The following is a 56,099-nucleotide window of genomic DNA, read 5'->3' on the forward strand; positions in this document are numbered from 1 at the left end:
GACCCGTTTTCAGGGCAATCAAGTAGAAGCACTGAAGGATATCCACTTCACAGTGGATGAGGGCGACTATGTGGCCATCATGGGAGAGTCCGGCTCAGGTAAGTCAACACTCCTCAATATCTTGGCCATGCTAGATAAGCCAACAGAAGGCCAAGTCTTTCTGAATGGAACAGATACAGCGACCATCAAAAATAGCCAAGCATCTAGCTTCCGTCGAGAAAAGCTAGGCTTTGTCTTTCAGGACTTTAACTTGCTGGATACCTTGTCTGTAAAAGATAATATCCTCTTGCCTTTAGTGCTTTCTCGACGCCCCATCACAGAGATGATGCAAAAATTGGTCAGCACTTGTACTGAATTAGGAATTAATCAGCTACAAGAAAAGTATCCATACGAGATTTCCGGTGGTCAGAAGCAGCGGGTTGCAGTGGCGCGTGCTATCATCACTGAGCCAGAGATTTTGCTGGCGGATGAGCCAACAGGAGCACTGGATTCCAAGTCATCGGCTGCACTATTAGATGTTTTTGACGATATTAACGATCGGGGTCAGACTATTCTGATGGTAACCCACTCGACATCAGCAGCTAGCCGGGCCAAGCGGGTACTCTTTATCAAGGACGGCATCCTTTACAATCAGATTTTCCGGGGCGATAAGACCGAACGTCAGATGTTCCAGGAGATTTCTGATACTTTGACTGTCATGGCAAGTGAGGTGGGTGCTCATGATTAGATTAACCGGTAAGCTTGCGCTTTCCAATCTTGTGAAAAATCGCAAGCTCTATTATCCCTTTGCCCTCGCGACCTGTCTGGCAGTAGCTATTTCCTACATCTTTTTCTCTTTGACCTTTAATCCCCATTTGGCAGAAATGGCTGGAGCGAGTGCCGTTTCCATGGTCTTGGCTCTAGGATTAATTATTGTTAGTATTACCACATCTATTATTGTTTTTTATGCCAATAGTTTTGTCATTAAAAATCGGTCCAAAGAATTAGGGCTCTATAGTATGCTGGGGCTGAATAGATTTCATCTCTTTATCATGATGATCATAGAGTTGATAGTCTTTGGGCTGGTGACACTCATAATTGGTCTGGGGCTAGGTCTCTTGTTTGACCAGTTGATTTACGCTTTATTGCTGAAAATCATGGATCTGAAGGTTGTTTTGACTTCAACTTTTCAACCTCTAGTACTATTCCTAGTCACTTTCTTCTATGGCTTTGTATTTTTCTTCTTGATGATTAAAAATGGCTTGTATTTGAGAAAATTAGATGCACTCCAGCTTGTCAAGGAAAAAAATAGTGGTGAAAAGAAAAGTCGTTTCCTAGGACTGCAAACCATTTTAGGTTTAGCATCTCTTATTTATGGTTATTACTTAGCATCAGGAGTAACCAATCCAATAGCAGCAATCCTTGTGTTCTTTGTTGCAGTTCTCTTTGTCATTTTAGGAACGTATCTTCTCTTCAATGCTGGAATCACGAAATTTTTACATTTCTTACAAAAGAGAAAAAACTATTATTATCAGCCCAATAATATGATTTCGGTGTCCAACTTGATCTTCCGAATGAAAAAAAATGCTGTTGGTCTGGCAACAATTACAATCTTGTCAACCATGGTTCTGGTGACCTTGTCTGGCGGTGCTAATATCTATGCTGGTGGAGAATATATGCAAAATGCCATGTTCCCTCATGATATCAGCCTACAAGGAAAGGGTGTGAATGGTCAGCAAATAGATCAAGTCTTGACAGAGTTTGCTCAAGAGCAGAACTTATCAGTGACTAAAAAAGCTGTCTATCAGTCCTATACTATGGGAGTCAAAAGTCTAAATGACAATCAGCTGGACTTATACCCAAGTACTCAAAAAGCAGTAGCGCCCAATATCTATATCTTGGCTGTCTCTGAAGCGGTTTATCAAGACATGACTGGAAAGTCACTTAATCTTGGAGAAAATGAAGTGGCAGTATTCCAACAAGGTTTGAAACTGCAAGATCAAGAAACGCTGACAATCGCTGACCAAACTTTGAAAATCAAGAAAGTATTAAAAGAAGACTTTATTTTTGGTCATTTACCAGATCAGATGAATATGATTGTTCCCGGGAAAATCTATATGGTGGTGAAAGATCCAAGTAAGATCTTCGCTGGCTTGATGGAAAAATATGCTGTCAATAGCAACTATTACGGAGGTCTGAATCTGGATCTGCCAAAAGACCAGCAAAGTAAATTGAGAGACGCCTATCAAGAAAAGCTCAGCACCTATAATACAACCCTGCCTGAAAATCATGCTGTCTATGGATCAATTTCAACCTCTGATAAGCAAGAAATCAAGGGGATGCTGGGAGGTATGTTCTTTATCGGAATCTTCTTATCTGTCGTCTTTATGCTTGGAACTGTACTCATTATCTATTACAAGCAGATATCTGAAGGTTATGAAGATCGAGATCGCTTTGTGATCCTGCAAAAGGTCGGTTTAGATGAAAAACAAATCAAGCAAACCATTCGTAGACAGATCTTGATAGTTTTCTTCCTACCTTTGGCCTTTGCCTTTATCCATCTAGCCTTTGCTTACCATATGCTAAGCCTCATCTTATCAGCTCTTGGAGTACTCAATGCTAGCTTAATGTTGGCAGTAACCTTGGGAGTCTGTGCAATCTTCTTTATCAGCTATATTATTGTCTTTGCGATTACATCACGTAGCTATCGCAAAATCATTTCAATGTAAGAAGTTGGGAATTTCCCAACTTCTATTTTTATGGATGGAAGCAAAGTCAAAAGTGATGTTGCTATTTCTAAATACGGAAACTTGTGATATAATGAACCGTCTATATTTTGGAGGAGATGGTGATGGATATTTTTCGTAAAAAAGATGTCAGCAAGTCTAGGACTGGGATGAAAAGACATCTAAAGATTCACGATTTGATTTTATTAGGAATTGGAGCTATGGTGGGAACAGGGATTTTCACTATCACAGGGATTGGAGCAGCCAATTATGCTGGTCCGTCCTTGATTATTTCGATTATCATTTCAGCGCTTTGTGTGAGCATGTCAGCTCTTTTTTACGCTGAATTTGCTTCTCGCATTCCGGCCAATGGTGGGGCTTATAGCTATATCTATGCTGTCTTCGGTGAGTTTCCGGCATGGATTGCTGGCTGGCTGACTATTATGGAATTTATGACTGCTATCTCAGGTGTTGCTTCTGGCTGGGGATCCTATTTAAAGGGGCTATTGAGTGGCTTTGGCATCCAGCTCCCTACTGCCTTAAATGGCACCTTTAATCCTAAAGAGGGGACTTATGTAGATCTCTTGCCTATCTTGGTTTTACTTTTTGTCGCCGCAGTTGTCTTGTTAAATTCTAAAGCTGCTCTGCGCTTTAACTCAGCCTTGGTAGTTCTGAAATTTTCAGCTTTAGCACTTTTTGTTATTGCAGGTCTTTTCTTTATCAAGCCAGAAAATTGGTCTAACTTTGCTCCTTTTGGTTTTGGTGAGATTTATGGCGGGAAGGTCGGTATTATGGCTGGGGCTTCGCTCATGTTCTTTGCCTTTCTAGGCTTTGAGTCCATTTCTATGGCGGTCGACGAAATCAAGGAACCTCAAAAGAATGTTCCGCGTGGGATTGTCCTGTCCTTAACCATTGTGACCATTCTTTATATTTTGGTGACCTTGGTCCTGACAGGGATTGTTCACTATACTAAGCTTAATGTTTCAGATGCGGTAGCCTTTGCTCTTCGCAGTGTTGGCCTTGGCTGGGCGGCAAATTACGTTTCAGTTGTGGCGATTCTGACCTTGATTACCGTTTGCATTTCCATGACCTTTGCCCTGTCTCGAATGATCTACAGTATTGCGCGTGATGGTCTCTTACCTCGATCATTTAGACAGTTGACCGAGACAAGTCGGGTACCAAAGAATGCAACGATTTTAGTAGGGATTGCGTCAGCTGTTTGTGCGGGTATTTTCCCCTTGGCTAGTATCGCATCTTTCCTCAATATCTGTACCTTGGCCTATCTAATTTTATTGGCTCTTGCCATTTTGAAATTACGCAAAGATAAAGGGATGCCCCAAGCAGGTGAGTTCAAGACTCCTTTTGTTCCGGTATTGCCATTTTTATCTATTATCATCTGCCTGTCCTTTATGACCCAGTATACTAGGGAAACCTGGCAAGCTTTCGGTATTGCTTTACTGGTGGGGAGTCTGATTTATTTTGCATATGGCTACAAGCATTCTGAGATTTATGCAGATCATTAATTTTTATCACAGAAATATTAGACAGAGCCGTTTGTAGCTCTGTCTTTTTTGACAGAAAAATCAGATTGATATGAGAAAGCAAAAGTTTTCCAAATAGAATCTTTCGTCTAAAGAAAATCGGAAGAAGAACGGTCACCTGAAGACAGCAGGGAAGGCTACTTTTCTGATATAATAAAATGTAAAACGAGGTGACAAATGATTCGTAAAGTAAAACTAAGTGACGCCGCAGCCATTCAGCGACTTAATGCTGAGAGTCTAGGATATGATTTTGATAGGGAAGAGACGGAGGCTCAACTGAAGAGACTGCTAGAGACTGACCAGCATTTGATTTTGGTAGCTGAAGAAGATGGACAGGTCATAGGTTACGCTCATGCGGCTAGCTACGACTGTCTCTATTTCCCGTCCTTGCTCAATCTCTTAGCTTTGGCCGTCGCTCAGGATTTTCAAGGGAAGGGACATGGCAGAGCGCTGATGCAAGCTTTGCGTGAAGAGGGAAAAGCAGCAGGCTACACAGGAATTCGGATTAATTCAGGCATTTCCCGCTCCGCAGCCCATGAATTTTATCGCAGTCTTGGCTGTAGCGAAAAAGCAGACCAGAAACGATTTTATTGGGAGTTTTAGAGAAAAGAGGAGTAGATGATGATTGAACCACTATCTCAGCAGCATGCTTTAGAAATTGCTAATGACTGGCATTACGAGGCGCCCTATGATTTTTATGATATGAAAAATGATTTGGAAGATTATGAAGAAATAGTCTCCCCAGAAGCGCGTGGAGACCGTTATTATCAAGTCCTTAGAGAAGGAGAACTCTATGGATTTTTCTGCTTGGAGCAGAAAGGAGAGCGAAATTTGGAGCTTGGTTTGGGCATGAAGCCGGAGCATTGTGGAAAAGGTCAGGGCGCTACATTTCTGCAGGAAATTCTGGACTTTATCATAGAAAATTTTGCGCCCCAAGTCATAAGTCTATCAGTGGCTGACTTCAATCACCGAGCCCAGCAGCTTTATCTCAACATGGGCTTTGAAGTGGTGAAGCGCATTCCGCAGGAAAGCAATGGCGATATCCATCTCTTTGTGGAGATGAAGAAGGGTATCTAATTTTAGATTAAATTGCAGAAGCAAGATAAGATGAAATTGAACTTTCTGATTATAAAGGCATTTTAAAACTGTGGTAATTTTATATGAGAAAAATAATTTTTATTGGACAGAGCGGTGATGAGGCTGTCTACTATAATACACGAACGAGAGAGGCCTTAGTGGCGAGTAAAAGTGCCCTCTTAAATACAGAAGGCGCAAGGAAGTCCAATAGGGCCATTATTCCTTTGATGTTACTTTTTGCGTTATTTGGTGGAGGTGTTGGACTTGCTATTTTTTCCTTTACTTCTCCATTTAGATTAAACGAGAGGATGATTCCAATCATTTTACTAGCCATATTTTTAGTTTTTGTTGGAAGTATTTATATGTTGGAAAAAGCATTGTATAAAAATGTTCGTTCCACAGTTTTGGCAAACGAAGAACAATTTAAAGCTGCAGTGAATGGAAATTTATTTTGGGAAGGATTTTCCGATAAGAAAGCAACATTAGGTAAAATTTTCTTTTTCTCGTTTGTTATCTTGGTTCTTCTGTTTTGTTTAGGAATTGTGAGTCTATTTGGAATACCAGGAATGCTCATTCCCTATTATGAACATAAATGGTTTGATCTTTCATTATTATTTTCACCAATAGCAGGGGTGCTTCCAGCTGTGGTCGTAATTGCTCTGTTCCAAAACAACCCTATCCGCTGGCTCTTAGCTGTGCGGAAGTATGAACAAGGGAAAGTGATATTTAAGGAAGAGAAGTGATAGGAGGATAGGATGAAAGATAGATACTTATTTTTCTGCTTCTTCCGTCCCTAATGGTATTAGGAGATACAATGCAATGATTTGATCACAAAAGGAGTAAACTAATATGAAAAAAATTATCCTAAGTCTCTTCGCCCTCCTTGTAGCAGGTCTCTGTATCTTTGGTTTTCTGAGATATAGAGATTATGACTCCCTAAAAAACCCAATTGATGAAATCTATTATGCGAGTGTTCATTATAAAAATATTCTGGGCTTGCCAGATATGAGTAAGATCATAAGAAGTAATACGGCATATGTAGGTGAGCCGGCCTGGATATACTATCGCCGAGCTAAACCTAGTTTGGCAGATGATGAAGATTTGCAGCTATATATCAATTCCGATGGTTTGCTTGCTGTTCTATATAGTAAAAAGTTATCAGGAGATACTTATCTCAACATTGACTATGTATATGAGAACGGTTTCGTTAAACAAAATGTCTCCATTGCTTTCTCCAAAGTTTCGGATTTTACTGTTCAAGCTTTTATTAATGAATCTAAAAATAGGGGCTATGTCAGGACAGCAGATGAAATTTATCGCTCTATTGGAGGGGGAGAGCCCCCGCGTAAGAGTCTAGTGTCAAAAGAGGAGATCTTGGACTATCTGAAGGATTACGATATTGATCAGGCTTGGTTGGCTGAAAAATCTGACCAAATTCTCTACACTTATTTTCTAGATATCTGGTTTAAAGAGGGAAGTCAGCGCTATTCAAAAGAAAATATGGGGAATTTAAAAGTGAAGTACTCTGAAACAATAGGGAAAGAGTGAGTATGCCATGCTGCAAGACAGAATTTAATAAGTTTCTTTCACTAAAAGAGTTATACAGTTTTTCGATTCAAAGTTGAATCATCATAAGACAGTGTAGCTCTTAGATGATATTAATACGAAATTGAAATAGATCGGCTATCGCTTTATTTCCGTTAGAATCGGTATGGTATTTTTCCCTTGTTTGAATTGGCTCACAATCAAAATGATTTACTGATTGACAGAGTGGTAATTTTTTGGGGAACGCGAATGCGTAAGAGATTTTGATCTGATAGTTTTCTCTCTCAAGACTGGTATAATATCTGTAGAGATATTAAAACACTTTCTACTCCCTATTTAGCTAATGTAATTGGGAATTTCTTATCAACATCTATGATGAGATCAGACATGATAAAATTGAACTTTCTGATTATAGTGATCGATGGGAACCATGGTGATTGAATCTGAGGAAAATAATTTGTTAAGCAGAAGAGGTACACTAGATGACCAAAACTCTAAAAGACATATGTAAAATTATCATTTGTTTAATATCTATATTATTTATTTCGGCTTGTTCTTCACAAGAGAAAAATGAGAAATCAAGTAATAAAAAGGAGGCTTATCAATATACAATTTATAATGCTAATGCAGATATTCAAAATGTTGAATTTATCCATAATAAAAACGGAATCGTTGTTGAATGGAAATTTGATGAAAACGAACGTAAAGAATCAATTGCGTCTCCGGATTCATCAGATTGGGTTAGGGTAAATTCAAACTATTTGGTTAGGCATAGAGAGCGAGTGAGAGGGGTTGTTCCGTCTAAAAAAATGAAGTCGGATGAATATGCCTATCTAGATATCTTTGATTTAACCAATAGAAAAGCTACTAAAAAAGAAGTTGACGTTTGGAAATTGATGGTCAACTATTTGAAAAATGACAATATTGAGTTGCATGAGACCTTACCAACCCTTAGAAGAATAGGTAGCAACGACTATGTTGTACTTTCAATAACCGAACAGAAAAAATATCGTTATTTTTTACTAAATTTAAAAACTCTTAAAATAGATGCTGAGAAAACTGAGCAAGAGTTGAATGAGAAAAATAAAATAGATCTCATGTTGGGCACGAAAGAGGCTCTTAGAGCAGGTGTGGAACCTTTTGATAATGGATTTTGGAAATCTGAAGATTATAAGGGGGACATCAATTTAAGAAATTCTAACTCGTCAGCCTTCAAACTATTTTCCAAAAAGGACAGCTTTGCTTATAAAGTAATTCATTCAGAGAATGGGGCCATTACAAATGGTAAGGAGCTCATTGAACTCGAAACAGAATTTTTGAAAACAGGAGTATCTGTTTATGATGGATTATACTTGCCGGGTAAGTGGAGTACTGAAGGGCAGGATACAAAAATTATGAGCTATGAAGATATTCAGAAATATTATAACGGCAAGTTTGGGGAAGAATAATGAGCACATTCTTGGGTAACATTTCATATCTCAAGCAGAGAACTAAATTACGCAAGGCTCATCATCGTCTAATATAATTACTAATGCCCAGTAATAAATTTGTAAGTAAATATCAATAAATAAAAGGAGAAAATCATGACATTTGAAGAAATTCTTTAGAATGTCTAGGAACAGCTTGGAATAGGCGTTTATATGCTTTGTTTTTGCGGACTTTTTTTAAAAATGTAGCCACAAATAACCTTTGACAATCTCCATTAGTCCATAAAAAGGTGAACAAAAAAAGACCTAAAATAGGTCAATAAATCATGAGTTCAGCAGGCAAGAAACTAGCACCCTATAAGGCGCTAGTTTTTATTCTTTGATTCATATAGTTCTTCTAAAAGTTTGAAAACATTAATAGTTGGAATTTGTACATTTTGAATGCCAAACATTCCAGTAGTTGCTGATATATAAGATCTAATATAAGGATATAACATACTGATCATATTAGGAAAATACTTCTTAAAAACATCTAGTTCTGAAGTTCTATCGGTATCAGTAAATATTCCTTGAACAACAATTTCAATGTGAAAAGGTTTGTTGTTTTCTATAAAATTTTTATCAAATAGTTCAACGGAAAGCTCCACAATTCCTGAATGAATATCATCCTTTGCCAACCCTGGAGTTGGTAAAATTGAAATATCAACATCTTTTATATCTGAAATATCAATTGCTTCGTTGATTAAATAATTTAAAGATTTAACTCTAACATTTTGTAAAATTAATTCGCTATTTGTACTCATGCAGCATCACCTAATAAATTTGCTCTTATAGCTTTAAAACCTATACAGCTATCATCTAATCTTGGTGTAATTGAGAATTCAAATTTAGTTTGATTGATACTAACTTTTGTCTTTATCGTTGGAATTGTAATTTGATTTAAGTTAGACAAGTATTCACTTGGTAATTGAGTTTGCTCATATTCCTCAACTAGTCCATTGCTATAAACTATAAATGGATTTTCTTGTTCTACTTCAAAATGAATATTTGCACTATTTAAAAGTCCTATTAATTGTTCTTTATTTAACATTTTTTACCTCCTTTACGTACCTATAGAAATTAATTCTATATCCTCGAAAGGTATTATACTTTGATCAGTAATACATAACTGGTCAGATAACATTTGAAATCCAGCACTAGTTGTTCTTGTATCGGTTGAGTTGAAAGTTCTGTGGATAGCCTTATATCCTTCATTTGTTTCCAAGAACATATCAATCATTTTGCAATTTTTTTCATGTATATCTTTAAATTTGATAGTAATGTTCTCACGTTTCAAGGATTTAAAGAATTCTCTAGAAAAATCATCAAGTTTATTCAGGTCTTTTTCGGTATTTAAATCTAATAATTCTGATTCTTTAAGTTGAACCTCGAATTTTAAAACGACTGGACTTGTTTCTTTATTAGGTCGATTATGATTTGCCCACCATTTGGCTTTTTCATAATCGTTAATAAAAAAATAAACCCCTTGACCTAACCAATGATTTGATCGCTGTTTGAACTTAAATACCTGAGAAGATAGGATTTCGGTAGAATTAGTTTCGCCAGTACCGTGGTAACATTGATATCTAATCAATTAACAACCTCAGTTTTCGCAACTCAAATATAAGTTTGTATTTTAGTATATAGGGTGATTTTCCTATACATCTCATTGTAACATAAAATAATCGACTCGTGTATTAATTTATCCATTCTGAAGAGATTTTTTTACTATTTAACACTTTTTTTAACATTTTTTTAGCTCTGTTCATATCCTTGGTACGAAATAAAGCAACAAGGATGCAAATATTATGCCTCAAATACCAATAAGACACCATCATGATACTTTTTAGCAAAGTCTAATAAGAATTCCATTTTAAGACGTTCGTAATCGGATTTATCGATATGAAAAATCTTGTAAAGTTGAACCAAGGTTTTTCTGTTCCTTGACTTCGTTGTGAACAAATTAGCGAATATCTCACGCTTTACCTCGCTCAGATTATCTCTGTATGCTTCGATTTCTGCAACTATCTCTACAGCCTTATCTTTGAATGCTCCATCATCATTTTCTCGTACGGCTAGTTTATGAAGTGACTTATAACTTTTAAGGAAGTAGTAAGTTCTCCTAGTTGTTTCTAACTCATTAATTTTCATCTTTCACAGAGTTTATGTTTTTGTAAGAATCAAGCCACTCTTTTCTTGTTATCGTATGGTATGGCTCAGAGTCATCATGATAAAGCGGTTTGATTCCCTTGTTCACTCGAATATAATCTATTCTATCTTCCACGGTTGGAAAGAATATCATTTCTTTATAATCATCCGAAATGGTTCTTCGATCCCAGCTAACATCCATATTATCAAATATGATGATACTATCTTCAGTAAATGTTCTTAATACCGCCAAGGCTTCATGGTCTAGATAATCCTTGCCATTTACATTTATATACTCAAGCCCTTTATTAGATTCAGATATAAAGACAAGGCCACCCGTTTTCATCTTTTGCATCTTCTTTAGTTCCTCAATTTTCTTTAACAGATCTCTTTTTGCCAACTCTAACCCCTCTTATCGTCAATGCTGATAACTGTTTCTAATTCTTCTAGCTTTTCTATAATTGCTTCATTTTCGTATGCTTTATACGCAAATTCAAGAATAGTTCTCGCTGATTGTTGCCGAGCATACGGGCTGATAGTAGGATCATTCATGATATTTGTTAAGACTTCCACAGCCTCCACAGCAACATTATTCAGCCTGCTTGTAGCCTGTTCCATCGCTTGGTTTCTCATCTTACGGTATGCACTTCTTACCGTGGTTTTAGCCATATAACTCTGTGCTGTACGCCTAGAGATTCCTACTTTCTCGCAAGCCTCGCCCACAGTTGGGGCAAGCATTAAAGCAGTTAGAAACTTTTCTTCTTTTACCGTTAAATCTTCCATGCCTACCCCCTCTCTAACGGACATTCTGAGGCGATTTCAGACAATGTTAAAACCCATTCTCTTCAAAGTAACGCTCGATAGCTGTTTCATAAAGTTCCAAGCTTAATTCTGCCGTAGCAAGTAACATATTATCGCCATTAATTAGAAATTCGCTGTGAAAAGTTTTTGCTTGTTTCTTCAAGAACTCAGCTAATTTCTCTATACGATCTTTATTATTGTATTTCTCATAGTCAAAGAATGTTAAATCTGTATGAGATTCAGCGATCTCACTTAGCTTTTTAATTGCTAGTGGTTTGTTCTTGTATTTCTCTAGATATTGTTCAAACTCCTCCCATGAAATATCTTTTGTACTTTCAAGAAGCATTAATTCAGCCACATCATCAGCAGTCACGCTATTCTTTTTTTCTTCGAGTGCTTGCAGTTGTTTGGTGCGCTCTTGCTCAATATTGGCCATGATCTTATTATAGGTTTTCTGTGAGTACGTTTCTCCCTCATTCTTGAGGTCTGCTAGTTCGATTTGTGCTTGTTTGCTCCCTTTCATACTCTCAGCAACCTGTTTTTTTAGTTTCTCCTGTAACTCAATGTAGGAGCGCATATAGTCTACTTTCTTGTTTGCAAATGCCTTGAGTTCGCTCTTAATAGTTGTATACGTCATTTTTTTCCTCTTTTCCGTACCTATTCAAAAAACCGAGAATGAAACCCCATGAAGCAGTACTAATCTTCATGAAGTGTTTCACCCTCGGTTGTTCCGATAGATACTATTTAATTGTTTCAGCCTTTTCAATATAGCATACTTTGCCATCTTGATAGACCAGTGTGAGTTTCCTGTATAGGGGAACCTTTACATTTTCTATTATACCATTTTTTAAATAAAATAGGTAGCCATCTTCCATTTTTTCGATTAAAATTTGTTCATGCACGTTTGTTCTCCTTTCATTGTTACTTTGGTAACCTTTTGTTACCAAAAATGTAACGTCTATAAACCCAATGGTATCAAGGGATTGAGTCACATTTGTTACATGTTACATTTCTTTTCTTACTTGCATTATATATTTAACTTCAAATACTATTCTTTTTTTATCTTTAGATTATCAATAAAATGTAACAAAGTAACAGAATGAGTTTAAACCCTTATTTATCAAGGAGTTTGGTATGTTACCTTTCATGTTACCTTGTTACCAAGAATGTAACGTCATTAAACTTTTATAATGGAGTGCTGAGTTCTTTTTAATTTGGCTCTTTTATATTCAAATCCATCAGGCTCAAGTATATCAAGATCTTGCTCTTTAGTTCTACCTTTTTTTAGAACGTAGTTATTTTTTGTTAAATTTCTTAAGTTTTTGGCTATGTCCTTTCCCGCCCCCCATGTATTAGGTTTTTGTATTCCATGATCTTTAGCGAATTCTTGTAACTTTTCTGTAGCAAAGAATACAGGTACAACTTCTAACTCATGCCAACCGTTTTCTATGTATACATGTTTCACAAAAGATAAAAGATAGTCGTTATCCTCTTTGTATTCTGTGAGCATTTCTTCAACAACTTTAGGTACTATAAACTGTTGAAATGGTTCTTGATTCACAGTTTTAAACAATACATATTCTAAAACGTCCTTATCTGCTAGAAATTCATTCTTTACCCATGGTTTCTCTGCTTGCCCATTAAAATCAGCATTAAATGGAACGATCATCACACGTCTATACCACCCCTTAGTTTTATTACCTGAGTTTGGTATATAGTTACCCGAAAAGATATTGAATAGCTTAAATGTTGCTTCAAATGCCGTACGTCCTTTAGGGTTTACTAGCACGGCATCACCACTGGTAATACTCATAAGGTCAGACGGATTTTTCAGATATTCATTAGGAGCTTCATCTCCAATATTACAAACCTTACCTACTAGTGTTTCTAGATTGTGTTTTTCGCTAAACTGTGCAGGCTTTAAGGCTGAAACATTGCTTTCTCCAATCAGATTAATTAATAAGCGCTGAAATGTCCCCTTACCATTATTGCCCTCTCCAAATAGTACAGCAAACTTACTTCGGGTATAATTAGGGTTGATAGCTTCAAGAATAATCTGCCAAAATAGTGTTACTAGTTCCCTATCACCGCAAGCAATAGAGTCTAACCAATCCTCAAAAGTGTTACCTTCTCTATCCTTTGGTATATAGTTTGGCACTTTGTAGGCTGTTGCAATTTTACTTGTAATTACATACTTAGGGCTAAAAGAGAGTAGTTCCTTTGTATTCAAGTTAATAATTCCATTTTTAACAGGGATAAGATTCGCACTCTCTAGTGGTCTTTTTATACCTGTCATTGTTCTCACCATTGAGTTAATTTGTTTCCAGTCACGGGGTCTTACTCGTGGATCAAAGGTTTTACAAAAACCATTGAATAGATCTGTACTAGCAGTATAAATGCCATTATCTAGATCATAAATATATAGTAAGCTACTGTCTGAGGTGTTAGACTTAGTAATAAAAGTAAACGTTACAAGTTTGTTTAATTCACTTGCTACTGTGAAGATATCTGGTATAGGTGTCTTTGTAGCTTGATTCTTTTTTCCTTCGTTAACAATATAGCTATTTTCCTCACGCCAATTCACGCCCGCTTGGAAAATTCTTTCCCTTAATTCTCTCATGCTCTTTGGTGGTTCGATTGCTTTTACTTGATCTAATTTATTTTGCAACTCGTCAATATCCATTTATACCTCGCTTTCTAATTTCAGCATTTACTATACTCTCAAAGGTGCGATCTAATTCGCTATCTGATAACGGTTTATCTGTCATGGTGTTTGCTACCTTGGTTACTTCATAAGCAGTAGCAATATCAGCATTAACCCACTTTGAAAGTAACAAACCAACGAAACGAGTTACAGCGACATTGCGCCCACCCTCATCACCAAAACCATGTAATAGTGTGTCAATAATTCTCATGGTCATTGACCGTTGTCCCTTTGGTCTGGGTGTGTATTTATCAGGGGTTTCTTGCTTCGCTCGTGGTTCAACTTTGGGGACTGGATAATCTAGCCCGTGCTCCACAATTTTTTGATAACTTGCTGGGTCACCTGTTGTTACTGGTAGGCCCTGGAGTTGGGACCAGGTTAGACTGGCCATATCAAAGGGTAGCCCTATCTTGTCAGCAATCTCCTTCACTACCTGCTTATAGGTTGCCTCATTCATCATGTTGTCAGGCTTTACTACAAGGCGAAAACGGGGCTTTTCTGGGCTATGTTTGATAGTTGGGTATAAGATGTAGGAGTAGCCAAACAAAGCGCTAGAAACGGCTTTTATGAAGCTCTCAGACGTGCTTAGTATCTCGTCATAGTCAAGGAAAATCAAATCACGATATACTAGGCTGGTGTTGTTTCGCTTGTAGCTCCCATTTTTCTCTGGTATGACCTTGCCACTCAAACAATAGGGCGCTTGTGTACGTTTGAAGTCTTCAATATTTGCCCCTTCAGGGACTACCAAAGCCTTAAAGCGTTCAATATATTGGAAAGGCTCAATTTTATCAAATGGATAAACCAGATTGTTTTGAAATCCTCTAGCTTCGTATATTGTCATTTCTCAGCTCCTAAAAATACTAAAATGTCTTCGATTCTATAAAATATTTTGCGTGTGTCCTCGATAGGAGGAGTGCATCTTTTTAGTCCTGCACGTTCCCAACGTTTCAAGGTGTTGTAGTCTATATCTAATTCTTCCTTGAGTTGTTTAGGCGTCATTAAACCCGTTATACGTTGTTTTGGCTTCAGATAGTCTTTTAGAAAGCTCTCTATCAGTTTTAAAATACCGCGTTTTAGGCTGTTTTCGCTTTCTTTACTCAAACTAAACATATTTATCCGCTCCCTTCAGCAGTTGCTTGTAGCTCTCTAAATCGGCATTTAAGAGCACATTTAGGCGGACTTGTTCTTTTTGTACTTGTTTTTTCAAAGGTTTGACTCCGTCGATTAGTTCTGCCTTGCTGGCTGGGATATAGTAGCCACTGTGCGTGATAAGTCGCGCTCCGATAATCGGAATCTTGTATTGAGTTATTAAGTGACTGATAATCTCTTGGACGGCTCGTCTTTCCATTTTCAAGATTTTAGCAATCTCAGCGCCTGTAATGGCATTCTCACCCCCAACCTTGATTAGATTGAGAACTCGCTTATAATTCTCTGGTAGCGGTGGTAGTGTCATTCTGTTACCTCCCTTTCTTTGCTGATTAGGATAATCTGTCCCTTATTCCACATATCGGAAAAATCTGTTAGGGTTTCTAATACTCGCTCTAGCTGATTTTGTTCCTCGATACTGTAGCGATCAAATTTATCTTCTAGGGAAAAATCTAGCATAGTCTGGAAAGCCTCATTTAACCACTGACCAAAGTTTTCTGCTCGTGATTTTGCAAGGTCAAAATGTTTGTCTTTTGTCATATCTCTCCTCGTTCTAATTGTATCTTTTGCCTGTTAGCTGAATATAACGCCCATAATTAGGATTTAAACTCTCGCTAGGTGTTTCTATCGTCTGTTTACTTTCTCGCTCAATTTGGGCGCTTTTTAGGCGGTTTAGGTGGTTTTAGATAAAACAGTAGGGCAATCAGCGCCACGGATAAGATAAGTGCCTGTGTGTTGCTTAAATCTAGTTCATCCATGTTATGCCCTCGCTTTGTAATTCTTGATATATTCCACTTGGTCACTTCGTTCCATCTTCAGGAAGTCGTCCACTTCCTTACTAGTTACTTTTCTGTTTACAAAATCCGCGATAAACTGGAATAGGTTTTGATCTTCTGCCTTGACCTCAACCATTAAGTTATCAAATTCTGCTTGTGTCATGTTGTTTATATCTTTTTTCATTGTTATTCTCCATTACTCTTTTAATTGTTGTTTTGCAGTTTTAAGAGGTTGCTTGCTCTCTGCGGTAGCATTATGGTATAATTAAATAAAGAAAAATTTCTAAAACCTATATACGGCTTGCCTGCTGTCCTGTGTTTTAGTATTTAGAGTTAAAAGCCTTATGAGTTTTGCTGACCGTTAAGGCTTTTTTGTTGCTTAAAGTTAAAATGCTATAAATCTTCAACTAACCAATTCATAACAACTTGAAAGATACGTTTTGGAGCGTCATAATCGCCTATCTCAATTTTATTAAGTGTACTTCTGCTAATATTTAATATTTTAGAAGTCTTAAGTTTTGTTAATGACAACTTTCCTCGCTTAATTCGAACCTTTTCAGCAATTTCTTTAGTAATGATCATTTTATATCCCTCCTTTCATTATTCATAAACGGACATTTTGTCCCTTTTCTATTTTGTATAATAACAGACATTATGTCCGTTGTCAAGAGAAAAACGTAAATTTTATTTTTCTTAGCAGACATTTTGTCTTTTTAATTTTTTTGTGCTAAAATGATATTTAAGAAGAAAGGCATATTTTATGAATAGATTAAAAGAGTTACGAAAAATAAAAAAAGAAACACAGGCTGAGATTGCTGATTTATTACAAGTAAACACAAAGACTATTTCACGCTGGGAAAAAGGAGAGTCTAACATAAAATTAGCACAAGCTAATATGCTTGCTGATCATTTCAATGTATCAATAGGGTACTTATTAGGTTATGATATTGGTACTAAACCAGTTGAAGATATTTTAGGGAATCCAATACCTGCGGTTGAATTACAAGGCTATGACTATACTGTATTAGATATCAATCGAGATATCCCTGAAACATTAAATGAAGTTTCCAGGTTAAAGTATTGTGTCATTAAGCTATGTAAAGAAAATGAAATTCCTTTATTTACTGGTTTTCGTGCCATAATTACAGATCATGACCGAGAAATTGTTATTGATCCGATATCTGCAGATACATTTTTTAATGCTTTTGCTCGTACAGACGTTTTAATAAAAAATGGGTATCAATCAGGATCATCAGAGCAATTTAGAGATTTTGATAAATATATATGGAGTCGTAAAAGGGAAGATAAAGAGATATTAGAGAATATTTTAAGTGATTGGCTTGCTATTCTGAATATTGATAAACAACACGTCAATATTTCTTACTTTGATAATGAAACTGCTACTCCTAATAAAATCAAACTAAGAATATAAATCGGGGAAGTTATGAATAATAAATTCATGATTTCGTAAGGGTGACCCAAAAATGTCTCACCTCTTCAACAGGAAACGAAGACTTTTGCTCAAAAATGAGCTAAAGTGCTGGAGGCAGACCTAGCCAAGACCACATCATCAAGCTAGACATGGCTAAAGAAATTGCCAACAAAAATCTTTAACTGAATAAATTTACATTTATTTAGAAATAGATAATCATGACTAATAACCATTCTAAAAACTATATACGGCTTGCCTGCTGATGTTTAGAAAGGTTCATATCGTGAAAATCAATGAAATCAAAAAGAAAAACGGTGCAACGGTGTACCGTGCCAATGTATATTTAGGAGTTGACCAAGTAACAGGCAAGAAAGCCAAAACAAGTGTAACGGGTAGGACAAGAAAAGAGGTCAAGCAGAAAGCAAAGAACGCGCAAGATGATTTCAAATTAAACGGCTGTACAGTGACAAAAGTAGTACCTGTAAAGAATTATCAGGAGTTGGCTGAATTATGGCTAGAGAGTTACCAGTTCACAGTAAAACCTCAAACCTTTATAGCTACTAAGCGAATGCTCTACAATCACCTTATACCTATCTTTGGTTCTCTGAAACTGTCAAAGCTATCTGTTAGCTATATTCAAAGCTTTATCAACGATCTATCAACTCAGTTAGTTCATTATGCAGTGGTTCATTCGATAAATAGACGTATTTTACAGTATGGGGTATCTCTTCAACTCTTACCATTTAACCCTGCAAGGGATATTATTCTTCCTAAGCAACCAAAACGCGAGAATAAAGCTATCAAGTTCATAGCTCCAGAAGACTTAAAAACTTTAATGGGCTATATGGAGAAGTTGGCTTATAAAAAATACGGATATTACTTTGATTATGTATTATATAGCGTTTTACTTGCTACTGGTTGTCGTTTCGGTGAAGTAGTAGCCCTTGAATGGTCAGATATTGACCTAGAGAATGGAACTATCAGCATAAACAAGAATTACAGTAGGTTGTTAGACTTAATAGGTACGCCAAAGAGTAAAGCAGGAGTTAGGACAATCAGTATAGACAAGAAGACAGTTAATATGCTACGTCTATACAAGAATAGGCAACGGCAATTATATTTGGAGTCTGGGGAGCATGTTTCGTCTGTGGTATTTGCTATCCCGACTAAGGAATATCAGAATATGGCCACAAGGCAAGATTCTCTGGATAGGCGTTGCAAAGAAATTGGAATACCCCGCTTTACATTTCACGCCTTCCGCCACACTCACGCTAGTTTATTACTAAATGCTGGTATCAGCTATAAAGAATTACAATACCGTTTAGGTCATGCTACTTTGGCTATGACCATGGATATTTACGGTCACCTATCTGCGGATAAAGAAAAAGAGGCTGTTTCTTATTTTGAAAAAGCCATGAATAGCTTGTAAGTCCACAAAAAGGTGAACAAATTTAAAAACCATCTCATTTTAGAGATTCACAAACCTTATCAAATCAACGTTTATAGAAGATAAAGGAGAAAACCATGACATTTGAAGAAATTTTACCAGGCCTTAAGGCTAAGAAAAAATATGTGCGTACAGGCTGGGGCGGGGCGGAAAATTACGTCCAGCTCTTTGACACGATTGAGCAGAATGGGGTGGCTCTTGAAGTGACACCATATTTTCTCATCAATGTTTCAGGTGAGGGGGAGGGCTTCTCCATGTGGAGTCCGACTCCTTGTGATGTTCTTGCGACAGATTGGGTGGAAGTAGATGACTAATACAGTACTAGTGACGGGGGTTAGCTCTGGTATTGGTAGAGCTCAAGCCCAGAGCTTTTTGGAAAATGGCTACCGGGTTTACGGGGTGGATAAGGATGAAAATCCTGGCTTTCTAAATGAGCTTCGTTTTGTCAAGTTGGATTTGACAGGTGATTTGACGCCACTCTTCACCAGCTTTCCCGAGGTAGACATCCTCTGCAATACAGCAGGAATCTTGGACGATTATCGTCCTCTGCACGAGACCGGCGATGAGGACTGGGATCAGATTTTTGCGCTTAATCTGACCGCTACCATGAAAATCACCCGCTTTTACCTGCAGAAAATGCTGGAGAAAAAGTCTGGTATCATCATTAATATGTGCTCGATTGCTAGCTTTTTGGCTGGCGGAGGCGGTGCTGCCTATACGGCCTCTAAGCATGCTCTGGCAGGCCTGACCAAGCAGATAGCCTTAGACTATGCGGATAAAAATATCCAAGTCTTTGGCTTGGCGCCTGGCGCTGTTAAGACAGCCATGACTGCCGCAGATTTTGAACCAGGCGGACTAGCTGACTGGGTTGCTGATGAAACGCCGATCAAGCGCTGGCTGGACCCCCAAGAAGTGGCTGACGTTAGTCTCTTTCTAGCTAGTGGTAAGGCAGCTGCTATGCAGGGCGAGATTATCAAAATCGACGGTGGCTGGAGTTTGAAGTAAGTGAATGAAGAATGCGAACAATGAAAAAGCTAAAAATCTTTTCCAATCCTGGACCAAAAATATGGTACTTTACGGTTTGGATGCTGGCCTAGGGGAGTTCTTTATGAACGCGTCTGAGACATCCTGCCTTTACCAACTAGGAAATTTCATTTTTCCAGCTGATCAGGTGGATTTGGATTTTTGGCAGGATTATAGTAGCCAGTATGGTCTGGCTGATAAGATTATCATCTCTGAAGATTTCAGCTGGCAAGAGTTTCTGGATAGTCAAAGTGAGTTGCAGCAGTTTACTCGCTATGCTTTTTCGGACAGGGCTGATTTTGATACAGAGGTTTTGGAGAAATGGCAGAGCAGGCTACCAGCAAATTACTACCTTAGTTCGATTGATAAGGAGAGTTATGAATGTTTGGCTAGGGAAGCCTGGTCTCAGGATTTGCAGGGTGATTTTTCTGATTTTGATCAGTTTCAAGCGGAGGGTGGCTTTGGTTTTTTAGTATATTCAGGAGAGGAAATCATCGCTGGCATATCGACAGGATTGGTCTATCATGGAGCCCTTGAGATTGAAATTGCTACCAAATCAGCCTACCAAAGGCAGGGCTTAGCCAAAATCTTGGGTGCCCAGATGATTTTAGAAGCCCAAAAACGCTCACTTTTTCCTCTCTGGGATGCGCACAATGAAGCTTCCAAGAAGGTTGCAGAAAGTTTGGGCTATCAGTGCCTAGGAGCTTATCCGGCCTATGAATGGAAAGGGACTTTTGACCAATGAAGAAGAACCAGAGCTATGACTTAAAAGATATCATTCAGGCTGTGAAATCAGAAAAGCTAGATGATGATTTCTTGTTGTATGCTAAGGAAAATGGAGAACTGAATTTTCAAGACAGCTACTTGCTTGCTGATTATCCTCAAGTAGTGGACAATAAGGATGTTTATCCTAGACAAGTAAGGGAGCAAGAGCTGGAGCTGATTTATTACGGTGAAGATTTTGCGGATGTTCTCTTGTCAGTCATGGAGCAGAAAGCAGAAGCGACTGATCAAGAGTGTTTACAGGCTCTGCTTTACTATTATGAGCATGATTACTTTATGGATTTTGATAAAGATACAGTTTTGTAGGAAGATTTTTTGTAAACAATAATTTTCATTTTAGAAAGACAGGAGAAGTGATGACTCCAAAAGAAATGTGACAGGCATACAAGAAAATCAATCCAGAGATTGGCGACGAGATTGACGCCTGGGCTTTCGGTGCTTCGGCAGATGAGCTTGCCGACTTAGTGCTATGTGGTGAGAAGACAGCGACGTCTTCGGCCTATGAGCTCTATAAGCTTGAAAATGAGCCCTTGCCTCAGGCAGGAAGCTTTGATGTCATTTTAGACAGTCAGGAAAAGGCTGTTTGTATCGTTGAAATCACCAAAGTCTCTGTTTTACCTTTTAATGAGGTTTCAGCTGATCATGCCTTTAAGGAAGGAGAAGGAGATAAATCCTTGGCATATTGGCAGCAGGTCCATCAGGCATTCTTCACAGAGTGTCTAGCGGAAGCTGGTTTGGAGTTTTCCCAAGAAATGGGTGTCGTCTTAGAAGAATTTCGCAAGGTCTATCCCTTGAATGAAGAGTAGTGTTTATTTTGAATTCGCATAGTATTTTTAAAAATTTTCTTTTAGTGGTATACTAATGGAACTATCTTACAGAAAAGAGTTGTTTTATGACAAATTACGCGATTATTTTGGCTGCGGGTAAAGGTACTCGCATGAAGTCGGATTTACCAAAGGTACTGCACAAGGTGGCAGGAATTTCTATGCTAGAGCACGTTTTCCGCAGTGTCAATGCCATTAATCCAGAAAAGACCGTGACAGTTATCGGTCACAAGGCCGAGCTGGTGGAGCAAGTCTTGGCAGGTCAGACTGAGTTTGTTCGTCAGACTGAGCAACTGGGAACGGGACATGCCGTTATGATGGCAGAGCCTGTTTTGGAAAATCTGACGGGTCAGACGCTAGTCATTGCTGGCGACACTCCCCTGATTACAGGAGAAAGCTTGAAAAACCTGATTGACTTCCATATCAACCACAAGAATGTTGCGACCATTTTGACAGCAGAAGCAGACAATCCTTTTGGCTACGGCCGTATCGTTCGCAACCAGCACGGAGAAGTCTTGAAAATTGTTGAGCAGAAGGACGCTTCTGACTTTGAGCAGCAAATCAAGGAGATCAATACAGGGACTTACGTCTTTGACAATGCTCGACTTTTTGAAGCCCTCAAAAACATCAATACCAATAATGCTCAAGGCGAATACTATATCACAGATTTGATTGGCATCTTCCGCGAAAATGGAGAAAAAGTCGGCGCTTATACGCTCAAAGACTTTGATGAAAGCTTGGGTGTTAATGACCGCGTGGCTTTAGCTACAGCTGAGAGTGTCATGCGACGCCGGATTAACCAGAAGCATATGGTCAACGGTGTCAGCTTTGTCAATCCAGATGCTACCTATATCGATGTGGATGTGGAAATCGCGCCTGAAGTTCAAGTTGAAGCAAATGTGACCCTGAAAGGTCAAACCAAGATTGGGGCAGAGACGATCCTGACTAATGGTACCTACATCGTAGACTCTGTTATTGGAGAACGGACCGTTATTACCAGCTCTATGATTGAAGAATCTAGTGTTGCAGATGGGGTAACAGTCGGACCTTTCGCTCACATTCGTCCAGGTTCTAGTCTGGCCAAGGATGTCCATGTTGGCAACTTTGTAGAAGTTAAAGGATCGTCAATTGGAGAAAATACCAAGGCTGGTCATTTGACCTATATTGGAAACTCTGAAGTTGGTGCTAATGTAAACTTTGGTGCAGGTACGATTACGGTTAATTATGATGGTCAGAAGAAATACAAGACTATCATTGGCGACAATGTCTTTGTCGGTTCCAACTCGACCATTATTGCTCCAGTTGAGCTAGGTGACAATTCACTGGTCGGTGCAGGTTCTACCATCACGAAGGATGTGCCAGCAGATGCCATTGCTCTGGGACGTGGCCGTCAGATTAACAAGGAAGATTATGCTAAGCGTCTTCCTCATCACCCTCAAAATAAGTAGGTTTAGTCATGGAATTTGAAGAAAAAACCGTCCAACGGACGGAGATTTATCAGGGACCGATTTTTAAAGTGGTTCAGGACCAGGTAGAGCTGCCAGAAGGGAAAGGCCAGGCACAACGAGATTTGATTTTTCATAATGGAGCGGTGGCTGTGATTGCTATTACTCCTGAAAATAAGATGATTCTCGTTAAGCAGTACCGCAAGGCTATTGAGGCAACTTCTTATGAAATTCCAGCTGGTAAGCTAGAAGTGGGAGAAAATGCTTATCCGCATGCAGCTGCCCTGCGAGAATTAGAAGAAGAAACTGGTTACACGGGTCAGCTAGAGCTAGTTTATGATTTTTATTCTGCTATTGGTTTTTGCAATGAAAAGATTAAGCTATATAAAGCTAGCCAATTGACAAAAGTAGAAAATCCTCGTCCTCAGGACGAAGATGAAACCTTGCAACTTTTTGAAGTCAGTCTGGAGGAGGCACATCAGTTGCTGCAAAACGGTGACATATGCGATGCCAAGACCATCATGGCTCTTCAATATTGGGAAATGCAGGAAAATCAAAGATAGGGGGAAAACCTATGGGAAGACCTTTATTAACTGATGAAATCATCGAGCGGGCTAACCGTGGTGAAGTCATATCGGATCCTCCTCTCGTGGATGATGAGGAAACTAAGATAATTAGAACTGACCAAGGAAGATTTGGTTATGCTACACCGCAAGGAGAGTTTAATCAGGACACCATGCAAATTGAAGTTGATCGGGAAGTTGTGAAAAGCCGACGCATTGAAAATCAGAAGCGAGGGGTCTTTCAAGCTAAACTCAATAAAATTTTGTTGTGGATTATTCTCCTGTTGGTGGTTTTGATTGCAGCCATTATTTGGCTATAAAAATAAGCGATAAGCCTAAGGCTTTCGCTTTTTTAGAAAAGGTTGGAAATAATGAAAATTGGAATTATCGCGGCTATGCCCGAAGAGTTAAAAGTATTGCTGGAGCATTTAGAAAATCCAGAAAAGCATCTTCGATTGGGACATGTCTATCATACGGGTTCTATTGGCCGTCATGAAGTAGTATTGGTTGAGAGCGGAATTGGAAAGGTCATGTCTGCGATGAGTGTAGCTGTTCTGGTCAATGATTTCAAGGTTACTGCTGTCATTAATACAGGCTCAGCTGGAGCGGTGGCTGAAGGTCTGGCTATCGGAGATGTGGTGGTTGCAGATCGTCTGGTCTACCATGATGTGGATGTGACAGCCTTCGGCTATGACTATGGTCAGATGGCTCGCCAGCCACTCTATTTTGAGGCTAGTCGCTATCTGGTCTCTGAAATGAAGAAAATTTTAGACAAGACCCATCAAAAGGCAAGGGTAGGTTTGATTGCGACAGGTGACAGCTTTGTTGCTGGTCAGGATAAGATTGACCGCATCAAGGAGCATTTTCCAGATGTCTTGGCTGTCGAGATGGAAGGTGCAGCTATTGCTCAAGCCACACATTCGATTGGCCTGCCTTTTATGGTTATTCGGGCGATGAGCGACACAGCTAGTCATGATGCAAATGTCACTTTTGATGAATTTATTATTGAAGCTGGTAAACGCTCGGCAGAAACCCTGATTCAGTTTTTAAAAGAGTTAATCTAGAGTAAGATCGACCTAGTCGGTCTTTTTCTATTCTTGCCAAAAAATCCCTTTTGATGGTATAATCAAGAAGTTGCAATCAATGATAGAGGAGAAAAAGATGAGTATTTTAGAAGTAAAAAATCTTAGCCACGGTTTTGGTGACCGGGCTATTTTTGAGGATGTATCCTTCCGTCTGCTTAAAGGGGAGCATATCGGTCTGGTCGGTGCCAATGGTGAGGGAAAGTCAACCTTTATGAGCATTGTGACGGGTAAAATGCTTCCGGACGAAGGCAAGGTTGAGTGGTCCAAGTATGTGACGGCTGGTTATCTGGACCAGCATGCTGTGTTGGAGCAGGGTCAAACTGTCCGTGATGTTTTGCGCACAGCCTTTGACGAACTTTTCAAGACAGAAAGCCGCATCAACGACATCTATATGAGCATGGCTGAGGAAGGAGCCGATGTGGATGCCCTGATGGAAGAGGTTGGTGAGCTGCAGGACCGCTTGGAGAGCCGAGATTTCTATACTTTAGATGCCAAGATTGACGAGGTTGCACGTGCTCTGGGCGTCATGGACTATGGTATGGAAAGCGATGTGACAGAGCTATCTGGTGGGCAGCGGACCAAGGTTCTCTTGGCTAAGCTGCTTCTTGAAAAACCAGATATCCTGCTTTTGGACGAGCCAACCAACTATCTGGATGCTGAACACATTGATTGGCTCAAGCGCTACCTACAAAACTATGAAAATGCCTTTGTTCTGATCTCGCATGATATTCCTTTCCTGAATGACGTGATCAATATCGTCTATCATGTGGAAAATCAGCAACTGACTCGTTATTCTGGTGATTATTATCAGTTCTTAGAGGTATATGAGATGAAAAAATCTCAGCTGGAAGCAGCCTACGAGCGCCAGCAGAAGGAAATTGCGGACCTCAAGGACTTTGTGGCCCGTAATAAAGCTCGCGTGGCGACCCGTAATATGGCTATGTCCCGCCAGAAAAAGCTGGATAAGATGGACATTATTGAGCTGCAAAGTGAAAAGCCTAAGCCTTCCTTTGACTTCAAGTCTGCCCGAACACCTGGCCGCTTTATCTTCCAAGCTAAGGATTTGCAGATTGGGTATGACCGTCCGCTGACTCAGCCTCTTAATCTGACCTTTGAACGCAATCAGAAGGTGGCGATTATTGGGGCAAACGGGATTGGGAAAACAACCCTACTCAAGAGTTTACTGGGGATTATCCCACCTATTGCAGGTCAGGTCGAGCGTGGGGACTATCTAGAGCTGGGCTATTTCGAGCAGGAAGTAGAAGGAGGCAATCGTCAGACACCGCTGGAAGCAGTCTGGAACGCCTTTCCGTCCCTCAATCAGGCTGAAGTGCGAGCGGCTCTAGCTAGATGTGGCTTGACTTCTAAGCACATCGAGAGCCAGATTCAAGTCCTTTCAGGTGGAGAGCAGGCCAAAGTCCGCCTGTGTCTTCTCATGAACCGAGAAAATAATGTTCTGGTGCTGGACGAGCCGACCAACCACCTGGATGTCGATGCCAAAGAGGAGCTCAAGCGAGCTCTGAAAGAATACAAGGGTAGCATTCTCATGGTCTGCCATGAGCCTGATTTCTACGAAGGTTGGATGGATCAGATTTGGGACTTCAATCAATTGACATAAAGATTTTTTCTGTAGAAAAAGTATTTTGTTTTTTAGATAAAAGAGAAAGAGGCTGGTCATATACTGACCAACCTCTTTTTGAACTTAATAATTTAAATATTCATTAATATCTTGTTTTTCAATCTCTTTGCCATATTCGCAGACAGGGCAGAGTACATAATATTTTCTACCATAAGGGATGAGAGGAATCCAGTAGAGGGAAAATTTCCGACCTGTTTCAATAAGATCCCAAGGAGCAGTTTGTTGACAGTTTCCACATTGGATAGCAGACTGAGTATGTCCTAGTTCTTTTTTATAGCCTTTGTAACCCCAAATAATCATATGAATTTATTCCTTTCTTAGTTAAACTAGAGGATTATTTTTTAAAGTTGTAATCCTTGATCACTTCGATCTTTTGAATCTTGATCTCGTTTTTAGGTTTATTGTTTTCATCAGTTTCGCTTTCAGCAATCTTATCAACAATATCCATACCGTCTATGACTTGGCCAAAGACTGTATAATCACCATCTAAAGATGGATTTCCACCTTTCTTATAAGCTTTAATAATTTGTTCTGGATATTTGCTTTTAGATAATTTGCTTGAGCTGTCTGTCTGGTTTTGGTTAATAAAGAATTGACTACCATTAGTATTATCGGACGCTGCATTGGCCATAGATAGAGCCCCGCGGAGGTTGTATAGATAGGCAGAAGTTTCATTCTTAAAGCCCTTTCCTGAGTCAATTTGTTTGTTTTTTCCATACCATATTGACTCCCCACCTGTACCGTTTCCTTTAGGGTCACCACTTTGAATCATGAATCCCTTGATGACGCGATGGAAGATAACTCCATCATAATAGCCTTCTTTAGCATGAGTTAGAAAATTTTCAACTGCTAGAGGTGCATATTTGGGAAAGAGTTTGAGAGTGATATCACCAGCTGTCGTTACGATTTTAACTTTCGCTTCATCTTTGGCAACTTTGGTTGATAGTTGAGGGAAGTTGGCATTCTTATTTGTCAATGCTTCCTTGGTTTCAGCTTCTTTTTTGCTAGCTTCAGCACTGCTTGCACTAGCTGCTAGGCTAGAGTCTACATATTCATCGCCCCGCAAGACACGTTGGATACTAGTACAGCCTGCTAACAAAAGGCTGGCTGAAAGACCCAAAATTAATAATTTTTTCATCATGATCCTTTCTGAAATAAAAACTACTCACATTTTACTATAAAGGTCAATGATTTTCAAATCTTGTTAAAAAAGAAAGAATTCTTACTTGCAAAGCTTTGGGTCTGAATGGGAGATGGGGGAAGTCAGAAAGACTGATCCACCTAGCTTCATATAGGTTTTGAGAATGACTGCGTTCCTTTTCCTCACCACCTATCGTTAAGTTTTCTAAGCCCGTATAGATTGTCCAGAAATAAATGTGTTGATTATCGTCAGAGTCATAAGTGAAGGCAGGTTTTAGGTCTTCTGACTTAAAAATAAGCTGGACTTCTTCTTTGATTTCTCTTATGGCTGCTTCGATTGGACTCTCACGCTTCTCAATTTGCCCGCCTGAAAGAACATAGTAGTGTTGCCCGTTTTTATATCGATAAACGGTCAGAATGCTATTTAGTTTGGGATGATAGATAAGTATGCCAGCTCTCATAAGCAACTCCTTAATTTTTCTATTCATCAAGTTTAACAAAATAATGTTTAGAATACTAGATTGGAAACATATTATCGAAAAAAATACGATTGTGAAATCCAGCTAATCACTAGGACCTTTATTTAGTTGGTCATAATTTTTGTTTTATTTCTAAAATCATTCTGACGCTATCTAAGGAAGGAGAAGGTGAGAATTTTAATGAAAGCGACAAGAGTCTAATTAGAATCTAATGTAAGGTGATGAGATGCTAGTTCTTATCTTTACCTGAAAGGTTGTGCATACAAGAAGATTATGGTAAAATGAGAAAAATAAAAATTAATAGGAGCACTTTCCATGGAGAAAAGACTTACACGAGATACTAAGAATCAAAAAATTGCTGGTGTTTGTGCTGGTTTAGCTAAATATTTCAACGTAGATCCTACACTTGTTCGCGTACTGTGGATTATTTCAGTGTTTGCTTATGCAGTTTGCTGGTTCGTTATGCCAGAAGAGGGAGCAACCCAAGACTAAAAGAAGACTTGATCTTTTAAAATCCCAAGCCAGCTAAGCTGGTTTTTTTCTTTTTGGTAGAAGTATTAAAGGTGAAGATTTAGTGTGTCAAAGTGTAAAATTTATCATTTATTGTCTATAGTTATTGTGGTATAATAAAGGTTATGGCAAATAGTAAAAATACGAAAAAAGGCCGAACAACACGTCGGCCAACAAAAGCAGAATTAGAAAGACAAAGAGCTATTAAAAGGATGTTGCTGAGTTTTGGCTTGGCCTTCATTCTTCTTTTTGCTGCCTTAAAACTAGGTGTTTTTGGGGTGACTATTTACAATCTGATTCGATTAGTAGTTGGTAGCTTAGCATACTTAGCAATTGTAGCGACTTTGATTTATCTTTTCTTTTTCAAATGGTTAAGCAAGCGCGAAGGTCTGATTTCAGGTTTTATTAGCATTTTTGTTGGTTTACTTCTAATCTATCAAGCTTACTTTGTAGATGTCTTATCACTCAAAGGTCAAGTCTTGTCCAGCACTTTAGCCAGAATTTTTTCTGATTTAACTGCATTTAAAGTTAGTTCATTTGCTGGTGGTGGTTTATTAGGATCACTCTTACACTTACCCATCTCTTTTCTCTTTTCAAATTTTGGTTCTTACTTTATTGGTATTCTCTTTATTTTAGTAGGTGCGCTGCTAATCAGCCCTTGGACCATTTATGATATTTCTGAAAAGCTGGTTGAAGTATTCCACCGTCTTAGTGAAAAACGTGAAGAAAAGCGGCAACAGCGTTTTATTGAAAAAGAAGAACAGGCTGCTTTGGAAGCAATGCAGGCGATTGAAGTGGAGCAAGAAGGACCTGAAATCGATTTGGAAACAGGAGAAATTTTGGATGATGAAAATCAGGCAAGAACTCCTGTTGCCATTGAAGCAGAGGAATATGAAGATTTAGGAGAATTTGAACTAGAAGAAGTTCAAGATTTCAAAATTCAGCAGGAGTCAGAAGAAGATGCTGACACAGATGTTGAGGTAGACTTCACAGCCAAAGAAAGTTTGGATTATAAGCTACCGACCATCAACCTCTTTGCGCCTGATAAACCAAAAAATCAGTCTAAAGAGAAGCGGATTGTTCGTGAAAACATCAAGATCTTGGAAGAAACTTTTGCGAGTTTTGGCATCAAGGCCACTGTTGAGCGGGCTGAAATCGGCCCTTCCGTCACCAAGTACGAGGTTAAGCCAGCTGTCGGTGTTCGGGTCAATCGGATTTCTAATCTGGCAGATGACTTAGCTCTAGCTTTGGCTGCAAAGGATGTGCGGATTGAGGCGCCGATTCCTGGAAAATCTCTTGTCGGGATTGAAGTGCCCAACTCTGAAATTGCAACTGTAACCTTCCGAGAGCTCTGGGACCAGTCTAAGACAGATGCTGGCAAGCTTCTAGAAATCCCACTTGGTAAGGCTGTCAATGGCTCTGTTCGCTCCTTTGACTTGGCTAAGATGCCCCACCTCTTGGTAGCGGGTTCTACTGGATCCGGTAAATCAGTAGCTGTTAACGGTATTATCGCTAGTATTCTCATGAAGGCAAGACCGGATGAAGTCAAGTTTATGATGGTGGATCCTAAGATGGTGGAGCTGTCCGTTTATAATGACATTCCCCACTTGCTTATCCCCGTTGTGACCAACCCTCGCAAGGCTAGCCGTGCATTGCAGAAGGTGGTAGACGAGATGGAAAACCGCTATGAACTCTTCTCCAAGGTCGGTGCCCGTAATATTGCTGGCTACAATGCTAAAGTAACAGAGTACAATGCCCAGTCTGAGTACAAGCAGATTCCCCTGCCTCTAATCGTCGTCATCGTGGATGAGCTGGCTGACCTTATGATGGTGGCCAGCAAGGAAGTGGAAGATGCCATTATCCGTCTGGGACAAAAAGCGCGTGCGGCTGGGATTCACATGATTTTGGCTACCCAGCGGCCATCAGTAGATGTTATCTCGGGTCTAATCAAGGCCAATGTGCCGTCTCGGATTGCTTTTGCAGTCTCTAGCGGGACAGACAGTCGGACCATTCTAGACGAAAATGGAGCAGAAAAGCTCTTGGGTCGAGGGGACATGCTCTTTAAGCCTATTGATGAAAACCATCCGGTTCGTTTGCAGGGCTCCTTTATCTCAGATGAGGATGTGGAGCGAATCGTAGCCTTTGTCAAGAATCAAGCTGAAGCTGATTATGATGATAGCTTTGATCCTGGTGAAGTATCTGAAAGTGATTTGGATACTGGTGGGGGCGACGATGGAGGAGATCCGCTCTTTGAAGAAGCCAAGGCCTTGGTTATCGAGACTCAGAAAGCCAGCGCATCTATGATTCAGCGGCGACTCTCGGTCGGCTTTAATCGGGCCACTCGCCTTATGGAAGAACTTGAAGCGGCAGGCGTTATCGGTCCAGCCGAAGGAACCAAGCCGAGAAAGGTTTTGCAGACGAATTGATTCTAGTTTCACAAGTCTGCTAGCAAAAAAATCATTCTATAAAAATAAATCTGCCAGCAGCCAGCCGGCAGATTTTCTCTACTTACACATTATCAAGGAAAGGAAAAAAGTATGAAATTAGATACCGTTCACCATATCGCCATCATCGGGCATGATTATGCCAAGACTAGGGAGTTTTATGTGGATAAGCTGGGCTTTGATAAGCTAGATGAGCACCACCGGCCTGATAAACAGGATATTCTCTTTAATGTCCGAAAAGGAAATCTAACTTTGGAAATCTTTATCAAGCCAGACGCTCCCAAAAGACCAGCTCTTCCTAATCCAGAACATACCGGGCTACGGCACCTGGCCTTTCAAGTGACAGATGTTGAAAAAATTTTGGAGGATTTCGATCGTTTAGAGATTCCCCATACCGAGCTACGCTATGATGACTTTGACGGCCGTAAGATGGCATTCTTCTTTGATCCTGATGGGCTGCCTTTAGAGATTCACGAATAAAACTGCGCCTTTATTTTCCAAGGGCAGGTTTAACTATCCATACTTCAGCCTAAAGTCTGAAGAAATGACGCCCAGTTTTTGCTACAATAAGTAAAGCAAATTCAATAAGGAAAACTCTATGCATCAGAATCAATTTCAAGGACTTAGTCAAGCACAAGTTGAAGAACGTCGCCAAAAAGGTCTGACTAATCAGATTACCATCTCTACAGAAAGAACGACTTGGCAGATTGTTCGGTCCAATATTTTCACCTATTTTAATTTTATTTTTCTTGTACTGGCCATTCTCTTGGTCCTAGTTCAGTCATGGAATAATCTACTTTTTGTTCCCATCGTTGTCATTAATTCCTTGATTGGGATTTTTCAGGAATTGAGGGCGAGAAAAGTTCTCAACAAAATGAGACTCTTACACACCTTCTCAGCCAATGTGATTCGAGATGGAGAAGAGCAGGTGCTCTCTGTCGAAGAACTTGTTCAGGACGATGTGGTTAAATTTTCTGCTGGGAATCAGATTTATGCCGATGGACAGATTCTCTCAGGAAGCTTGAAAGTAAATGAATCCCAGCTGACGGGTGAGGCTGATGAGATTGAAAAAAATCCGGGAGATGAGGTCCTGTCTGGTAGCTTCGTAGTTGCTGGTCAAGCCTATGCTCGACTGGACAAAGTAGGAGACCAGGCTTACATAAACCAGCTAGCTAAAGAAGCAAAAGAAATAAGCGGTGTAGAAGAATCCAAGATGGTTCATGCTGTCAATCGCCTGGTGCAGATCATTGGGATATTGATTATTCCTTTAGGACTCTTGCTTTTCTTCCGCAGTTTTATCAGTAATCAAGAAACTCTGCAAGTCAGTGTGACTTCAACAGTCGGTGCTATTGTGGGAATGATTCCGGAGGGACTCTACCTCCTGATGACGCTTGCCCTAGTTCTGGGGGCTGTTCGCCTAGCCAAACAGCAGGTCCTTCTAAACAGTATGAAGGGTATTGAGACTCTGTCGCGTGTTGATGTCCTTTGTGTAGATAAGACAGGGACTATTACAGAAAATGAAATGGCTGTTAGCCAGTTGCTTCCAGTAGCAGATCAGAAAGAGTTGGCATTAGAAGCACTGAGTCAATATCTTGAGGCTAGCCAGGACGCCAATGATACAATTGAAACCTTGCGTGCTTATCCTGGGATTGAAAAAAGTGGACAAGCTTGGTCTATTAAACGGCAGTACCCTTTTAGCTCTAAAAATAAATACGCAGCAGTGGCCTTTGATCAAGGTACCTTTGTCTTAGGAGCTCCAGAGTATGTCCTTCGACGAGACTTAGAACATTATCAATCTTATTTTCAAGAGGTGGCAGAAGAGGGAAGCCGGGTTCTGGTGTTTGGTCGTTACGAGGGGGAAAACTTAGAAGCTGGCTTGGAAGCACCTGTTATCCCATTCTTATTTATTGTTTTAGAAAATCCCGTTCGGGAAAATGCTGCAGAGACTTTTTCGTATTTTGAAAGACAAGGTGTGACTGTTAAGGTCATTTCGGGAGATAATCCACTTACTGTCTCTGCAGTTGCTAAGAAGGCAAAGATTCCTCATGCAGAAAACTATGTGGATGCCAGGAGTTTGGATTCGGATGAAAAGATTATTCAAGCTGCAGAAACGTATACCGTATTTGGTCGGGTCAGTCCAGAACAGAAACAAAAATTAGTACAGGCTCTGCAAGGTCAAGGCCATAATGTTGCCATGACAGGAGACGGTGTTAATGATATTCTTGCTATGAAAAAGGCTGATTGTAGCATTGCGATGGAATCTGGGAATGATGCAACCAAGCAGATAGCGCAAGTGGTCTTGCTGGACTCAGATTTCTCATATATGCCCCACATCGTTGCAGAAGGACGGCGTGTAGTTAATAATATTCAGAGATCGGCCAGTCTTTTTCTAGTTAAAAATATATTTTCTATCTTACTAGCCCTGACTTCGACCATATTTGCTTTCACATATCCTTTGCAAGCTTCGCAGATGTCCTTGATCAGTGGTTTTACAATTGGGATACCTGGATTTTTGCTGGCTTTAGAGCCCAATAAGGCACGGATTAGAGGACGTTTTTTAGAGACGGTTTTGAAAAATGCCTTGCCTGCTGCCATTGTAGATTATCTAGCGGTTTTAGCGGCAGTATATTGTGGCCATTGGCTTGGATTGTCTCCAAAGGAAATCAGCACAAGTTCGATCATCTTGCTAGCGGTGGTCGGTTTTACAATCATGTATAAACTCATAAGACCTCTTAATCGCATTAAGATTGGCATTATGCTCCTGAATATTACAGGGATGATTCTTGCTGCTTTGCTCTTACCTCGCATCTTTAATTTGAGTGGCCTGTCAATCGCAGCAATCCTGATGACTGTCTTACTTTCATTACTTTTGGAAAGACTGATATGGTTCTTCCAATTTTTAACTAACAAGGCAGTAGCTCTGTATAAAAAACGTAAATAAAATGAAGTTGAAAAATCCCAACTTCATTTATTTTGATAAAAAGAGGCCAATGACCATTGCCAGGTATAAAAAGAATGTCAACATAAAGCCAGCTCGCCAAAAAAATTTCAAAAATTTTGGATAGTAGAAAGTCTGCTTTTTCTTGAGAAAATAGACCGTAATTCCGATTGCCAAGGCAGATAAAGCCAAGACCAGCTGTGGCAACATGCTATGGTAGTATGCTCGGTCAGAAATAAGATAGAATTCCAAAAAGAACATTGGGAAGGCTAGATCTGCAAAGTTAAGACCAAAGCGTTTTAAACGTAAAAATTTAATTAAAATAATAGATAAAGCAATAGTTAAAAAAATAAATAAAACGGAAGCAATTCTTAATAACATCATAGCTATATTTTATCACAAAAAAAGTTAAAAAAGAAGAGAATTATCCTTGCATTTTCAATTCTTTAGTGTATAATAGAAAGGTATGCGATAAGCATGCTTGTGGGAGGTAATGCTCAAGTTTTATTGAGTAAATTCTACCGCCTAACCACAAAGGAGGATTTAAAATGGCTAAAAAAGTCGAAAAACTTGTAAAATTGCAAATCCCTGCTGGTAAAGCTACTCCAGCTCCACCAGTTGGTCCTGCGCTCGGTCAAGCCGGTATCAACATCATGGGATTCACTAAAGAGTTCAACGCTCGTACAGCTGACCAAGCTGGTATGATCATCCCAGTTGTTATCTCAGTATACGAAGACAAATCATTTACTTTCGTTACTAAAACTCCACCAGCTGCTGTTCTTTTGAAAAAAGCTGCAGGTGTTGAAAAAGGTTCAGGTACACCTAACAAAACGAAAGTTGCAACTGTTACTCGTGCACAAGTACAACAAATTGCTGAAACTAAGATGCCAGATTTGAACGCAGCAAACATTGAGTCTGCAATGCGTATGATCGAAGGTACTGCTCGTTCTATGGGATTCACTGTTACTGACTAATTGTAACAATCCTATTTGCCCGCAATACACTTGATCATGAGACGAGTGACGTGGGAGATGAAAATCGATATGACCACATTACAAGGAGAAAGATAAAATGGCTAAAAAAAGCAAACAACTTCGTGCTGCTCTTGAAAAAATCGACAGCACAAAAGCATACAGCGTAGAAGAAGCTGTAGCTCTTGCAAAAGAAACTAACTTTGCAAAATTTGACGCAACTGTAGAAGTTGCATACAACTTGAACATCGACGTTAAAAAAGCTGACCAACAAATCCGTGGCGCAATGGTATTGCCAAACGGTACTGGTAAAACAGCTCGCGTTCTTGTTTTCGCGCGTGGTGCGAAAGCAGAAGAAGCAAAAGCTGCTGGTGCAGACTTCGTTGGTGAAGATGACCTCGTTGCTAAAATCAACGACGGTTGGTTGGACTTCGATGTAGTTATCGCTACGCCTGACATGATGGCTCTTGTTGGACGTCTTGGACGTGTCCTTGGACCACGTAACTTGATGCCAAACCCTAAAACTGGTACTGTAACTATGGATGTTGCTAAAGCAGTTGAAGAGTCTAAAGGTGGTAAAATCACTTACCGTGCAGACCGTGCAGGTATCGTACAAGCTATCATTGGTAAAGTTTCATTTGATGCTGATAAATTGGCTGAAAACTTCAAAGCTTTCAACGAAGTTATCCAAAAAGCAAAACCTGCTACAGCTAAAGGAACTTACGTAACTAGCTTGACAATCACAACTACTCAAGGACCTGGTATCAAGGTTGACGTAAACTCACTTTAAAAATAATAAAAAACTCTGGTTTTACCAGAGTTTTTTTCTGGAGAAAAATCAAAATATTTTACTTGGTGTATGAAAGTTTATTCAAATTTTAACAATGTTAGCAGACTGAGTGTATAAGAGAGGCTAAGAAACATCATGCTAAAACTGGCTGTTCCCCCAATAAGTCTAGTTACAAGTCCAGATAAACATGATATAATATGGTGAAACAATTTATTTATATAAAAAGGAGACGATGCGATGAAAAAAGATCAGAATCAGCTTACTTGGCTGATGGTGTCCCTGATTGCTTTTAATATGGTTTGGGGGCTTGGGAATGTCGTCAATAACTATTCCCAGCAGGGAATCTCTGTTATTGTTTCCTGGATTCTTATCCTAGCTCTATACTTCATTCCTTATGCTCTAATTGTAGGACAACTGGGGTCGACATTTAAGGAAAGTGGGGGAGGTGTCAGTGACTGGGTTGAGAAGACTTCTACCAAGCGCTTGGCTTATTTTGCTGCCTGGACCTATTGGGTAGTGCATATTCCCTACTTGGCGCAAAAGCCACAAGGAGTTTTGATCCCACTTGGTTGGGCTCTTCAAGGGAATGGTAATTTTTTAAGTAATCTCGACATTCATTGGATCGTGATTTTGAGTTTGCTAATTTTCGGAGCCTTTCTCTACTTGTCTACTAAGGGACTTTCTACCCTCAAGGTAATTGGTGGTCTAGCAGGAAGTGCTATGCTCATCATGTCTATCCTTTTTGTTCTTTTAGCTGTAGGTGCGCCTTTTATCAAGCCTGATATGCAATTTGCAACGGCTAATATGGATAAGCTTAGTACCTATATTCCTAATTTTGACTTTTCATATTTTACAACAATTTCTCTCTTGGTCTTTGCGGTCGGTGGAGCTGAGAAAATTTCTCCTTACGTTAATCAAACTCGGAATCCCGCCAAGGAATTTCCAAAGGGAATGATTGTCATGGCTGTTATGGTTGGGGCTTCTGCTATTTTGGGGTCTCTAGCTATGGGGATGCTATTTGATGGAAGTAATATTCCAGACGATTTGATGCGTAATGGTGCTTACCAAGCTTTCCAAAAACTTGGAAATTACTGGGGTGTCGGTAATCTTTTGGTTGTAATCTACGCCCTGACAAATATGGTCGGACAAATTGCTGCCCTCGCTTTCTCTATCGATGCGCCTCTGCAGATTTTACTTAATAATGCTGATGCTGAATTTGTTCCAAGCTGGTTGCGTAAGCGCACTTCAAAAGGTGTGTTGATTAATGGTTATATCTTAACAGGGATTTTGGTGAGTCTCTTGATTATCCTGCCAATCTTTGGAATAAAAGAAATTGATGGTTTGGTTAAATGGATGACCAATCTTAACTCTATCGTTATGCCGATGCGTTATCTCTGGGTTTTCCTTGCCTATATGCTGTTAAACAAAGCTTGGAAAAAATACAAAAATGCGGAGTATAAATTAACAAAGAATCCTAAAGTTGGCTTTGTTATTGGAGCTTGGTGCTTCCTCTTTACAGCTTTCGCTTGTATTCTGGGGATGGTTCCAAAAGTGGATTATGCTCAAGATCCAGCTGGTTGGAAATTCTCTCTTTTGACTAATGTTTTGACTCCTCTTGTTCTGATTAGTTTGGGAATTATTTTACCTTTACTAGCTAAGCGTGAGAAAAGACAAGCTCGTCGGCAAGAAATCGCTGAGAAATAAATTAAGTAATATATATAAATCGGTCCTATCTGATGATAGGGCTGATTTTAATAGAGGCAGATAGCTCATAATCAAGATGAGCAGTAGAGTAGTGAATATTTTATACTTAAATTTGGATGAGTAGAGAAGATGTTAAGGTATCTTACTGCAATCAAAGCAAGAACTGATGAAAGCTCTGTTTACTTATGGATTGTTTGAATTAAACAAGCGAATTCGCTATAATGAAGATACTATAATAAGACTAGCAAATAGAGGAAAGATGAATCAGATGAAAAGTATTGTTTTAGCAGGAGATTATGGTTATATTCGTCAAATTGAGACAACTATCAAGTCTTTATGTTGCTATCATGAAGATCTACTTATCTATGTTTTTAATCAAGATATACCACAAGAATGGTTCATCAATACTCGAAAAAAAGTAAAAGGGACAGGAAATGATCTGCTTGATATCAAGCTTTTACGAGATGATTTAAGGATGAAGTGGGCAGAATCAACCTACTCTCATATTAACTACATGGCCTATGCTCGCTATTTTATTCCAGAATACGTGAAGTCTGATCGAGCTCTTTACCTTGATTGCGACTTGGTTGTCACTCAAAACTTGGATCACTTGTTTGATTTGGATCTGGAAGATTACTATATTGCAGCAGTAAGAGCCACCTTTGGTTTGGGGATTGGCTTTAATTCTGGAGTCATGCTTATAAATAACGAACGTTGGCGGAGGGAAAATATTTCTCAGCAATTAGTTGAGTTGACTGACAGGGAAATTGAAAGAGTCTTGGAAGGAGATCAGAGTATTTTAAATATGCTCTTTGAGGGACAGTACTTGGAGCTAGAGGATAGCTATAATTTCCAAATCGGTTTTGATATGGGAGCTGCTCAGTATGGTCATGATTTTGTCTTCGACATTCCTCTGTCTCCTCTGCCAGCTATTGTTCACTATATTTCCGCTCTAAAACCATGGAATCTTCTGACAAATATGAGACTGAGAGAAGTTTGGTGGTTTTATAATGACCTTGATTGGACGGCTATCATTGCGAGCAAGGCACTTAAAGGTGTAGAAAATCAAGGCCAAGACCTGGTCCAAGTCTACAAGAAAGAATTATTGACCTTGACCAATAGTGACTCTTTGGAGCGCATCAAAGAATTGATTCAAGCTTTGCCAGATTGTCTTTTCCATATCGCCGCTTACTCAGATATGTCAGATCGTTTGATCAGTCTTTTGTCTTACGAGAATGTTCGCCTGCACCGCTTGGTTCTACCGATTCCGTTGAAGCAGTTAGCTGTGGCTTGTGATCTTTATCTAGACATTAATCATGACCACAAGTTTCGAGATTTTTTGGAGATGATCGAAAAACAAGGAAAGCCGATTTTTGCTTTTGAGACTACTCAGACAGAAGGAATTACGGAAAGGGTTTTTGCCACTGAAAAGTACCAAGAAATGGTAGAAGCTATTCGCAGATATCCTTCTTAAGGAAAAAATCATCTAACATATTTGTTTATCTCTTGAATTAAGCTAGTCTTATCCCTTGATAAGGCTACTTTTTCTTTGCTACTGATTGAGCGGGATGCCGATTTATCAAAAAAGAAAATTTTAAAAGATTTAACTATATAAAAATCATAAAATGTGGTAAAATAGTACAGATAAAATAAGGAGTGTAAAAATGGTAGAACCCAAGTATAAACGTATTCTAATCAAGTTGTCCGGCGAAGCTCTTGCTGGTGACAAAGGTGTTGGTATCAATATTCAGACCGTTCAAAAAATGGCTGAAGAGATCAAGGAAGTTCACGATTTAGGAATTGAAATTGCTCTTGTTATCGGTGGTGGCAATCTCTGGCGTGGAGAACCAGCTGCCGAAGCTGGAATGGATCGTGTACAAGCTGACTATACTGGTATGTTGGGGACTGTTATGAATGCTTTGGTCATGGCTGATTCTCTACAGAGAGTTGGGGTTGATACTCGCGTTCAGACTGCAATTGCTATGCAACAAGTTGCAGAGCCGTACATTCGAGGTCGTGCACTCCGTCATTTACAAAAAGGACGTATTGTTATTTTTGGAGCCGGTATCGGATCACCCTACTTTTCAACCGATACAACAGCCGCCCTTCGTGCTGCAGAAATTGAGGCAGATGCAATTTTGATGGCTAAGAATGGTGTTGATGGGGTCTACAATGCGGATCCTAAGAAAGATAAGACTGCTGTTAAGTTTGACGAATTGACCCACCGCGATGTCATCAGCAAGGGATTGCGAATCATGGATTCTACAGCTTCTACTCTTTCTATGGACAACGATATCGATTTGGTTGTCTTTAACATGAATGAAGCTGGAAATATCAAACGTGTTGTCTTTGGAGAGCAAATCGGGACAACAGTATCAAATAATTTATAAGAAATTGGAGATAAAAAACTTATGGCAAATGCAATTGTAGAAAAAGCAAAAGAAAGAATGAGTCATTCGCATCAAAATTTGGCGCGTGAATTTGGAGCTGTCCGTGCGGGTCGTGCGAATGCAAGTTTGTTAGACCGTATCAGCGTTGAATACTATGGTGTAGAGACTCCGCTCAATCAAATTGCTTCTATTACTATTCCTGAAGCACGTGTTCTCTTGGTGACACCTTTTGATAAATCTTCACTTAAAGATATCGAACGTGCTATCAATGCGTCTGATCTTGGTATTACGCCAGCCAGCGATGGATCTGTTATCCGTTTGGTTATCCCGGCTTTGACTGAGGAAACTCGTCGCGACTTGGCTAAAGAAGTGAAAAAAATTGGCGAAAACGCTAAGATTGCGATTCGAAATATCCGTCGTGATGCTATGGATGAAGCTAAGAAGCAAGAAAAAGCAAAAGAAATCACTGAAGACGAATTGAAGACTTTAGAAAAAGATATTCAAAAAGTAACAGATGACGCCGTCAAGCATATTGATGAAATGACTGCGCACAAAGAAAAAGAACTATTAGAAGTTTAAAATTTTATCAAATGAACACTCAGTTGGCACTGCTGACTGAGTTGTTTTAACATAAATATCCTTGCCCTTCAAAAAAAAGCAAGGTAGAAGAAGGAATCAATGAATACAAATCTTGCTAATTATATTGTGGGCTTGGTTATAGATGAAAACGACCGTTTTTACTTTGTCCAGAAGGATGGTCAGACCTACGCCCTAGCTAAGGAAGAAGGCGAGCATCAGCTGGGCGAGTCTGTTAAGGGATTTGCCTACACTGATATGAAGCAAAAATTACGCCTGACGACTCTAGATGTAACAGCGACCCAAGAAAGCTTTGGCTGGGGAACAGTGACTGAAGTGCGTAAGGACTTGGGTGTCTTTGTCGATACTGGACTTCCTGATAAGGAAATTGTTGTATCGCTGGATATTTTACCTGAGTTGAAGGAGCTTTGGCCCAAAAAGGGTGATAAGCTCTATGTACGCCTGAGTGTAGACAAGAAAGACCGAATTTGGGCTAATCTGGCCTATCAGGAAGACTTTCAACGTTTGGCTCGTCCGGCCTATAACAATATGCAAAATCAAAATTGGCCAGCTATTGTCTATCGCCTGAAGCTTTCAGGTACCTTTGTTTACCTTCCGGAGAATAATATGCTGGGTTTTATCCATCCAAGTGAGCGTTATACAGAGCCACGTTTGGGGCAGGTCTTAGATGCGCGGGTCATTGGTTTCCGTGAAGTAGACCGTACTCTTAATCTTTCTCTTAAACCCCGCTCTTTTGAGATGCTGGAAAATGATGCTCAGATGATTCTGACCTACCTAGAAAGCAATGGTGGCTTTATGACCTTAAACGATAAATCCTCCCCAGAAGATATCAAGGCCACTTTTGGTATTTCTAAGGGACAGTTCAAAAAAGCTCTGGGTGGTCTGATGAAGGCAGGAAAAATTAAGCAAGATCCGACTGGCACTGAGCTACTTTGAGGAATCATTTAAAACTTATGAATTTGGAAGGAAGCCAAGCGAATTTACCCCTTTTCCAATGATAAGATTCTCCTCCATCAGGAGACATTCCTCTTATAATCTGGGCTTCTTTCCCAGATTATTTTTTATCTTTTTGTGGTAGAATAGAAGAAACTTTTACTAGAATGAGAGAAAATATGCCTAAGAAAGAAAGAAAATTTGATAGCCATTCTATTCCGAGACGCTTAAATCTCCTATTTGGAATGGTGATTATATTATTTGTGACTTTGATTGGCCGTCTGGCTTATATGCAGGTCTTCAATCAAGATTTTTATACTAAAAAATTAGCAACTGCTAGCCAAACAAAGATAAAACTAAGCTCGGTTCGTGGGCAAATTTATGACGCATCTGGGAAGCCTTTGGTTGAAAATGCAACCAAACAAGTTGTTTCCTTTACTCGCAGTAATAAGATGACTGCTGCCGATATCAAAGAAACTGCCAATAAGTTACTGGATTATGTGGATGTGACAGATGTAGACTTAAGAAAGCGCCAGATTGCTGATTATTATCTAGCGGATCCAGAGGTTTACCAAGAAGTAGTTGCCAAGCTACCGAAGAAGAAGAAGTTTGACTCAGATGGAAACCGACTGTCTGAATCAAAAATTTACAATAATGCTGTAGAAAGTGTGGATGTATCTAGTCTTAACTATAGTGATCAGGAGAAAAAGGCTATTTTTCTCTTTAGCCAGATGAATGAGATTGCTAATTTCGAGACGGGAAATATTCGTACGGACGATTTATCAACAGAACAGGTGGCTCTAATTGCGTCTAGTGGCAAGGAATTAACTGGAATTAGTATTTCAACTGCCTGGGAGCGCAAGGTTTTGGACACTCCCTTAGCTTCTATTATCGGTAGTGTTTCAAGCGAAAAAGCAGGTATCCCAGCTGAGGAAGTAGATGCCTATTTGAAGAAGGGTTATTCTTTGAAAGACCGGGTGGGAACCTCTTATCTTGAAAAAGAATATGAGTCGGTCCTGCAAGGAGAACGGGCGATTAAGGAAATCCACCTGGACAAGAACGGGAATATGGAAAGTATCGACACAATTTCTGAAGGAAGCAAGGGAAAAAATCTCAAGCTGACTGTGGAAATGGCTTTTCAAAATGGTGTAGATGAGATTCTAAAAAACGCTTTTGTCGCGGAATTAACAGCAGGGAATGCCACTTATTCTGAAGGAGCCTATGCTGTTGTCATGAACCCAGAAACTGGAGCTATTCTTGCTATGGCCGGAGTTAAGCATGATTTGAAATCAGGAAATGTCAGCTCAAACTCTTTGGGAACTGTGACAGATATCGTGGTACCAGGATCAGTAGTTAAGGCAGCCACTTTGACAGCAGGTTGGGCTAATAATGCTATCTCAGGCAATCAGACCTTGACGGACCAACCAATAGTCTTCGGTCAGGATTCGTCATCAATTACATCATGGTTTACTAGCTATGGTAATCGCGATATTACAGCTGTGGAAGCCCTAGAGTATTCATCAAATACTTATATGGTGCAAGTTGCCCTCAAGATGATGGGAACACCTTATACTCCGAATATGGGAGTGGATTTGAAGAATTTAGACTCTTCCATGGAAAAACTGAGAGAGACTTTTGCAGAATATGGCTTGGGTGCTAAAACGGGAGTGGACCTTCCGACAGAATCTCAAGGTTATACTCCTAAAGAGTTCACTTTTGCTAATTACTTGACCAATGCTTTTGGTCAGTTTGATAACTACACACCTTTGCAATTAGCTCAGTATGCAGCTACAGTCGCGAATAATGGTAAACGGGTTGCCCCGCATTTAGTTGAAGGTATTTATGCTAACGACAAAAATGGTGGCCTAGGAGACTTGATTGAAAAGAAAGAAACCAAGATTTTGAATCAAGTGAACATTTCTGAAGAGAATATGAAATTGATCAAGGAAGGTTTCTACCAAGTGGTTCACGGGGGAAGTGGTTTTACGACAGGAAGAACCATTTCTCAAGGTGAGTCAGTTCCAATCAGTGCTAAGACAGGAACGGCTGAAACATTTGTTAATAATGGTCAGCAGGCTATCAACACTAATGTTGTAGCCTATGCACCAAGTGATAATCCTAAAATCGCAGTGGCGGTTGTTTTCCTGCATAATACCAATCTATCATCAACGGTTAGCAACAGCGTTACCCGAGATATTATTAATCTCTATAATCAACTACACCCTATGAATTAGAAAGGATGCTATGTTATATCCAACCCCTATCGCCAAGCTCATCGATAGTTTTTCTAAACTGCCTGGTATTGGTATCAAGACGGCTACACGTTTAGCCTTTTACACCATTGGAATGAGTGATGATGATGTCAATGAATTTGCTAAAAATCTTTTGGCAGCCAAGCGTGAGCTGAGCTACTGCTCAATTTGTGGTAATCTGACTGATGAAGATCCCTGCGCTATTTGTCGAGACGAATCGCGTGATCAATCTACAATCTTAATTGTTGAGGATAGTAGAGATGTCTCAGCCATGGAAAATATTCAAGAATACCACGGACTTTATCATGTCCTGCATGGCTTGATTTCACCTATGAACGGTATTGGACCGGATGATATCAATCTTAAGAGTCTGATTACTCGTTTGATGGATAGCGAAGTATCAGAGGTTATCGTTGCGACCAATGCAACAGCAGACGGAGAAGCAACCTCTATGTATATCTCAAGGGTCTTGAAACCTGCTGGTATTAAAGTTACTCGACTAGCGCGTGGTTTAGCAGTTGGTTCTGATATTGAGTATGCGGATGAGGTAACCTTGATTCGTGCAATCGAAAATCGGACGGAATTATAAAAATAAGGATTCTTCTATTCTTGAAGAATCTTTTTTTCTGTTCAAAAAAAATCGGAATTATGATATACTAAAACGGTCTAAAGAGAATCAATCTCAAGTATAAAAACTTTAAAGAATAGGATAGACGAGATGGCAAAGAAAAGTTTAATTTTGTTGTACGGTGGTCGTAGTGCAGAGCGGGAAGTATCAGTCTTGTCGGCAGAAAGTGTTATGCGGGCTATAAATTATGATCTGTTTTCTGTAAAAACTTACTTCATCACAAAAGAGGGCGACTTTATCAAGACGCAAGAGTTCTCTTCTAAGCCAGCAGAAGATGTTCGTTTGATGACTAATGACACAGTGGACATGTCTCGAAAGATTAAACCTAGCGATATTTACGAAGAAGGAGCAGTAGTTTTTCCAGTCCTGCATGGTCCTATGGGCGAAGATGGCTCTATCCAAGGCTTCCTAGAAGTACTCAAAATGCCTTATGTTGGCTGTAATATTCTATCTTCTAGCCTGGCCATGGATAAAATTACGACCAAACGAGTGCTAGAATCGGCAGGTATTGCTCAAGTGCCTTATGTAGCACTGGTTGATGGTGAGGATCTAGAGCAAAAAATCCAGGAAATCGAAGAGAAACTGTCCTATCCCGTCTTCACCAAACCTTCTAATATGGGCTCCAGTGTCGGCATTTCAAAATCTGATAATCAGGAAGAACTGCGTGCTTCTCTGGACCTGGCTTTCAAATACGACAGCCGGGTACTGGTCGAGCAAGGTGTAACAGCTCGTGAGATTGAGGTCGGACTTCTTGGTAACGCTGATGTCAAAAGCAGTCTTCCAGGGGAAGTTGTTAAGGACGTGGCTTTCTATGACTATCAAGCAAAATATATTGACAATAAAATCACCATGGCAATCCCAGCTCAGCTTCCTGAAGGTGTTGTGAATACTATGCGTCAAAATGCTGAGATAGCTTTTCGTGCTATTGGAGGTTTAGGACTATCTCGTTGTGATTTCTTCTATACAGAAGATGGTCAGGTCTTTCTCAACGAGCTCAATACCATGCCAGGCTTCACCCAGTGGTCTATGTATCCATTGCTCTGGGAAAATATGGGGTTAGCCTATCCTGACTTGATTGAGAAATTAGTTGCTTTAGCTGAAGAGGCATTTGCTAAGAGAGAGGCGCATCTTCTCTAAAATATGATATAATAGAGGGGCTGAAAATTTTCGGTCCTTTCTTTTTGCGAGCAAACCGAAAAACGAGGAAGAAGTATGAAATTAGATTTATATGAAATCGCAGAAGTCCTATCTGCGAAAAATGATGTGACTCAGTTTGAAAATGTCGCACTTAGAAATGCTGAGTTTGACAGCCGTTTGATTAAGTCGGGTGACCTTTTTGTGCCGCTTAAGGGAGCGCGTGACGGCCACGACTTTATTGCGACAGCCTTTGCTCAGGGAGCTGCAGCCACCCTATCTGAGCGTCCAGTGGCAGAGGGGGCTTATATCTTGGTCGATGATGTCCTGACGGCCTTCCAGCGCTTGGCCAAATACTATCTGGAAAAGATGCAGGTAGATGTGCTGGCGGTGACAGGTTCCAACGGTAAAACGACGACCAAGGACATGCTGGCTCAGCTACTAGCAACCAGCTACAAAACCTATAAGACACAAGGTAATTACAACAACGAAATTGGTCTGCCTTACACGGTTCTTCACATGCCTGAAGACACAGAGAAACTTGTCTTAGAAATGGGGCAGGACCACTTGGGCGATATCCATCTCCTGTCTGAACTGGCCAAACCTAAGACGGCCATTGTAACTCTGGTCGGAGAAGCCCATCTGGAATTTTTCGGCAGCCGAACTGAAATTGCCCAAGGCAAGATGCAGATTGCAGACGGTTTGAAAAAAGATGGCCTCTTGATCGTTCCGGCGGATAAGATTGTCAATGAATTTCTGCCAGCAGACTGCAAGCTAGTTCGCTTTGGTCCTGATGCGGATATCTTCCTGACGCGTCTGGAAGAGCGCAAGGATAGTTTGAGCTTTGAATGTAACTTTTTAGAGCAGAGGATTGACCTGCCTGTGACCGGTAAATACAATGCAACTAACGCCATGATTGCAGCCTATGCGACTCTGCAGGAAGGTGTGTCTGAAGCAGATATTGCTCAGGCCTTTTCCGAGCTGGAGCTGACCCGAAATCGAACGGAGTGGAAGAAAGCTGCCAATGGCGCAGATATTTTATCGGATGTCTACAATGCTAATCCAACAGCTATGCGCTTGATTCTGGAGACTTTCTCGACCATTCCAGCCAATCCAGGCGGACGAAAATTGGCAGTGCTGGCGGATATGAAAGAGCTGGGAGCGGACTCTAAGTCCATGCACGGCTCTATGATTACCAGCCTCAATCCAGAAATTGTGACCGACCTTTTCCTCTATGGACAGGATATGGAAGCTCTCTATGATTATGCCAAGGAAATCTACCCGCCAGGAAGAGTCCATTACTTTATCAAAAATGACGAGAAAGACCAGTTTGAACAGCTGACCAAAGCTGTCAGAGAGAAGCTGACTACTGCCGACCAAATCCTTCTCAAAGGCAGCAATTCTATGAATCTGGCGAAGCTGGTAGAGGACTTGGAAGATGGAAACTAAAGAAACTGCAAAAACCATTCAACGTCTCCTTTCTATTACAGAGACAGGTCTGGCATTTAGTCGTGATGAATTTGATCGAGAACGTTACTTAGAACTCCGTCAGCTTTTGGGGCACCTCCTGGCTGATTGGTCAGATTTGGATGGGAAAGAATTGGCAGAGCTGTTGCGCCCAACGGATTTTTATGCCACTCCCTTGATTGATGTCCGAGCTGTACTGGTTCGAGACGGAAAAGTCTGTTTGGTCAAGGGTAAAAATGAGAATACTTGGGCTTTACCTGGCGGCTTTTGTGAAGTCGGACTATCTCCTAAGGAAAATATCGTCAAAGAAGTCCAAGAAGAAACGGGATTTAATGCTTCAGTTTCTCGTCTGCTTGCAATCTTTGATACTAATAAATTTCAATTTCAGAGTAAGCAATATGCTAAACTGGTCTTCGAGTGTCAGATAGAAGATGGAGATTTTCATCCTAATGCAGAAATAGAAGAGTTAGCTTTCTTTGATATCCAATCTTTACCAGAGTTATCTTCTAAGCGGACGACAAAAGAGCAGTTGGAAATCCTTTGGGAGATTTATCAAGGAGACAGAGAACAGTATTTGGATTAGTTGAAAAATTAGTCAAAGACTATTAAATACTTTATTATTAATTTTAAAAATAGGAGATGAGAATGGGAGATTTTTTTACAAGTCAAAAAACAGAACCGCCCGTATTAACACCCCTAGGATTAGTGCTCATGCTACTTGCTTTATTTATTGTGATCTATAGCGCAAGTAGATTTTACAAACAAAAAAGCTTTCAAAGAATTTTTCAAGGACTGCAGATTGTCCAATTGGTTCTTTTGTATGGTTGGTACATGGCCACTCAGGCTCCCTTGACTGAGAGTTTGCCTTTTTATCATTGCCGGATTGCTATGTTTGCAGTCTTGCTCTTGCCAAGGAGAACATCTTATAAACAATACTTTGCCTTGTTGGGGGTGTTTGGACCGATTTGTGCCTTGCTTCATCCAATTTTTGATCCTTACCCGCTTCCGCATATTACCTTATTTTCTTATTTAGTTGGGCATTTGGCTCTTTTGGGAAACTCCATTGTTTATTTGATGAATGAGTACGACTATAAAATTTTATCCAATCGTCGGATTATTGAAATAACCTTTGGCATGAATGCTGTCATTTTCCTTGTGAATCAGCTAACTGGTGGAGACTATGGATTCCTCAAAAATCCTCCTTTAGTTGGTGACTATGGTATGTTAGGAAATTTCCTTTTAGTATCTTCAGTATTAGTTGTAGCTTTATGTGGTTTTTCCCTTCTTTTTAAACGCTTGAAAGAAGCTCAGGAAAACAGAATATTCCTTTTAAAAGATTGGAGAGAATGAGATGCTTCCATTTTTAACGACAAATCAGACAGCTCCGCCTTTGATCTCGGCTCTTGCCTATGCTTTGATGATTTCTCTTGTCGCCTTATCCATTTATGGTGCAGTAAAATATCACGACAATCCAGGCTTTGTTAAGGCGTTTAAGTGGATTCAGTTTGTTCAGCTTTTGGCTCTTTATGCTTGGTATATCGGTTTCCGTCTTCCTTTGGCCAACAGTCTTCCTCTTTATCATTGTAGACTAGCCATGTTTGCCATGATTTTCTTACCAGATAAATGGAAGATAAAGCAGTATTTTGCTTTACTTGGAGCTAGTGGTGCTATTTTTGCCTTGGGTTACCCTGTATTTGATCCTTATGACTTTCCACATATTACAAGCTTTTCATTTTTGATTGGTCATTATGCACTTTTAGTTAATTCTTTGATTTATCTATTTAATCATTATGATAAACGTTTACTAAAAAAGTCCGAGATTATTGCCTATACCTTGATGTTAAATCTCTTCTTGATAGGGGTCAATCAAATGACAGGAGGAAATTATGGCCTTCTAGCTAGACCTCCTTTTATCAGTGGGGACAACCTCTTGATAAACTATTCTTTGGTCTCTTTTATTCTGATTCTGGCCTTGCTTCTCTTTGACGAATTATTTAAAAGAAATATTTTCAAAAGAAAACTTTTTAGAAGAAAAAGGTCGGCTTAAGAGGGCTTGAAAAGAAGTGGGTTTCTTTAGAATTTAAATATTAAAAGCAGCTCTTCAAGGGCTGCTTTTGTTTAAGTCTTTATGATTTGGTATCAAGAATTGTCAAGGCATCTCGCAGTTCATCTGCCAGGTGTTTTTTCTTATAGTCAAGAAATTCTTCTAAATCTTTAATTGTGTTATAACGCTTGTGAAGACGATACATCTGTGAAATCTTATACTGAGGAAAGTCATTAAAAAAGTTTTGAGTCAGTTTCCATTCACGAACATAGCCCAAAGGACGCATGTGATAGCGAACACCATCAATGACTCGGCTATGGTGACGATGATGAAGATGGCCAAAAACGACATCTTTCACCCCATATTTGACAAAGAGCTGGTGAAAAGCTTGGCTACCTAGGAAGGCGTTGAAGCGTTGGAAATATGGGTGGTCATAAAGAAATTCTTGATGGGGGACAAAATGTAGAGCAATAATAATGGGACCATCCAAAGAAGCCAGCAGTTTTTCTAACTGAAGGAGGCTGTGAGCTGTAATGCTGGGATCGTCTAGTTTCCTATCTAATCTACGATCAAACCAGAAGTTATTTTTTGTTCTCAGGTGCTCTTCCTTGCTTTTTTCTGGAACAAAGCTGTAATCATACCAGCCAGAAAAGCTAACGAGTTTGGTCTGACCAAACTGTTGGACCTGAAAATCATAGTTAGAAATCTCTTGCTCAGAAAGTCCCAGCATATCGTGGTTGCCGAGATTAAAAGAGGTGGGAAGTTCTTGCATCAAGTCTTCAATAAAGGGCAAACTAATATGGGCTAGATCATTAGATAAATCCCCTGCAATGTGAAGATGGTCAATTCTCTCTTTTTTTAAAACCTCCTTAAGTGTCTCTAGTTCAAAGTGTCCAAACTGATTGGAGTCCAGATGGAGGTCGCTCATAAATCCGATTCTTGTCATGGTTTTAGTCTAGCACAAAATTGTTTACATGAACATATATAAGTTTAATTAGTTTTGCAGAGCTGATTTTAAGGGATATTCAAAGTAGAGTGGTTAAGATATTAGGAAAAGAATAGACCTTTTTCATGTCGTAAAATTTACTTTTCTAACAATTTTGTAACAAGGAGTCCCTTGGCTTGCTATTCATTAAAAAGTATCATACACTGGATTCTGGACTTCTTGAATTTTATTTCAAAAAATAGTCAAACGTGTATAAGTATGGTATAATTAAACGATATGTGAAAAGAGGTAGTTATGGATATTTCAGAAATTCGTCAAAAGATTGACGCAAATCGTGAAAAATTAGCTTCTTTCAGGGGGTCTCTTTGACTTAGAAGGTCTGGAAGAAGAAATCGCCATCTTAGAAAATAAGATGACAGAACCTGACTTTTGGGATGATAACATTGCCGCTCAAAAGACATCTCAGGAATTAAATGAACTCAAACAAACCTATGAAAATTTCCATCAGATGACGGATCTTTTTGATGAATCGGAAATTTTGCTTGATTTTCTAGCTGAGGATGATTCGGTTCAAGAGGAATTAGAGGAAAAGCTGGCAGAACTCGAGAAAATGATGACCAGCTATGAAATGACTTTGCTTTTGTCTGAACCATATGATAATAATAATGCGATTCTCGAGATTCATCCAGGCTCTGGAGGTACTGAAGCTCAGGATTGGGGAGACATGCTGCTCCGTATGTATACACGTTTTGGCAATGCCAAGGGCTTCAAAGTAGAGGTTCTAGACTATCAGGCTGGTGATGAAGCTGGTATTAAATCGGTTACTCTCTCTTTTGAGGGGCCACATGCCTATGGTTTGCTTAAGTCAGAAATGGGAGTTCACCGTTTGGTTCGGATTTCTCCATTTGACTCAGCTAAACGTCGCCATACATCCTTTACTTCCGTAGAGGTTATGCCTGAATTGGATGATACCATTGAGGTAGAAATTCGAGAAGACGATATTAAGATGGACACCTTCCGTTCGGGCGGAGCTGGTGGTCAGAACGTCAATAAGGTTTCTACTGGTGTGCGGCTGACACACATTCCTACTGGAATTGTGGTGCAGTCTACCGTTGATCGAACTCAGTATGGGAACCGTGATCGTGCAATGAAGATGCTTCAGGCTAAGCTATATCAACTTGAACAAGAGAAAAAAGCAGCTGAGGTTGACTCATTAAAGGGCGATAAAAAAGAAATTTCGTGGGGAAGCCAAATTCGTTCTTACGTCTTTACACCTTATACTATGGTTAAAGACCATCGGACCAGTTATGAAGTGGCCCAGGTCGATAAGGTAATGGACGGCGATTTAGATGGCTTTATCGATGCTTATTTAAAATGGCGTCTCAACTAACAGAAGGGAATTTTAGTAATAAATGTCTATTATTGAAATGAGAGATGTTGTCAAAAAATACGACAACGGAACAACAGCCTTACGAGGTGTGACGGTGAAAGTAGAACCAGGGGAATTTGCCTATATTGTAGGACCCTCAGGTGCAGGTAAATCTACCTTTATTCGCTTGCTCTACCGTGAAGTTGCACTTGATAAGGGTGCGTTGACAGTAGCTGGCTTCAATTTGGCTAAAATTAAAAAACGCGATGTACCAATGCTTCGTCGTAAAGTAGGAGTAGTCTTCCAAGACTATAAACTGCTTCCAAAGAAGACAGTATATGAAAATATTGCCTATGCCATGGAAGTAATTGGTGAACGCAGAGGTCACATTAAGAAACGGGTTATGGAAGTCTTAGACCTAGTAGGACTTAAGCACAAGGTGCGTTCTTTCCCTAATGAGCTTTCAGGGGGAGAGCAACAGCGGATTGCTATCGCTCGTGCCATTGTCAATAACCCTAAGGTTTTGATTGCTGACGAGCCAACTGGGAACTTGGACCCAGATAACTCTTGGGAAATTATGAACTTATTAGAGCGGATTAACCTGCAAGGTACAACTGTTCTAATGGCGACCCACAATAGCCAAATTGTAAATACTTTACGCCATCGCGTCATTGCGATTGAAAATGGCCGTGTGGTACGTGATGAAGCGGAAGGAGAATACGGATACGATGATTAGTAGATTTTTCCGTCATTTGATAGAGTCGTTAAAAAGTTTGAAGCGAAATGGTTGGATGACGGTAGCCGCAATCAGTACGGTAATGATTACTCTTAGTTTGGTTGCAATTTTTGTTTCGGTTATTTTGAATACGACAAAATTAGCCAATGACTTGAAAAACAATGTTCGAGTGATGGTTTATGTTCGCAAGGATATTGAAGACAACAGTTTGACGGTTGTTAAAGAAGGTCAGACAGTTGATAATGAAAATTACCATAAAGTCTATGATGCTTTAAAAAAAATTGATCATATTGAGAAAATTACTTTTTCAAGTAAGCAAGAGCAATATGAAAAATTGACAGAGACTATGGGCAGTGATTGGAAAATCTTTGATGGTGACGCCAATCCCCTATATGATGCCTACATCGTTGAGACAACCGATCCAAAATATGTTTCTTCAGTGAAGGAAGAAGCCCAGAAAATCGATGGAGTCTCTGATGTTCAAGATGGTGGAGCAAACACCAAGCGGATTTTCTCTTTGGCTGACTTTATTCAGACATGGGGCTTAATCTTGGCTGGTATGTTGATATTCATTGCTATCTTCTTGATTTCCAATACTATTCGGATTACCATTATTTCTCGGAGTCGAGAGATTCAAATTATGCGATTGGTAGGAGCAAAAAATGGTTATATCCGCGGACCTTTCTTGTTAGAAGGTGCCTGGATTGGTCTACTTGGAGCTGTTATGCCAGCAGCCCTAGTTTATTTTGCATATAATATTGCTTATCGTTCAGTCAATAAAGGTTTAGTGGCACAAAATCTCTCAATGATTGCACCTAAATTATTTATTCCAATCATGATTGCCTCTCTCTTTGTTTTGGGAATCATTATTGGCTCAATTGGATCTGTCTTCTCAATGAGACGTTTCTTGAAGATATAAACAAAAGGATTAGCTAAGCTAATCCTTTTCATTCTGTTCGTTTATTTTAAAAATGGATTGAACATTTTTTCATGGGCAATCGTCGTAGACGGTCCGTGGCCTGGATAGACATCATATTCCTTTGGTAAATGAAGCAATTCTTGTTTGATACCAGTAATCAGCTGGTCAAAATTTCCAGTTGGAAGGTCTGTGCGTCCAATTGATTCTCTAAAGAGAGCGTCACCAGAGAGAACAAAATGACCTTCAGGAAAGACAAGGGAGACTCCCCCAATTGAGTGGCCTGGTGTAGGTAGAACATAAAATGTGAAACCATCCAAGTCATATTTTTCATGATAAATAAAGAAATGCTCAGCCGGTTTTAAAACAAGTGTTTCGATATCATTATGTCGATCGAGTCCAGAAAGATTCAACTCAGGTGTATAGAGCCAACTGGCTTCGCTTTCAGCTACATAGACTGGAGGATATCCGAATGATTCTCGAACCAAATCTAGGCTCATGATATGGTCATAATGGGTATGGGTTAGTAAAATTGCTGAAATAGGCTTTCCGATTTCAGTGATTTTCTTTTGGATTGCTTGAAAATTACTACCGGGATCAACTAGGATCAGATGACTGTCATTTTCTATATAATAGGTATTTTCGTAAGCTAAAGGATTTAATGTTTTATGTACTTGCATGATTCTTCCTCTCTATGATGAGTGTATCAAAAAAAATAAGTTTTAGCAGAAATGAAGCTTGAAAATGGGCTATTTATCTTTTGCTAAAGGTAGATTGTCTAATCTAGAAACCATCTAAGTACTCTCGGGATTTCATTATTCTAGCCTCGCATCTTGACTGCAAACATGGTATAATTTTGATAAGATGAAACGAAAAAATATGAAGTATGCTATTGTCGATTTGGAAGCGACAGGAACAGGTAGCACTGCAAAAATTATTCAAGTAGGAATTGTCATTCTAGAAGATGGAGAGATTAAGGAGACCTACCAGACAGATATTAACCCTCATGAGGCTTTAGAAGAACATATCAAACAGCTGACAGGTTTGTCTGATCAACGCTTGAGCCAGGCACCTGATTTTTCTCAGGTGGCGCGTGAGATCTATGAACTGATTGAAGATGCAGTTTTTGTAGCCCATAATGTTAAATTTGATGCGAATCTATTAGCAGAATCCCTTTTTTGGGAAGGTTTTGACTTATTGTCTCCTCGTGTCGATACTGTAGAGTTGGCTCAAGTCGTTTTTCCAACTTATGAAAAATATGGGCTATCCAGTCTCTGTGAACTACTGGAAATTCCTTTGGAACAAGCCCATACCGCTATTTCAGATGCTATGGCGACAGCCCTGCTATTTTTAAAAATCCAAGAAAAAATTCAAAGTTTACCCAAGCCCTTACTAGAACGCCTTCTTGTTTTGTCTGATAGCTTGATTTATGAGTCTCGCTTGGTGCTGGAAGACTGTTTTGAGAAGATGCCAGATGGAAGAGCTGGTGACTGGCTTGATTGTCATGGTATTTATCTAAAAAAGCAGGCTAAGCTTGGTAAAGAAAGATGTCTATCTAGTGATTTTGCTAAAAATATTTCTTTGCTTGGACTAGAAGAAAGACCTGAACAGCAAAAGTTTGCTTCTCTCATAGAAGAGGCCATGAAAAATCCTTTGCCTAATTTCTTGCAAGCCCAGGCTGGCTTAGGAAAGACCTATGGTTATCTGCTACCTCTTTTGGCACATTGTCAGGAAAAGATCGTAGTCAGTGTACCGACTAAAATTTTGCAGGATCAAATTGCAACTGGAGAAGGAAGAGCGATTGAAGAGGTTTTTCAAGTAGCTTTTCATAGTTTAAAAAGTCCAAAATCCTATATCAAGTTGGATGCTTTTTACCAGAGTTTAGAGCGCTTGGATGATAATCGCTTGCTTAACCGTTGCAAGATGCAGCTTTTAGTTTGGCTTACTGAAACTAAAACAGGAGACTTAGAAGAAATTGGTCAAGCTCATCGTTATCAAGCTTTTTTCGAGGAGATAGGACATGACGGCCAATTGAGCAAAAAATCTTTGTTTTACGGTGTAGATTTTTGGCAGATTAGTCAGGAAAAAGCAAGGGAGAGTAGAGTATTATTGACGAATCACGCTTACCTCCTCACTCGTTTAGAAGATGATAAAAGTTTGATTGAAGGACGTATTTTAGTAGTAGATGAAGCTCAGAAGCTCTTTTTGGCTTTAGAAAGTTTTTCTCAAAAAAGTCTCAAGATGAATCAGCTATTGCAGACAATTCAGCAAGAAATTCTTCGTGTGGATTCTCTTCTGGAACGCCGTTTATTTGAAAGTCTGCAATTTGAACTAGCACAGCTAGTGGAAGTTTTTCATAACGAAAGAGTGAGTGAAGTAAGTGACAAAACCTTACTTAAGCTTAGACAGGATTTGTCTGAACTTCCAGATCACTATCTTCCAGAATTGCGTGAGATTTTGGATCACAGGTATGAACAATTTTGGTTGGAAGATGAATATTTCGAACAACATCGAGTAACTAGTCTTCATGCAGCTAGATTATCTTTGATGAACTTTCAGGATTTTCTGCCTGAAAGGGTTCAGCTCTTTTTCATATCTGCAACCTTAGAAATCAGCCGAAAGGTGAATCTAGCTCAGCTACTTGGCTTTCAAGCCTATCAGTTTTATCATTTGCCAGCTAAGAATTATCACCAGCAGAGAATTTGGGTCGATAAAGACTTTCCGGATTTGGCTGATTTGCCACTTCCCCACCATGCCCAATTGATTGTTGAGAGGATTGAAAGTTTATATGACCTAAACCTTCCGATTTTAGTTCTCTTTACTTCTAAGGAGCTCTTGTTGGAAGTATCAGAAAATTTGTCTTTGCAGCATCTAGCTCAGTATAAAAATGGTGATGCTAGTAACATTAAACGTCGTTTTGATCGAGGAGAAGCCCAAATATTACTAGGTACAGGTAGTTTCTGGGAAGGAACGGACTTTTCTAGTCAGGACAAAATGATTCAAATCATTACACGTCTACCTTTTGACAATCCGCAAAATGTTTTCACGCAAAAGATGAATCGTCGGCTTCGTCTTGAGGGGAAAAACCCCTTTTATGATTATAGTTTGCCGGTTGCGATTCTACGTTTGAAACAAGCTTTGGGACGGACGGTTCGCCATCGCAAACAGCAGTCTGCTGTTCTTATCTTGGATAATCGCGTCTATACCAAGCGGTATAGTCGCCAGATCAGAGGAGTCTTATCTAAGACAGCACCAATTGAGCAGTCTTCTTTTCATCAAATTCGACAAGATATAGGACTTTATTTTAAGAAAAAGATTGTAAAAAAGAAAAACGAGTAACTTGTGTTTGGAGATCAAAGAATATTTAAAAACTTTTAACACTCACTCAACTCAAGTTTCTAAATTCTGCTATAATAGAAACATTGAAAAAAGAAGAAGGTTCTGATTAATCATGTTTAAAAAATACATTCCAGGTTTGGGTTTATCTTTAGCCATAGCTGCGATTGCTACCTGTTTGGGCAAAGCTTTTCCTTTGTTTGGCTCCAGTGTATTTGCAATTTT

64 protein-coding genes and 1 pseudogene (1 of these 65 cut by a window edge) are annotated in these 56,099 nt (G+C 39.6%); 43 read left to right on the forward strand and 22 right to left on the reverse strand.

What is annotated here, in order from left to right:
* The 8 genes from HMPREF3108_RS01640 to HMPREF3108_RS01675 all read left to right on the forward strand — a co-directional run.
* Positions 1-727, forward strand: a 727-nt coding sequence (locus HMPREF3108_RS01640) for an ABC transporter ATP-binding protein (protein WP_070493273.1), incomplete at its 5' end; no start/stop codon positions are given.
* Complete coding sequence (locus HMPREF3108_RS01645) at positions 720-2,708, forward strand: ABC transporter permease (protein WP_070493016.1); 1,989 nt, start codon at positions 720-722, stop codon at positions 2,706-2,708. The genes HMPREF3108_RS01640 and HMPREF3108_RS01645, both read left to right, overlap by 8 nt.
* Before the next feature lie 122 nt (positions 2,709-2,830).
* On the forward strand, positions 2,831-4,228 hold the full coding sequence (locus HMPREF3108_RS01650) for an amino acid permease (protein WP_070493019.1): 1,398 nt from the start codon (positions 2,831-2,833) through the stop codon (positions 4,226-4,228).
* Between the two features lie 195 nt (positions 4,229-4,423).
* On the forward strand, positions 4,424-4,849 hold the full coding sequence (locus tag HMPREF3108_RS01655) for a GNAT family N-acetyltransferase (protein ID WP_070493022.1): 426 nt from the start codon (positions 4,424-4,426) through the stop codon (positions 4,847-4,849).
* 15 nt (positions 4,850-4,864) lie between these two features.
* A complete protein-coding gene (locus HMPREF3108_RS01660) occupies positions 4,865-5,323 on the forward strand; it encodes a GNAT family N-acetyltransferase (RefSeq protein ID WP_070493025.1) in 459 nt (152 codons plus the stop codon).
* An 83-nt stretch (positions 5,324-5,406) separates the two neighbouring features.
* A complete protein-coding gene (locus tag HMPREF3108_RS01665; protein WP_048779773.1) occupies positions 5,407-6,066 on the forward strand; it encodes a hypothetical protein in 660 nt (219 codons plus the stop codon).
* Positions 6,067-6,172: 106 nt separating this feature from the next.
* Complete coding sequence (locus tag HMPREF3108_RS01670) at positions 6,173-6,871, forward strand: TipC family immunity protein (RefSeq protein WP_048779775.1); 699 nt, start codon at positions 6,173-6,175, stop codon at positions 6,869-6,871.
* A gap of 479 nt (positions 6,872-7,350) precedes the next feature.
* Positions 7,351-8,316 (forward strand): hypothetical protein, encoded by a 966-nt coding sequence (locus HMPREF3108_RS01675; RefSeq protein ID WP_070493028.1) that lies wholly within the window; start codon positions 7,351-7,353, stop codon positions 8,314-8,316.
* A gap of 344 nt (positions 8,317-8,660) precedes the next feature.
* Here HMPREF3108_RS01675 and HMPREF3108_RS01680 read toward each other — a convergent pair whose 3' ends face one another.
* From HMPREF3108_RS01680 to HMPREF3108_RS01745, 16 genes and pseudogenes are all read right to left on the reverse strand, one after another.
* Positions 8,661-9,098, reverse strand: coding sequence for a protein-export chaperone SecB (locus HMPREF3108_RS01680; RefSeq protein ID WP_061599353.1), 438 nt, complete (start codon positions 9,096-9,098; stop codon positions 8,661-8,663).
* Positions 9,095-9,385 (reverse strand): hypothetical protein, encoded by a 291-nt coding sequence (locus HMPREF3108_RS01685; RefSeq protein ID WP_061599354.1) that lies wholly within the window; start codon positions 9,383-9,385, stop codon positions 9,095-9,097. The genes HMPREF3108_RS01680 and HMPREF3108_RS01685 overlap by 4 nt, the downstream gene beginning before the upstream one ends.
* 12 nt (positions 9,386-9,397) lie before the next feature.
* Positions 9,398-9,928, reverse strand: a complete 531-nt coding sequence (locus HMPREF3108_RS01690) for a hypothetical protein (protein ID WP_061599355.1) — start codon at positions 9,926-9,928, stop codon at positions 9,398-9,400.
* Positions 9,929-10,140: 212 nt separating this feature from the next.
* Positions 10,141-10,485, reverse strand: coding sequence for a hypothetical protein (locus tag HMPREF3108_RS10585; protein ID WP_061599356.1), 345 nt, complete (start codon positions 10,483-10,485; stop codon positions 10,141-10,143).
* Positions 10,475-10,882, reverse strand: a complete 408-nt coding sequence (locus HMPREF3108_RS01700) for a hypothetical protein (protein WP_070493031.1) — start codon at positions 10,880-10,882, stop codon at positions 10,475-10,477. Before HMPREF3108_RS01700 ends, HMPREF3108_RS10585 begins: the two co-directional genes overlap by 11 nt.
* 2 nt (positions 10,883-10,884) lie before the next feature.
* Entirely contained in the window at positions 10,885-11,265 is a 381-nt protein-coding gene (locus tag HMPREF3108_RS01705) for a replication protein (protein WP_070493034.1), read from the reverse strand.
* A gap of 46 nt (positions 11,266-11,311) precedes the next feature.
* On the reverse strand, positions 11,312-11,920 hold the full coding sequence (locus HMPREF3108_RS01710; protein WP_070493037.1) for a hypothetical protein: 609 nt from the start codon (positions 11,918-11,920) through the stop codon (positions 11,312-11,314).
* Positions 11,921-12,023: 103 nt separating this feature from the next.
* Positions 12,024-12,185 carry a hypothetical protein gene (locus HMPREF3108_RS10785; RefSeq protein WP_176744505.1) on the reverse strand — a complete coding sequence of 54 codons (162 nt, stop codon included), beginning with the start codon at positions 12,183-12,185 and terminating at the stop codon, positions 12,024-12,026.
* Between the two features lie 275 nt (positions 12,186-12,460).
* Positions 12,461-13,966, reverse strand: a complete 1,506-nt coding sequence (locus HMPREF3108_RS01715; protein ID WP_070493040.1) for a DNA primase family protein — start codon at positions 13,964-13,966, stop codon at positions 12,461-12,463.
* Positions 13,956-14,828: a primase alpha helix C-terminal domain-containing protein gene (locus tag HMPREF3108_RS01720; protein WP_070493042.1), complete on the reverse strand. Its 873-nt coding sequence runs from the start codon at positions 14,826-14,828 to the stop codon at positions 13,956-13,958. The genes HMPREF3108_RS01715 and HMPREF3108_RS01720 overlap by 11 nt, the downstream gene beginning before the upstream one ends.
* Positions 14,825-15,097: a MerR family transcriptional regulator gene (locus HMPREF3108_RS01725; RefSeq protein WP_070493045.1), complete on the reverse strand. Its 273-nt coding sequence runs from the start codon at positions 15,095-15,097 to the stop codon at positions 14,825-14,827. The genes HMPREF3108_RS01720 and HMPREF3108_RS01725 overlap by 4 nt, the downstream gene beginning before the upstream one ends.
* Positions 15,090-15,440, reverse strand: coding sequence for a hypothetical protein (locus HMPREF3108_RS01730; protein WP_070493047.1), 351 nt, complete (start codon positions 15,438-15,440; stop codon positions 15,090-15,092). The genes HMPREF3108_RS01725 and HMPREF3108_RS01730 overlap by 8 nt, the downstream gene beginning before the upstream one ends.
* Entirely contained in the window at positions 15,437-15,673 is a 237-nt protein-coding gene (locus HMPREF3108_RS01735; RefSeq protein ID WP_070493050.1) for a hypothetical protein, read from the reverse strand. Before HMPREF3108_RS01735 ends, HMPREF3108_RS01730 begins: the two co-directional genes overlap by 4 nt.
* 13 nt (positions 15,674-15,686) lie before the next feature.
* Positions 15,687-15,891, reverse strand: a pseudogene (locus tag HMPREF3108_RS10885) (hypothetical protein).
* Between the two features lies 1 nt (position 15,892).
* Positions 15,893-16,093 carry a hypothetical protein gene (locus HMPREF3108_RS01740; protein WP_070493053.1) on the reverse strand — a complete coding sequence of 67 codons (201 nt, stop codon included), beginning with the start codon at positions 16,091-16,093 and terminating at the stop codon, positions 15,893-15,895.
* Positions 16,094-16,302: 209 nt separating this feature from the next.
* Positions 16,303-16,491, reverse strand: coding sequence for a DNA-binding protein (locus HMPREF3108_RS01745; protein WP_061599360.1), 189 nt, complete (start codon positions 16,489-16,491; stop codon positions 16,303-16,305).
* A 178-nt stretch (positions 16,492-16,669) separates the two neighbouring features.
* Between HMPREF3108_RS01745 and HMPREF3108_RS01750 the strand changes: the two genes are divergently transcribed.
* The 12 genes from HMPREF3108_RS01750 (at position 16,670) to HMPREF3108_RS01805 (ending at position 26,129) form a co-directional block, all read left to right on the forward strand.
* Positions 16,670-17,341, forward strand: a complete 672-nt coding sequence (locus HMPREF3108_RS01750; RefSeq protein WP_061599361.1) for a helix-turn-helix transcriptional regulator — start codon at positions 16,670-16,672, stop codon at positions 17,339-17,341.
* Between the two features lie 283 nt (positions 17,342-17,624).
* Complete coding sequence (locus tag HMPREF3108_RS01755; RefSeq protein WP_061599362.1) at positions 17,625-18,770, forward strand: tyrosine-type recombinase/integrase; 1,146 nt, start codon at positions 17,625-17,627, stop codon at positions 18,768-18,770.
* Positions 18,771-18,865: 95 nt separating this feature from the next.
* Positions 18,866-19,102, forward strand: a complete 237-nt coding sequence (locus HMPREF3108_RS01760; RefSeq protein WP_002899859.1) for a DUF2829 domain-containing protein — start codon at positions 18,866-18,868, stop codon at positions 19,100-19,102.
* On the forward strand, positions 19,095-19,793 hold the full coding sequence (locus HMPREF3108_RS01765) for a 3-oxoacyl-ACP reductase (protein ID WP_048779778.1): 699 nt from the start codon (positions 19,095-19,097) through the stop codon (positions 19,791-19,793). Before HMPREF3108_RS01760 ends, HMPREF3108_RS01765 begins: the two co-directional genes overlap by 8 nt.
* A gap of 4 nt (positions 19,794-19,797) precedes the next feature.
* Complete coding sequence (locus HMPREF3108_RS01770) at positions 19,798-20,556, forward strand: GNAT family N-acetyltransferase (protein WP_048779780.1); 759 nt, start codon at positions 19,798-19,800, stop codon at positions 20,554-20,556.
* Positions 20,553-20,900 (forward strand): DUF7716 domain-containing protein, encoded by a 348-nt coding sequence (locus tag HMPREF3108_RS01775; RefSeq protein ID WP_048779781.1) that lies wholly within the window; start codon positions 20,553-20,555, stop codon positions 20,898-20,900. The genes HMPREF3108_RS01770 and HMPREF3108_RS01775 overlap by 4 nt, the downstream gene beginning before the upstream one ends.
* An 86-nt stretch (positions 20,901-20,986) precedes the next feature.
* On the forward strand, positions 20,987-21,400 hold the full coding sequence (locus HMPREF3108_RS01780) for an ASCH domain-containing protein (RefSeq protein ID WP_239683420.1): 414 nt from the start codon (positions 20,987-20,989) through the stop codon (positions 21,398-21,400).
* A gap of 86 nt (positions 21,401-21,486) precedes the next feature.
* On the forward strand, positions 21,487-22,866 hold the full coding sequence (gene glmU, locus HMPREF3108_RS01785) for a bifunctional UDP-N-acetylglucosamine diphosphorylase/glucosamine-1-phosphate N-acetyltransferase GlmU (RefSeq protein WP_070493056.1): 1,380 nt from the start codon (positions 21,487-21,489) through the stop codon (positions 22,864-22,866).
* 8 nt (positions 22,867-22,874) lie between these two features.
* A complete protein-coding gene (locus HMPREF3108_RS01790; protein ID WP_048779786.1) occupies positions 22,875-23,426 on the forward strand; it encodes an NUDIX hydrolase in 552 nt (183 codons plus the stop codon).
* A gap of 11 nt (positions 23,427-23,437) precedes the next feature.
* Positions 23,438-23,746 (forward strand): cell wall synthase accessory phosphoprotein MacP, encoded by a 309-nt coding sequence (gene macP / locus HMPREF3108_RS01795; RefSeq protein WP_020992595.1) that lies wholly within the window; start codon positions 23,438-23,440, stop codon positions 23,744-23,746.
* A 51-nt stretch (positions 23,747-23,797) separates the two neighbouring features.
* The gene (locus HMPREF3108_RS01800) at positions 23,798-24,490 is read left to right on the forward strand and encodes a 5'-methylthioadenosine/adenosylhomocysteine nucleosidase (RefSeq protein WP_048779788.1); all 693 of its coding nucleotides are present in this window, start codon (positions 23,798-23,800) and stop codon (positions 24,488-24,490) included.
* A gap of 97 nt (positions 24,491-24,587) precedes the next feature.
* A complete protein-coding gene (locus tag HMPREF3108_RS01805) occupies positions 24,588-26,129 on the forward strand; it encodes an ABC-F family ATP-binding cassette domain-containing protein (RefSeq protein ID WP_070493059.1) in 1,542 nt (513 codons plus the stop codon).
* A gap of 84 nt (positions 26,130-26,213) precedes the next feature.
* Here the strand turns inward: HMPREF3108_RS01805 and HMPREF3108_RS01810 are convergent, their stop codons facing one another.
* The 3 genes from HMPREF3108_RS01810 to HMPREF3108_RS01820 are packed head-to-tail and all read right to left on the reverse strand — an operon-like array spanning position 26,214 to position 27,751.
* Complete coding sequence (locus tag HMPREF3108_RS01810) at positions 26,214-26,450, reverse strand: zinc-ribbon domain-containing protein (RefSeq protein WP_008809403.1); 237 nt, start codon at positions 26,448-26,450, stop codon at positions 26,214-26,216.
* 34 nt (positions 26,451-26,484) lie between these two features.
* A complete protein-coding gene (locus HMPREF3108_RS01815; protein ID WP_045635150.1) occupies positions 26,485-27,288 on the reverse strand; it encodes a peptidylprolyl isomerase in 804 nt (267 codons plus the stop codon).
* Positions 27,289-27,334: 46 nt separating this feature from the next.
* Positions 27,335-27,751: an NUDIX domain-containing protein gene (locus HMPREF3108_RS01820; RefSeq protein WP_045635151.1), complete on the reverse strand. Its 417-nt coding sequence runs from the start codon at positions 27,749-27,751 to the stop codon at positions 27,335-27,337.
* A 333-nt stretch (positions 27,752-28,084) separates the two neighbouring features.
* On the opposite strand from HMPREF3108_RS01820, the gene HMPREF3108_RS01825 reads away from it, so the two are divergent.
* From HMPREF3108_RS01825 to HMPREF3108_RS01840, 4 genes are all read left to right on the forward strand, one after another.
* On the forward strand, positions 28,085-28,261 hold the full coding sequence (locus HMPREF3108_RS01825) for a PspC domain-containing protein (protein WP_070493062.1): 177 nt from the start codon (positions 28,085-28,087) through the stop codon (positions 28,259-28,261).
* A 143-nt stretch (positions 28,262-28,404) separates the two neighbouring features.
* Positions 28,405-30,705 (forward strand): DNA translocase FtsK, encoded by a 2,301-nt coding sequence (locus HMPREF3108_RS01830; RefSeq protein WP_061596667.1) that lies wholly within the window; start codon positions 28,405-28,407, stop codon positions 30,703-30,705.
* 111 nt (positions 30,706-30,816) lie between these two features.
* Positions 30,817-31,203, forward strand: a complete 387-nt coding sequence (locus HMPREF3108_RS01835) for an SMU1112c/YaeR family gloxylase I-like metalloprotein (protein ID WP_061593305.1) — start codon at positions 30,817-30,819, stop codon at positions 31,201-31,203.
* 118 nt (positions 31,204-31,321) lie between these two features.
* The gene (locus tag HMPREF3108_RS01840; protein WP_070493066.1) at positions 31,322-33,664 is read left to right on the forward strand and encodes an HAD-IC family P-type ATPase; all 2,343 of its coding nucleotides are present in this window, start codon (positions 31,322-31,324) and stop codon (positions 33,662-33,664) included.
* A gap of 27 nt (positions 33,665-33,691) precedes the next feature.
* Here HMPREF3108_RS01840 and HMPREF3108_RS01845 read toward each other — a convergent pair whose 3' ends face one another.
* Entirely contained in the window at positions 33,692-34,045 is a 354-nt protein-coding gene (locus HMPREF3108_RS01845) for a DUF3397 domain-containing protein (RefSeq protein WP_061596752.1), read from the reverse strand.
* Positions 34,046-34,209: 164 nt separating this feature from the next.
* On the opposite strand from HMPREF3108_RS01845, the gene rplK reads away from it, so the two are divergent.
* The 14 genes from rplK to HMPREF3108_RS01915 all read left to right on the forward strand — a co-directional run bounded on the left by rplK (position 34,210) and on the right by HMPREF3108_RS01915 (position 48,574).
* A complete protein-coding gene (gene rplK / locus HMPREF3108_RS01850; RefSeq protein WP_008809395.1) occupies positions 34,210-34,635 on the forward strand; it encodes a 50S ribosomal protein L11 in 426 nt (141 codons plus the stop codon).
* Positions 34,636-34,732: 97 nt separating this feature from the next.
* Positions 34,733-35,422 carry a 50S ribosomal protein L1 gene (gene rplA / locus HMPREF3108_RS01855; protein WP_008809394.1) on the forward strand — a complete coding sequence of 230 codons (690 nt, stop codon included), beginning with the start codon at positions 34,733-34,735 and terminating at the stop codon, positions 35,420-35,422.
* 237 nt (positions 35,423-35,659) lie between these two features.
* A complete protein-coding gene (locus tag HMPREF3108_RS01860; RefSeq protein WP_008809393.1) occupies positions 35,660-37,126 on the forward strand; it encodes an APC family permease in 1,467 nt (488 codons plus the stop codon).
* A gap of 259 nt (positions 37,127-37,385) precedes the next feature.
* Complete coding sequence (locus HMPREF3108_RS01865) at positions 37,386-38,600, forward strand: glycosyltransferase family 8 protein (RefSeq protein ID WP_061594469.1); 1,215 nt, start codon at positions 37,386-37,388, stop codon at positions 38,598-38,600.
* Positions 38,601-38,790: 190 nt separating this feature from the next.
* On the forward strand, positions 38,791-39,516 hold the full coding sequence (pyrH, locus tag HMPREF3108_RS01870) for a UMP kinase (protein WP_008809391.1): 726 nt from the start codon (positions 38,791-38,793) through the stop codon (positions 39,514-39,516).
* A 21-nt stretch (positions 39,517-39,537) separates the two neighbouring features.
* On the forward strand, positions 39,538-40,095 hold the full coding sequence (gene frr, locus HMPREF3108_RS01875; protein WP_012130531.1) for a ribosome recycling factor: 558 nt from the start codon (positions 39,538-39,540) through the stop codon (positions 40,093-40,095).
* Positions 40,096-40,194: 99 nt separating this feature from the next.
* Positions 40,195-41,049, forward strand: a complete 855-nt coding sequence (cvfB, locus tag HMPREF3108_RS01880; RefSeq protein WP_045635159.1) for an RNA-binding virulence regulatory protein CvfB — start codon at positions 40,195-40,197, stop codon at positions 41,047-41,049.
* Positions 41,050-41,213: 164 nt separating this feature from the next.
* Positions 41,214-43,280, forward strand: coding sequence for a penicillin-binding protein PBP2B (gene pbp2b / locus HMPREF3108_RS01885; RefSeq protein WP_176744506.1), 2,067 nt, complete (start codon positions 41,214-41,216; stop codon positions 43,278-43,280).
* Between the two features lie 10 nt (positions 43,281-43,290).
* Positions 43,291-43,887: a recombination mediator RecR gene (gene recR / locus HMPREF3108_RS01890; RefSeq protein WP_045635161.1), complete on the forward strand. Its 597-nt coding sequence runs from the start codon at positions 43,291-43,293 to the stop codon at positions 43,885-43,887.
* A gap of 129 nt (positions 43,888-44,016) precedes the next feature.
* Positions 44,017-45,063, forward strand: coding sequence for a D-alanine--D-alanine ligase (locus HMPREF3108_RS01895; protein WP_012130527.1), 1,047 nt, complete (start codon positions 44,017-44,019; stop codon positions 45,061-45,063).
* Positions 45,064-45,138: 75 nt separating this feature from the next.
* Positions 45,139-46,509 (forward strand): UDP-N-acetylmuramoyl-tripeptide--D-alanyl-D-alanine ligase, encoded by a 1,371-nt coding sequence (gene murF, locus HMPREF3108_RS01900; protein ID WP_070493072.1) that lies wholly within the window; start codon positions 45,139-45,141, stop codon positions 46,507-46,509.
* Positions 46,499-47,110, forward strand: coding sequence for an NUDIX hydrolase N-terminal domain-containing protein (locus HMPREF3108_RS01905; protein WP_070493075.1), 612 nt, complete (start codon positions 46,499-46,501; stop codon positions 47,108-47,110). Before murF ends, HMPREF3108_RS01905 begins: the two co-directional genes overlap by 11 nt.
* Positions 47,111-47,166: 56 nt before the next feature.
* Positions 47,167-47,877 carry a YwaF family protein gene (locus tag HMPREF3108_RS01910; RefSeq protein ID WP_061596653.1) on the forward strand — a complete coding sequence of 237 codons (711 nt, stop codon included), beginning with the start codon at positions 47,167-47,169 and terminating at the stop codon, positions 47,875-47,877.
* A 1-nt stretch (position 47,878) separates the two neighbouring features.
* Positions 47,879-48,574 (forward strand): YwaF family protein, encoded by a 696-nt coding sequence (locus HMPREF3108_RS01915; RefSeq protein ID WP_061596651.1) that lies wholly within the window; start codon positions 47,879-47,881, stop codon positions 48,572-48,574.
* A 79-nt stretch (positions 48,575-48,653) separates the two neighbouring features.
* Here HMPREF3108_RS01915 and HMPREF3108_RS01920 read toward each other — a convergent pair whose 3' ends face one another.
* Complete coding sequence (locus HMPREF3108_RS01920; RefSeq protein ID WP_060970148.1) at positions 48,654-49,517, reverse strand: metallophosphoesterase; 864 nt, start codon at positions 49,515-49,517, stop codon at positions 48,654-48,656.
* Positions 49,518-49,811: 294 nt separating this feature from the next.
* On the opposite strand from HMPREF3108_RS01920, the gene prfB reads away from it, so the two are divergent.
* From prfB to ftsX, 3 genes are all read left to right on the forward strand, one after another.
* Positions 49,812-50,907 (forward strand): peptide chain release factor 2 gene (gene prfB / locus HMPREF3108_RS01925; RefSeq protein WP_012130522.1). Its coding sequence is split into 2 segments (ribosomal slippage): positions 49,812-49,883 and positions 49,885-50,907, totalling 1,095 coding nucleotides; the frame shifts between segments, so codons are not numbered across the junction.
* Positions 50,908-50,929: 22 nt separating this feature from the next.
* A complete protein-coding gene (gene ftsE, locus HMPREF3108_RS01930) occupies positions 50,930-51,622 on the forward strand; it encodes a cell division ATP-binding protein FtsE (protein ID WP_012130521.1) in 693 nt (230 codons plus the stop codon).
* Positions 51,615-52,541, forward strand: coding sequence for a permease-like cell division protein FtsX (gene ftsX / locus HMPREF3108_RS01935; protein ID WP_070493078.1), 927 nt, complete (start codon positions 51,615-51,617; stop codon positions 52,539-52,541). The genes ftsE and ftsX overlap by 8 nt, the downstream gene beginning before the upstream one ends.
* A gap of 41 nt (positions 52,542-52,582) precedes the next feature.
* Here ftsX and HMPREF3108_RS01940 read toward each other — a convergent pair whose 3' ends face one another.
* Entirely contained in the window at positions 52,583-53,218 is a 636-nt protein-coding gene (locus HMPREF3108_RS01940) for an MBL fold metallo-hydrolase (RefSeq protein ID WP_048779838.1), read from the reverse strand.
* 184 nt (positions 53,219-53,402) lie between these two features.
* On the opposite strand from HMPREF3108_RS01940, the gene HMPREF3108_RS01945 reads away from it, so the two are divergent.
* Positions 53,403-55,877, forward strand: a complete 2,475-nt coding sequence (locus HMPREF3108_RS01945) for a bifunctional DnaQ family exonuclease/ATP-dependent helicase (RefSeq protein ID WP_012130518.1) — start codon at positions 53,403-53,405, stop codon at positions 55,875-55,877.
* A 112-nt stretch (positions 55,878-55,989) separates the two neighbouring features.
* Positions 55,990-56,099, forward strand: partial view of a YeiH family protein gene (locus tag HMPREF3108_RS01950; RefSeq protein ID WP_012130517.1) — the 5' portion only. It continues 868 nt past the right edge of the window; only the first 110 of its 978 coding nucleotides appear in the window; the start codon lies at positions 55,990-55,992; its stop codon lies beyond the right edge, outside the window.

The organism is Streptococcus sp. HMSC10A01 (assembly GCF_001807785.1).
Taxonomy (GTDB): Bacteria; Bacillota; Bacilli; order Lactobacillales; family Streptococcaceae; genus Streptococcus; species Streptococcus gordonii.

Excerpts from the sequence above, each read along its gene's own strand:
- HMPREF3108_RS10585 (WP_061599356.1), bottom strand. The coding sequence starts at position 10,485 with ATGAAAATTAATGAGTTAGAAACAACTAGGAGAACTTACTACTTCCTT.
- cvfB (WP_045635159.1), top strand. The coding sequence starts at position 40,195 with ATGAATACAAATCTTGCTAATTATATTGTGGGCTTGGTTATAGATGAA.
- HMPREF3108_RS01845 (WP_061596752.1), bottom strand. The coding sequence starts at position 34,045 with ATGATGTTATTAAGAATTGCTTCCGTTTTATTTATTTTTTTAACTATT.
- HMPREF3108_RS01905 (WP_070493075.1), top strand. The coding sequence starts at position 46,499 with ATGGAAACTAAAGAAACTGCAAAAACCATTCAACGTCTCCTTTCTATT.
- pbp2b (WP_176744506.1), top strand. The coding sequence starts at position 41,214 with ATGAGAGAAAATATGCCTAAGAAAGAAAGAAAATTTGATAGCCATTCT.
- HMPREF3108_RS01655 (WP_070493022.1), top strand. The coding sequence starts at position 4,424 with ATGATTCGTAAAGTAAAACTAAGTGACGCCGCAGCCATTCAGCGACTT.
- HMPREF3108_RS01825 (WP_070493062.1), top strand. The coding sequence starts at position 28,085 with ATGGAGAAAAGACTTACACGAGATACTAAGAATCAAAAAATTGCTGGT.
- HMPREF3108_RS01675 (WP_070493028.1), top strand. The coding sequence starts at position 7,351 with ATGACCAAAACTCTAAAAGACATATGTAAAATTATCATTTGTTTAATA.
- frr (WP_012130531.1), top strand. The coding sequence starts at position 39,538 with ATGGCAAATGCAATTGTAGAAAAAGCAAAAGAAAGAATGAGTCATTCG.
- HMPREF3108_RS01705 (WP_070493034.1), bottom strand. The coding sequence starts at position 11,265 with ATGGAAGATTTAACGGTAAAAGAAGAAAAGTTTCTAACTGCTTTAATG.
- ftsX (WP_070493078.1), top strand. The coding sequence starts at position 51,615 with ATGATTAGTAGATTTTTCCGTCATTTGATAGAGTCGTTAAAAAGTTTG.
- HMPREF3108_RS01940 (WP_048779838.1), bottom strand. The coding sequence starts at position 53,218 with ATGCAAGTACATAAAACATTAAATCCTTTAGCTTACGAAAATACCTAT.
- HMPREF3108_RS01685 (WP_061599354.1), bottom strand. The coding sequence starts at position 9,385 with ATGTTAAATAAAGAACAATTAATAGGACTTTTAAATAGTGCAAATATT.
- HMPREF3108_RS01715 (WP_070493040.1), bottom strand. The coding sequence starts at position 13,966 with ATGGATATTGACGAGTTGCAAAATAAATTAGATCAAGTAAAAGCAATC.
- HMPREF3108_RS01770 (WP_048779780.1), top strand. The coding sequence starts at position 19,798 with ATGAAGAATGCGAACAATGAAAAAGCTAAAAATCTTTTCCAATCCTGG.
- HMPREF3108_RS01830 (WP_061596667.1), top strand. The coding sequence starts at position 28,405 with ATGGCAAATAGTAAAAATACGAAAAAAGGCCGAACAACACGTCGGCCA.
- macP (WP_020992595.1), top strand. The coding sequence starts at position 23,438 with ATGGGAAGACCTTTATTAACTGATGAAATCATCGAGCGGGCTAACCGT.
- murF (WP_070493072.1), top strand. The coding sequence starts at position 45,139 with ATGAAATTAGATTTATATGAAATCGCAGAAGTCCTATCTGCGAAAAAT.
- HMPREF3108_RS01820 (WP_045635151.1), bottom strand. The coding sequence starts at position 27,751 with ATGAGAGCTGGCATACTTATCTATCATCCCAAACTAAATAGCATTCTG.
- HMPREF3108_RS01670 (WP_048779775.1), top strand. The coding sequence starts at position 6,173 with ATGAAAAAAATTATCCTAAGTCTCTTCGCCCTCCTTGTAGCAGGTCTC.
- HMPREF3108_RS01765 (WP_048779778.1), top strand. The coding sequence starts at position 19,095 with ATGACTAATACAGTACTAGTGACGGGGGTTAGCTCTGGTATTGGTAGA.
- HMPREF3108_RS01665 (WP_048779773.1), top strand. The coding sequence starts at position 5,407 with ATGAGAAAAATAATTTTTATTGGACAGAGCGGTGATGAGGCTGTCTAC.
- HMPREF3108_RS01750 (WP_061599361.1), top strand. The coding sequence starts at position 16,670 with ATGAATAGATTAAAAGAGTTACGAAAAATAAAAAAAGAAACACAGGCT.
- ftsE (WP_012130521.1), top strand. The coding sequence starts at position 50,930 with ATGTCTATTATTGAAATGAGAGATGTTGTCAAAAAATACGACAACGGA.
- HMPREF3108_RS01910 (WP_061596653.1), top strand. The coding sequence starts at position 47,167 with ATGAGAATGGGAGATTTTTTTACAAGTCAAAAAACAGAACCGCCCGTA.
- HMPREF3108_RS01735 (WP_070493050.1), bottom strand. The coding sequence starts at position 15,673 with ATGACAAAAGACAAACATTTTGACCTTGCAAAATCACGAGCAGAAAAC.
- glmU (WP_070493056.1), top strand. The coding sequence starts at position 21,487 with ATGACAAATTACGCGATTATTTTGGCTGCGGGTAAAGGTACTCGCATG.
- HMPREF3108_RS01730 (WP_070493047.1), bottom strand. The coding sequence starts at position 15,440 with ATGACACTACCACCGCTACCAGAGAATTATAAGCGAGTTCTCAATCTA.
- HMPREF3108_RS01835 (WP_061593305.1), top strand. The coding sequence starts at position 30,817 with ATGAAATTAGATACCGTTCACCATATCGCCATCATCGGGCATGATTAT.
- pyrH (WP_008809391.1), top strand. The coding sequence starts at position 38,791 with ATGGTAGAACCCAAGTATAAACGTATTCTAATCAAGTTGTCCGGCGAA.
- HMPREF3108_RS01760 (WP_002899859.1), top strand. The coding sequence starts at position 18,866 with ATGACATTTGAAGAAATTTTACCAGGCCTTAAGGCTAAGAAAAAATAT.
- HMPREF3108_RS01915 (WP_061596651.1), top strand. The coding sequence starts at position 47,879 with ATGCTTCCATTTTTAACGACAAATCAGACAGCTCCGCCTTTGATCTCG.
- HMPREF3108_RS01865 (WP_061594469.1), top strand. The coding sequence starts at position 37,386 with ATGAATCAGATGAAAAGTATTGTTTTAGCAGGAGATTATGGTTATATT.
- HMPREF3108_RS01775 (WP_048779781.1), top strand. The coding sequence starts at position 20,553 with ATGAAGAAGAACCAGAGCTATGACTTAAAAGATATCATTCAGGCTGTG.
- HMPREF3108_RS01720 (WP_070493042.1), bottom strand. The coding sequence starts at position 14,828 with ATGACAATATACGAAGCTAGAGGATTTCAAAACAATCTGGTTTATCCA.
- HMPREF3108_RS01790 (WP_048779786.1), top strand. The coding sequence starts at position 22,875 with ATGGAATTTGAAGAAAAAACCGTCCAACGGACGGAGATTTATCAGGGA.
- HMPREF3108_RS01740 (WP_070493053.1), bottom strand. The coding sequence starts at position 16,093 with ATGAAAAAAGATATAAACAACATGACACAAGCAGAATTTGATAACTTA.
- HMPREF3108_RS01650 (WP_070493019.1), top strand. The coding sequence starts at position 2,831 with ATGGATATTTTTCGTAAAAAAGATGTCAGCAAGTCTAGGACTGGGATG.
- HMPREF3108_RS01895 (WP_012130527.1), top strand. The coding sequence starts at position 44,017 with ATGGCAAAGAAAAGTTTAATTTTGTTGTACGGTGGTCGTAGTGCAGAG.
- HMPREF3108_RS01945 (WP_012130518.1), top strand. The coding sequence starts at position 53,403 with ATGAAACGAAAAAATATGAAGTATGCTATTGTCGATTTGGAAGCGACA.
- HMPREF3108_RS01745 (WP_061599360.1), bottom strand. The coding sequence starts at position 16,491 with ATGATCATTACTAAAGAAATTGCTGAAAAGGTTCGAATTAAGCGAGGA.
- rplA (WP_008809394.1), top strand. The coding sequence starts at position 34,733 with ATGGCTAAAAAAAGCAAACAACTTCGTGCTGCTCTTGAAAAAATCGAC.
- HMPREF3108_RS01645 (WP_070493016.1), top strand. The coding sequence starts at position 720 with ATGATTAGATTAACCGGTAAGCTTGCGCTTTCCAATCTTGTGAAAAAT.
- HMPREF3108_RS01800 (WP_048779788.1), top strand. The coding sequence starts at position 23,798 with ATGAAAATTGGAATTATCGCGGCTATGCCCGAAGAGTTAAAAGTATTG.
- HMPREF3108_RS01810 (WP_008809403.1), bottom strand. The coding sequence starts at position 26,450 with ATGATTATTTGGGGTTACAAAGGCTATAAAAAAGAACTAGGACATACT.
- HMPREF3108_RS01815 (WP_045635150.1), bottom strand. The coding sequence starts at position 27,288 with ATGAAAAAATTATTAATTTTGGGTCTTTCAGCCAGCCTTTTGTTAGCA.
- HMPREF3108_RS01840 (WP_070493066.1), top strand. The coding sequence starts at position 31,322 with ATGCATCAGAATCAATTTCAAGGACTTAGTCAAGCACAAGTTGAAGAA.
- HMPREF3108_RS01660 (WP_070493025.1), top strand. The coding sequence starts at position 4,865 with ATGATGATTGAACCACTATCTCAGCAGCATGCTTTAGAAATTGCTAAT.
- recR (WP_045635161.1), top strand. The coding sequence starts at position 43,291 with ATGTTATATCCAACCCCTATCGCCAAGCTCATCGATAGTTTTTCTAAA.
- HMPREF3108_RS01920 (WP_060970148.1), bottom strand. The coding sequence starts at position 49,517 with ATGACAAGAATCGGATTTATGAGCGACCTCCATCTGGACTCCAATCAG.
- rplK (WP_008809395.1), top strand. The coding sequence starts at position 34,210 with ATGGCTAAAAAAGTCGAAAAACTTGTAAAATTGCAAATCCCTGCTGGT.
- HMPREF3108_RS01710 (WP_070493037.1), bottom strand. The coding sequence starts at position 11,920 with ATGACGTATACAACTATTAAGAGCGAACTCAAGGCATTTGCAAACAAG.
- HMPREF3108_RS01680 (WP_061599353.1), bottom strand. The coding sequence starts at position 9,098 with ATGAGTACAAATAGCGAATTAATTTTACAAAATGTTAGAGTTAAATCT.
- HMPREF3108_RS01860 (WP_008809393.1), top strand. The coding sequence starts at position 35,660 with ATGAAAAAAGATCAGAATCAGCTTACTTGGCTGATGGTGTCCCTGATT.
- HMPREF3108_RS01805 (WP_070493059.1), top strand. The coding sequence starts at position 24,588 with ATGAGTATTTTAGAAGTAAAAAATCTTAGCCACGGTTTTGGTGACCGG.
- HMPREF3108_RS01725 (WP_070493045.1), bottom strand. The coding sequence starts at position 15,097 with ATGTTTAGTTTGAGTAAAGAAAGCGAAAACAGCCTAAAACGCGGTATT.